Annotated in this window: 45 protein-coding genes and 1 tRNA gene (1 of these 46 running past the window's edge); 24 read left to right on the top strand and 22 right to left on the bottom strand. The window is 67.6% G+C overall.

The annotated features are described in order from the left end of the window. On the bottom strand, positions 1-969 hold the 5' portion of the coding sequence (pepN, locus tag F620_RS0104280) for an aminopeptidase N (RefSeq protein ID WP_019569586.1). 1,671 nt of this gene lie to the left of the window's left edge; 969 of the gene's 2,640 nt are visible here — the first part of the coding sequence; the start codon lies at positions 967-969; the stop codon falls past the left edge of the window. Positions 970-1,127: 158 nt separating this feature from the next. Here pepN and F620_RS0104275 point away from each other — a divergent pair, with 158 nt between their 5' ends. The 3 genes from F620_RS0104275 to F620_RS0104265 all read left to right on the top strand — a co-directional run bounded on the left by F620_RS0104275 (position 1,128) and on the right by F620_RS0104265 (position 3,887). Continuing rightward, complete coding sequence (locus F620_RS0104275; protein WP_019569585.1) at positions 1,128-1,949, top strand: TatD family hydrolase; 822 nt, start codon at positions 1,128-1,130, stop codon at positions 1,947-1,949. Positions 1,950-2,042: 93 nt separating this feature from the next. Then, entirely contained in the window at positions 2,043-3,056 is a 1,014-nt protein-coding gene (rhuM, locus tag F620_RS0104270; protein WP_019569584.1) for a RhuM family protein, read from the top strand. Positions 3,057-3,116: 60 nt separating this feature from the next. Continuing rightward, positions 3,117-3,887, top strand: a complete 771-nt coding sequence (locus F620_RS0104265) for an SDR family oxidoreductase (RefSeq protein ID WP_019569583.1) — start codon at positions 3,117-3,119, stop codon at positions 3,885-3,887. A 102-nt stretch (positions 3,888-3,989) separates the two neighbouring features. Here the strand turns inward: F620_RS0104265 and F620_RS0104260 are convergent, their stop codons facing one another. Beyond that, complete coding sequence (locus F620_RS0104260; protein ID WP_019021748.1) at positions 3,990-4,451, bottom strand: UPF0158 family protein; 462 nt, start codon at positions 4,449-4,451, stop codon at positions 3,990-3,992. 58 nt (positions 4,452-4,509) lie between these two features. Then, positions 4,510-7,146, bottom strand: a complete 2,637-nt coding sequence (locus F620_RS0104255; protein ID WP_019569582.1) for a PEP/pyruvate-binding domain-containing protein — start codon at positions 7,144-7,146, stop codon at positions 4,510-4,512. 134 nt (positions 7,147-7,280) lie between these two features. Here F620_RS0104255 and F620_RS0104250 point away from each other — a divergent pair, with 134 nt between their 5' ends. Then, positions 7,281-7,835: a glycine cleavage system protein R gene (locus F620_RS0104250; protein ID WP_018870979.1), complete on the top strand. Its 555-nt coding sequence runs from the start codon at positions 7,281-7,283 to the stop codon at positions 7,833-7,835. A gap of 19 nt (positions 7,836-7,854) precedes the next feature. On the opposite strand, the gene F620_RS0104245 is transcribed toward F620_RS0104250, so the two are convergent. Next, positions 7,855-8,706 (bottom strand): type II secretion system F family protein, encoded by an 852-nt coding sequence (locus F620_RS0104245; protein WP_026331306.1) that lies wholly within the window; start codon positions 8,704-8,706, stop codon positions 7,855-7,857. A gap of 233 nt (positions 8,707-8,939) precedes the next feature. Here F620_RS0104245 and F620_RS0104240 point away from each other — a divergent pair, with 233 nt between their 5' ends. The 4 genes from F620_RS0104240 to F620_RS0104225 all read left to right on the top strand — a co-directional run bounded on the left by F620_RS0104240 (position 8,940) and on the right by F620_RS0104225 (position 15,834). After that, positions 8,940-9,263: a BolA family transcriptional regulator gene (locus F620_RS0104240; RefSeq protein WP_018870981.1), complete on the top strand. Its 324-nt coding sequence runs from the start codon at positions 8,940-8,942 to the stop codon at positions 9,261-9,263. Beyond that, positions 9,263-10,450, top strand: coding sequence for an alkaline phosphatase family protein (locus F620_RS0104235; protein ID WP_019569580.1), 1,188 nt, complete (start codon positions 9,263-9,265; stop codon positions 10,448-10,450). The genes F620_RS0104240 and F620_RS0104235 overlap by 1 nt, the downstream gene beginning before the upstream one ends. 64 nt (positions 10,451-10,514) lie before the next feature. Next, positions 10,515-10,823, top strand: a complete 309-nt coding sequence (locus tag F620_RS0104230) for a hypothetical protein (RefSeq protein ID WP_018870983.1) — start codon at positions 10,515-10,517, stop codon at positions 10,821-10,823. A gap of 283 nt (positions 10,824-11,106) precedes the next feature. Then, positions 11,107-15,834: a DEAD/DEAH box helicase gene (locus F620_RS0104225; protein WP_019569579.1), complete on the top strand. Its 4,728-nt coding sequence runs from the start codon at positions 11,107-11,109 to the stop codon at positions 15,832-15,834. A gap of 59 nt (positions 15,835-15,893) precedes the next feature. On the opposite strand, the gene F620_RS0104220 is transcribed toward F620_RS0104225, so the two are convergent. After that, positions 15,894-16,787, bottom strand: coding sequence for a PfkB family carbohydrate kinase (locus tag F620_RS0104220; protein WP_019569578.1), 894 nt, complete (start codon positions 16,785-16,787; stop codon positions 15,894-15,896). Positions 16,788-17,008: 221 nt separating this feature from the next. Here F620_RS0104220 and F620_RS0104215 point away from each other — a divergent pair, with 221 nt between their 5' ends. Both F620_RS0104215 and F620_RS0104210 read left to right on the top strand, forming a co-directional pair. Beyond that, entirely contained in the window at positions 17,009-17,419 is a 411-nt protein-coding gene (locus F620_RS0104215; protein WP_019569577.1) for a nuclear transport factor 2 family protein, read from the top strand. Continuing rightward, entirely contained in the window at positions 17,419-17,859 is a 441-nt protein-coding gene (locus tag F620_RS0104210) for a nuclear transport factor 2 family protein (RefSeq protein WP_019569576.1), read from the top strand. The genes F620_RS0104215 and F620_RS0104210 overlap by 1 nt, the downstream gene beginning before the upstream one ends. A 12-nt stretch (positions 17,860-17,871) precedes the next feature. Here F620_RS0104210 and F620_RS0104205 read toward each other — a convergent pair whose 3' ends face one another. The 7 genes from F620_RS0104205 to F620_RS0104175 all read right to left on the bottom strand — a co-directional run bounded on the left by F620_RS0104205 (position 17,872) and on the right by F620_RS0104175 (position 25,012). Continuing rightward, positions 17,872-18,417, bottom strand: coding sequence for a shikimate kinase (locus F620_RS0104205; RefSeq protein ID WP_019569575.1), 546 nt, complete (start codon positions 18,415-18,417; stop codon positions 17,872-17,874). Positions 18,418-18,509: 92 nt separating this feature from the next. Continuing rightward, positions 18,510-20,054 carry a hypothetical protein gene (locus F620_RS14200; RefSeq protein WP_019569574.1) on the bottom strand — a complete coding sequence of 515 codons (1,545 nt, stop codon included), beginning with the start codon at positions 20,052-20,054 and terminating at the stop codon, positions 18,510-18,512. Positions 20,055-20,105: 51 nt separating this feature from the next. Continuing rightward, on the bottom strand, positions 20,106-22,223 hold the full coding sequence (gene pilQ, locus F620_RS0104195; protein WP_019569573.1) for a type IV pilus secretin PilQ: 2,118 nt from the start codon (positions 22,221-22,223) through the stop codon (positions 20,106-20,108). A 19-nt stretch (positions 22,224-22,242) separates the two neighbouring features. Beyond that, positions 22,243-22,797, bottom strand: coding sequence for a pilus assembly protein PilP (locus F620_RS0104190; RefSeq protein WP_018870990.1), 555 nt, complete (start codon positions 22,795-22,797; stop codon positions 22,243-22,245). Continuing rightward, on the bottom strand, positions 22,797-23,381 hold the full coding sequence (locus F620_RS0104185) for a type 4a pilus biogenesis protein PilO (protein WP_019569572.1): 585 nt from the start codon (positions 23,379-23,381) through the stop codon (positions 22,797-22,799). Before F620_RS0104185 ends, F620_RS0104190 begins: the two co-directional genes overlap by 1 nt. A gap of 12 nt (positions 23,382-23,393) precedes the next feature. Then, the gene (locus F620_RS0104180; RefSeq protein WP_019569571.1) at positions 23,394-23,948 is read right to left on the bottom strand and encodes a PilN domain-containing protein; all 555 of its coding nucleotides are present in this window, start codon (positions 23,946-23,948) and stop codon (positions 23,394-23,396) included. After that, entirely contained in the window at positions 23,945-25,012 is a 1,068-nt protein-coding gene (locus F620_RS0104175; RefSeq protein ID WP_026279590.1) for a pilus assembly protein PilM, read from the bottom strand. The genes F620_RS0104180 and F620_RS0104175 overlap by 4 nt, the downstream gene beginning before the upstream one ends. Before the next feature lie 142 nt (positions 25,013-25,154). Here F620_RS0104175 and F620_RS0104170 point away from each other — a divergent pair, with 142 nt between their 5' ends. Together F620_RS0104170 and F620_RS0104165 are read left to right on the top strand one after the other, a co-directional pair. After that, the gene (locus F620_RS0104170) at positions 25,155-27,524 is read left to right on the top strand and encodes a penicillin-binding protein 1A (protein ID WP_019569569.1); all 2,370 of its coding nucleotides are present in this window, start codon (positions 25,155-25,157) and stop codon (positions 27,522-27,524) included. 2 nt (positions 27,525-27,526) lie between these two features. Continuing rightward, a complete protein-coding gene (locus F620_RS0104165; RefSeq protein ID WP_019569568.1) occupies positions 27,527-28,147 on the top strand; it encodes a hypothetical protein in 621 nt (206 codons plus the stop codon). Positions 28,148-28,198: 51 nt separating this feature from the next. Here F620_RS0104165 and hemE read toward each other — a convergent pair whose 3' ends face one another. From hemE to rpsU, 4 genes are all read right to left on the bottom strand, one after another. Continuing rightward, entirely contained in the window at positions 28,199-29,260 is a 1,062-nt protein-coding gene (gene hemE, locus F620_RS0104160) for a uroporphyrinogen decarboxylase (RefSeq protein ID WP_019569567.1), read from the bottom strand. A gap of 7 nt (positions 29,261-29,267) precedes the next feature. Continuing rightward, a complete protein-coding gene (locus tag F620_RS0104155) occupies positions 29,268-30,677 on the bottom strand; it encodes an FAD-dependent oxidoreductase (protein WP_019021733.1) in 1,410 nt (469 codons plus the stop codon). A 107-nt stretch (positions 30,678-30,784) separates the two neighbouring features. Next, positions 30,785-31,234 carry a GatB/YqeY domain-containing protein gene (locus tag F620_RS0104150; protein ID WP_019569566.1) on the bottom strand — a complete coding sequence of 150 codons (450 nt, stop codon included), beginning with the start codon at positions 31,232-31,234 and terminating at the stop codon, positions 30,785-30,787. Positions 31,235-31,302: 68 nt separating this feature from the next. Continuing rightward, entirely contained in the window at positions 31,303-31,518 is a 216-nt protein-coding gene (gene rpsU, locus F620_RS0104145) for a 30S ribosomal protein S21 (RefSeq protein ID WP_018870999.1), read from the bottom strand. Between the two features lie 187 nt (positions 31,519-31,705). Here rpsU and aroB point away from each other — a divergent pair, with 187 nt between their 5' ends. The 10 genes from aroB to F620_RS0104095 all read left to right on the top strand — a co-directional run bounded on the left by aroB (position 31,706) and on the right by F620_RS0104095 (position 47,251). Beyond that, the gene (aroB, locus tag F620_RS0104140) at positions 31,706-32,803 is read left to right on the top strand and encodes a 3-dehydroquinate synthase (RefSeq protein WP_019569565.1); all 1,098 of its coding nucleotides are present in this window, start codon (positions 31,706-31,708) and stop codon (positions 32,801-32,803) included. Continuing rightward, complete coding sequence (locus F620_RS0104135; RefSeq protein ID WP_019021731.1) at positions 32,793-33,980, top strand: deoxyguanosinetriphosphate triphosphohydrolase; 1,188 nt, start codon at positions 32,793-32,795, stop codon at positions 33,978-33,980. Before aroB ends, F620_RS0104135 begins: the two co-directional genes overlap by 11 nt. Positions 33,981-33,985: 5 nt before the next feature. Further along, positions 33,986-35,707 carry an AAA family ATPase gene (locus tag F620_RS0104130; protein ID WP_019569564.1) on the top strand — a complete coding sequence of 574 codons (1,722 nt, stop codon included), beginning with the start codon at positions 33,986-33,988 and terminating at the stop codon, positions 35,705-35,707. A 141-nt stretch (positions 35,708-35,848) separates the two neighbouring features. Next, positions 35,849-40,309 carry a glutamate synthase large subunit gene (gltB, locus tag F620_RS0104125; protein WP_019569563.1) on the top strand — a complete coding sequence of 1,487 codons (4,461 nt, stop codon included), beginning with the start codon at positions 35,849-35,851 and terminating at the stop codon, positions 40,307-40,309. Positions 40,310-40,478: 169 nt separating this feature from the next. After that, positions 40,479-41,075, top strand: coding sequence for a Uma2 family endonuclease (locus F620_RS0104120; RefSeq protein WP_019569562.1), 597 nt, complete (start codon positions 40,479-40,481; stop codon positions 41,073-41,075). 307 nt (positions 41,076-41,382) lie between these two features. Beyond that, a complete protein-coding gene (dnaG, locus tag F620_RS0104115) occupies positions 41,383-43,203 on the top strand; it encodes a DNA primase (protein ID WP_019569561.1) in 1,821 nt (606 codons plus the stop codon). A 188-nt stretch (positions 43,204-43,391) separates the two neighbouring features. Then, positions 43,392-45,275: an RNA polymerase sigma factor RpoD gene (rpoD, locus tag F620_RS0104110; RefSeq protein ID WP_019569560.1), complete on the top strand. Its 1,884-nt coding sequence runs from the start codon at positions 43,392-43,394 to the stop codon at positions 45,273-45,275. A gap of 123 nt (positions 45,276-45,398) precedes the next feature. Continuing rightward, a tRNA-Ile gene (locus F620_RS0104105) sits at positions 45,399-45,475 on the top strand. A 225-nt stretch (positions 45,476-45,700) separates the two neighbouring features. Continuing rightward, entirely contained in the window at positions 45,701-47,041 is a 1,341-nt protein-coding gene (locus tag F620_RS0104100) for a nuclear transport factor 2 family protein (RefSeq protein WP_019569559.1), read from the top strand. A 24-nt stretch (positions 47,042-47,065) separates the two neighbouring features. Beyond that, positions 47,066-47,251: a hypothetical protein gene (locus F620_RS0104095; RefSeq protein ID WP_019569558.1), complete on the top strand. Its 186-nt coding sequence runs from the start codon at positions 47,066-47,068 to the stop codon at positions 47,249-47,251. A 59-nt stretch (positions 47,252-47,310) separates the two neighbouring features. Here F620_RS0104095 and F620_RS0104090 read toward each other — a convergent pair whose 3' ends face one another. From F620_RS0104090 to F620_RS14195, 6 genes are all read right to left on the bottom strand, one after another. After that, positions 47,311-50,547: a DEAD/DEAH box helicase gene (locus F620_RS0104090; protein ID WP_231373870.1), complete on the bottom strand. Its 3,237-nt coding sequence runs from the start codon at positions 50,545-50,547 to the stop codon at positions 47,311-47,313. A gap of 67 nt (positions 50,548-50,614) precedes the next feature. After that, on the bottom strand, positions 50,615-50,881 hold the full coding sequence (locus tag F620_RS0104085; RefSeq protein WP_026331305.1) for a type II toxin-antitoxin system RelE/ParE family toxin: 267 nt from the start codon (positions 50,879-50,881) through the stop codon (positions 50,615-50,617). Beyond that, a complete protein-coding gene (locus F620_RS0104080) occupies positions 50,865-51,110 on the bottom strand; it encodes a DUF6290 family protein (protein ID WP_026331304.1) in 246 nt (81 codons plus the stop codon). Before F620_RS0104080 ends, F620_RS0104085 begins: the two co-directional genes overlap by 17 nt. Positions 51,111-51,272: 162 nt before the next feature. Continuing rightward, positions 51,273-51,974, bottom strand: a complete 702-nt coding sequence (locus F620_RS0104075; RefSeq protein WP_019569554.1) for a hypothetical protein — start codon at positions 51,972-51,974, stop codon at positions 51,273-51,275. A gap of 158 nt (positions 51,975-52,132) precedes the next feature. Beyond that, positions 52,133-54,262 carry a GLUG motif-containing protein gene (locus tag F620_RS0104070; RefSeq protein WP_196802034.1) on the bottom strand — a complete coding sequence of 710 codons (2,130 nt, stop codon included), beginning with the start codon at positions 54,260-54,262 and terminating at the stop codon, positions 52,133-52,135. A 322-nt stretch (positions 54,263-54,584) separates the two neighbouring features. Next, on the bottom strand, positions 54,585-55,271 hold the full coding sequence (locus F620_RS14195; protein WP_369773816.1) for a helix-turn-helix transcriptional regulator: 687 nt from the start codon (positions 55,269-55,271) through the stop codon (positions 54,585-54,587). Positions 55,272-55,339: 68 nt separating this feature from the next. On the opposite strand from F620_RS14195, the gene istA reads away from it, so the two are divergent. Both istA and istB read left to right on the top strand, forming a co-directional pair. Beyond that, complete coding sequence (istA, locus tag F620_RS0104060; RefSeq protein WP_026331303.1) at positions 55,340-56,881, top strand: IS21 family transposase; 1,542 nt, start codon at positions 55,340-55,342, stop codon at positions 56,879-56,881. After that, positions 56,868-57,608, top strand: coding sequence for an IS21-like element helper ATPase IstB (gene istB / locus F620_RS0104055; protein ID WP_019569550.1), 741 nt, complete (start codon positions 56,868-56,870; stop codon positions 57,606-57,608). Before istA ends, istB begins: the two co-directional genes overlap by 14 nt. Positions 57,609-57,671 lie beyond the last annotated feature (63 nt).

Here is a 57,671-nt window from a genome sequence, read left to right as displayed (position 1 = left end):
CGACAGCTGGAACCAGTCGCGGCAGGTCACGCGGTTGCCCGACCAGTTGTGGAAATACTCGTGGGCGATCACCGACTCGATGGCGACGAAGTCGTCGTCGGTAGCGGTGTCGGGACTGGCCAGCACGAACTTGGCGTTGAAAAGGTTCAGCCCCTTGTTCTCCATCGCCCCCATGTTGAAGTCGTCCACCGCGACGATCATGTACACGTCCAGATCGTATTCGCGGCCGAAGGCCTCCTCGTCATAGCGCATCGCCCTCTTCAGCGAGGCCAGTGCGTGATCGCAGCGATCGGCGTTGTGCGCCTCCACATACAGCTCCAGCGCCACCTCGCGCCCGGACATGGTGGTGAAGGTGTCGCGCTGACAGGCCAGATCCCCGGCGACCAGCGCAAACAGGTACGACGGCTTGGGGAACGGGTCCTCCCACACCGCGTAGTGGCGCCCGCCGTCCAGCTCGCCGGCCTCCACGCGGTTGCCGTTGGCCAGCAGCACCGGGTACTGCGACCGGTCCGCCTCCAGGCGCACGCGGTAAGTGGTCAGCACATCCGGGCGATCGGGGAAGAACGTGATGCGGCGAAAGCCCTCCGGCTCGCACTGGGTGCACAGGTTGCCGCTCGAAGCGTACAGGCCTTCCAGCGCGGTGTTCTGCTCCGGGTGGCAGCGGCTGACGATCTCCAGCCGCGCCGCCTCCGGCAGGCCGTGCAACAGCAGGCCCTCGGCGTCCTCCTCCAGCATGCCCTCGCCCGGCTCGGCGCCATCCACCGTCAGCGAACCCAGCTCCACGCCGTCGCCGTACAACCGCAGCGGCGCCCCCGGCTCCGCCGCCTGCGGGTTGCGGCGCACCGCCATGCGCGTCGTCACCTCGGTGGTCGCCGCCGCCAGATCGAAATCCAGCTCCAGGTTCTCCACCTCGAACGCCGGCGGCTGATACTCGCTCAGATAGACCGGCTGGGGGTTCGCATCACGCATTCCAGACTCCAGATCAGAAACATTGCCAGTGGTTTAACACGCCGCCGCTGCATCCACTCCAAACCCGGACGCCAGCGCCGTCATTGTAACGGCCGGGTTTCCGCAATGACGGAGCCGGGGAACTGGCACTGTGCGTCCAATCCGTTAGCATACCGCGCATGGAATGGATCGATATCTGCTTCAACCTTACCCACGAATCCTTCAACAAGGAACGCGACGAGGTGCTCGAGCGCGCGCGCGAGGCCGGCGTGTCCTGGATGCTGATTACCGGCGCCGACGCCCACCAAAGCGAGAAGTGCCTGGCGATCGCCGACCAGTACCCGGACTGCTGCCGCGCAACCCTGGGCGTGCACCCGCACCTGGCCAGACAGTGGACCGACGCGATCGCCGCGCGGTTCAGTGACCTCGCCCGCGCGGACGCCAACGTCGTCGCCATGGGCGAGATGGGGCTGGACTACAACCGCGACCACTCGCCGCGCCCGCAGCAGCGCATCGCCTTCGAGGCCCAGCTGGAACTGGCCGCCGATCTCGGCCTGCCGGTATTCCTTCACGAGCGCGACGCCCACCACGACTTCGCGCAGATCCTGCGCCGCTGGCGCGACAAGCTGCCGGCCGCCGTGGTGCACTGCTTCACCGGCGAGGCCGACGCCCTGGCCGAATACCTCGACCTCGACTGCCACATCGGGATCACCGGCTGGGTCTGCGACGAGCGCCGCGGCAAGCACCTGCACCCGCTGGTGCCGACCATCCCGCGCGGTCGCCTGATGATCGAGACCGACGCCCCCTACCTCCTGCCGCGCACCCTGCCCAAGGGCACCGGCAAGAAGATCGGCAACGGCCGGCGCAACGAGCCCGCCTTCCTCCCCCACATCGGCGAATTCGTGGCCCAGCTGCGCGACGAGACCCCGGAAGACCTCGCCGCCCACACCACCGCCACCGCCCGCGCCTTCTACAACCTCCCGCCGGCATCAGGCGAGTAACACGGTGAGAGCATCCACCCGGCCAGCTGGTGACAGGAAACACAGCCAGGAAAAAGTTATAAAACAGCACCCCCTCAGGGAAGAGGAGCCGACATGACCCGGGAAGACGAAACCCCGATCGTCATCTACGAAGATGATGCCGACCACATCGTGGAAGTCCGACTGGACACCGGACGCGATACCGTTTGGTTGACGCAGCGGCAGATGGCCGAGCTCTTCGACACCTCAACCGACAACGTCGGTCTGCATCTGAAGAACATCTACAAAGACGACGAACTCGATGAACCGTCAACTACCGAGGATTCCTCGGTACTTCGACAGGAAGGCGCTCGCCAGGTCTCACGACGCATCAAGCACTACAACCTCGACGCCATCATCTCGGTCGGCTACCGGGTCAACTCCCGCCGTGCTGTGCGCTTCCGCCAATGGGCCACTCGCGTACTGCGCGAACACCTGACGCGCGGCTGGACCCTCAACCGCCAGCGATTCGAAACCAACGCCCGCGAACTCGAAGCGGCACTGGAGCTAGTGCGCCGTACCGCCCGCAGCCCGGAACTGGGCGTCGAAGCCGGTCGTGGGCTGGTCGACATCGTCACCCGCTACGCCCAGACTTTCCTGCTGCTGCAGCGCTACGACGAAGGCCTGCTGACCGAGCCCAGGGCCGAGAGTGGAGGCACATTGCCAACACCCGAAGAGGCGCGCGGCGCCCTCGCCACACTCAAGAACGACCTGGTCGCAAAGAAACAGGCAACCGAACTCTTCGCCCAGGAGCGCGGCGACGCCTTCGAGGCGCTCCTGGGGAACCTGGACCAGTCCGTATTCGGCGAACCGGCCTATCCCACGGTCGAGTCCAGGGCGGCGCACCTGCTGTATTTCGTGATCAAGAACCACCCGTTCTCCGACGGCAACAAACGCAGCGCTGCCTACCTGTTCGTCGACTTCCTGCATCGCAATCACCGCCTCATCAGCCCAGCCGGCGAGCCCGTGATCAACGATGTTGGCCTGGCCGCCCTGACCCTGCTGGTGGCGGAATCCGACCCCGACAACAAGGAAACGATGATCCGCCTGATCATGAACATGCTCGCGCACGAGACCGACCCCGCATGACTTACGTCGCCACGCGTAGCACCACTATCCGTGGGCAGCAAGGCTGACCGGTGACTTTCCATGGCTGAGCACACACCCCATCAAAGTCACTCTCGGGTCGCGCTGGTCACCGGCGCGGCGCGCGGGATCGGGCTCGGTATCTCCGAGCGCCTGGTGCGGGATGGCTGGCAGGTGGTGCTGGCCGATATCGACGGCCCCGAATGCGAACGGGCCGCCACGCGCCTGGGCCCCGCCGCCCGCGCCATCGCGCTGGATGTCCGCGACGAGGAACAGGTCCGCGAGGCCATCCGGCGCACGGAGGAATGGCACGGCGCCCTGGATGCCCTGGTGAACAACGCCGGCATCAGCGACCCGCACTCCGGACCACTGGAAGAGCTGGAGCTGGCCGACTGGCAGCGCTGGCTGGATACCAGCCTGACCGGCGCTTTCCTGCTCGCCAAGCACGCCCTGCCCCTGCTGCGCCGCCGCCGGGGCGCCATCGTCAACATCAGCTCCACCCGCGCGCTGCAGTCCGAGCCGGACACCGAGGCCTACGCCGCCAGCAAGGGCGGACTGGACGCCTTCACCCACGCGCTGGCCGTCAGCGCCGGCCCGGAGGTCCGCGTCAACGCCATCCGCCCCGGCTGGATCGACACCCGCGGCCTCGGCCAGCAACAGGCCGAGCCGCTGTCCGCACAGGACCACACCCAGCATCCGGCCGGCCGCGTCGGCCAGCCCGGCGACATCGCCGCCCTCACCGCCTTCCTGCTCGGCCCGGATTCCGGCTTCGTCACCGGCCAGATCTGGACCGCCGACGGCGGCATGACCCGGCGCATGCTCTACCACGACTAACGCCCCTGGATCGCCACTGGCCGCCACACATCACGCACCGGCTCCGCCGCGGAACGGGAGACCCTTCCGCAAACCCTTTCCCGGACAGTGCGAGGCCTGCGCCTACTCGTCGACGAAAGGGATACCCTCCGCCTCGAAAAAATCGGCGAGAAACGCCTTCAGCGCCTGGTCGCGACAGGCATACCAGTCCTGGTCGATCCCCCTGTCATGGATCAGGTCCTTGAACCGGCGGAACGCACCGCGACCCCGGATGGCCTCCAGCAGTTCGGAGCGCAGGTCCGGATCTTCCTGCAGACGGCAGAACTGATCCATCACCCCGTACTCGTCAAAGTCGAACTGGTCGGGAAGCCGCACATAGTCATCCGAAGCATGTACGGCCCGTACCGTCTGCAGCACCTCCTGCTGCCACTCCGGAAGCTCCTCCGGATCTTCCTCGGCCAGGATCTCGTCTTCATCGCTGAAGCCCACCACCTCACCGGTCGCCCGCTGGACATAGGTCTGCCAGCCATCCGTTAGCGGATCCATCTGTTCCAGGACATCCTTCAACACCACCGGGAGCGGCATCGCGACCTCCTCTGCACAGCAGTCCACATCGTCTTCACGCGACGGGCCGCAGCGGATTTTAGCGGTTGCCGGGCTGACAGGCGAGCAGGCGCTGCTGCACCACATCGGCGACCACCCGCAGGGCGGCGTCGCGGGTGTCGTGGACCTGCACGGTGGCGCGTACGGCGGGGTCCACGGGCTCGCCGAGGGCGACTTCTGGATCGACCTCGGGCGTGTGCGCGGGGCACCCGTCGAGCCAGGCGGGGTGGTACTCGCAGCCCGGTTCGGCGGGGAACAGCGCGGCGTAGGCGATCCGCGCCTCCACCAGGTCCTGGAAGAAGTGGCTGCCGAACGAGAGGTCGGGGACGATGCCGGCGTCGGAGTCGGCTACCTCCACCAGCATGCGCACGCGGTCGATGTCGGCGAAGCGCACGGGCACGCCCAGTTCGGGGGTGCCGGTGCCCCAGCGGCCGGGGCCGACCAGGAGCGTGGCACAGTCTTCGGGACGGGCGTACTGGCGGTTGAGGGCACCGACCAGGCGGGCCACGGCGTATTTCTGCGGGCGGGGCAACACGGCGTAGCGTGCGCCGTCCACGCGGATGACGCGATCGATGGCGAGGTCCAGATTGCCGCCCATGAAGCGGCCCTGGCTGGCGAACAGCAGTCGTTGCGGGTCGACCTGCCCGGGCAGTTCCACCGGGCGGTCGCTGCCCAGGGTGGCGAGCGGCCGGCACTGCACCAGGTTCACGCCGGCGTTGCCGTCGGCGTCGAGATGCACGGTGAACTCGACGTCCACCGGGTGGGCATAGGCGGCCTCCAGGGTCTTGAGCAGGTCGCGCATCAGCGGGGCGAAGCCGGTGCGCTGCAGCAGCGGGGTGAAGGTCACCCGCCACAGGCGCTCGTCGCGCCCCTGCTCGCGGGCGCGGCGGCCGGCCTCGCGGTCGATCTCGCCGAGCAGGTTCAGCGGCAGGTCCGGTGCGGTCCCGGCCAGTTGCTGGACGGGGACGGCAGCCTCGCGGTTGGCCTCGATGTCGAGCACATCGGCGGCGTGCTGCGAGTAGCGGTACAACTCGTCCCGGCTGTGAAACGGCCGCCGCTCGGGCCGGTCCAGCGCCACCACGCAGGCATGATCGCGCGCGACCCGGTCGACCGCGCGGGTACCCAGCCCCAGCACCAGGCGCAGCATCCCGGCGGACGGATCCAGCGCGCCGTCCCAGACGAAGGTGTTCCACGAGACCCCGACCCCGGCGGCCTCCGGCAGGTAATAGCGCCCGTGGTAGCGGCCGTTGACCCGCTGCAGCAGCAGCGCCATGGGTTCTTCCTGATCCATCAGGCCGCGCTGGTGGCGATAGCTCAGCGCGTCGTCGCTCATGGTCGAGGCATAGACCCGGCGGATGGCGTCCTCCAGCTGCGCCAGACGCTCGCCCGGACTGCCCTGGTTCACGCAGAACACGCTCTCGTACTTGCCGGCAAAGGCGTTGCCGAAGCCGTCTTCCAGCAGGCTGCTGGAGCGCACCAGGATCGGGTACTGCCCGTAGTGGTCGAGCACCCGCTCCAGCTCGCGGCGCACCTCCGGCGGGATCTCGCCGTGCAGCATGTCCTCGCGCAGGCCGTGCGCCTCGTCGAAATAGCCCTCCGCGGTGCGCTGGCGCATCAGCCGCGGCCACCAGCCGTTGTGCACCAGATAGGCGTAGTACACGTCCGCGCCGATGAAGTGCGAGTCGTGGGGCTCCAGCACCCGCCCCCAGCGCTGCGGGTCCTGCGCCAGCAGGATGCGCCGCGCCAGCAACATGCCCGCGGCCTTGCCGCCGATGTAGCCGCTGCCGACCATGCGGCTGCGGATCGCCAGCAGCTCCTCCAGACCGAGGTGGCGCCGCGCCAGTTCCAGCATGCGCTCGTCGCGGCCGATCAGCACCCGCAGGATCTCGTCCTGTACCCGGGCGCGGTCGACCGCCGGCGTCCCCTCCGCCAGCGCGTCGGAGGCGGCGAGGAACAGGCGATCCCAGTAGTCCAGCAGCTGCCGCCCGTGCTGCTGCCCGGGACGCTGTTCCTCCAGCAGGGCCTGCAGCCGCGTGGCCTCGCTGCTGTCCACCACCGGCTCGAACTGCGTGCCGCGCTGGCGGTGTGGCAGGAACATGGTCGGCGAGCTGCGCTGCCATACCTTCACCGGCTGCACGTGCACCGCCGCGCCGGCGCGGCGCACGTCGATCATCACCTGCGTGGTCTCGCGGATGCGCGACAGCGTGGTGTGCGAATGACTGTGCGGATGCAGCGCGAACCAGGCCACCGTGTCCATCTCGTACAGGTACGGGCAGATGGCGCGGAAGAAGTTGCCCACCATGTGATCGGTGGCCCAGGCATCCAGCAGGTCGGACAGGCAGTCGCACAGATAGAACGCGCCGCGCCCGTACTCGGTGACCAGGCGGAAGACGTGGCGGGTGAACGGCTCGAAGCCGCGCAGGGCGTCGATGGCCACCACCTCGATCCCCGGACCGGCCTCCACCAGCGGCGGGTGGGAGCCGAAGCGCAGATAGATGATCGAACGGCGCTGGGCGCGGGCCGCGGCCACGAACGGTTCGACGAAGCGGCGGTAGTCCTCGATGTCGTCGACCCGCCAGACCACGTTGTCGCCGATCCGCAGCCCGTCGAGCACCCGGTCCAGGCCATCCAGCCCGGTGGAGACGGTTTCCTGCTGCGCCTGCGGATCGGTGGTCATGGTACGCCCGTGCGGCCCGGGAAAATCCGGCTCAATGTACACGTTCGCCCTGCCCCGGCACCACGATACCCGCCAGCCCGGACTTGCCGTACGATGGAGGATCCGCTGCGGCGCCAGAAGACAGGAGATCGACCATGAAGACTTCGGTAATTCTCACACTGATCGGTCCGGATCGCCCGGGGCTGGTCAGCAAGGTGGCGGCCCGTGCGCACGAGGCCGGCGGTAACTGGCTGGAGAGCCGCATGGCGCAGCTGGCCGGGCAGTTCGCAGGGGTGGTGATGCTGGAGGCCGACACCGCAGGCGTCGACGCCCTGGAGACCGCGCTGCGGGAGCTGGAAGGCGAGGGTCTGCAGATCCACATCCAGCGGGGCGACGACCTGCCGGTGCCGGAGCCCGTCCCCGCGCGGCACAAGGTGCTGCTGGACCTGATGGGGCACGACCGGCCCGGTATCGTGCAGGACATCACCGCCGTGCTGTCGCGTCACGGCGTGGGCGTGGAGAACCTGGACACGGCCGTCGAGCCGGCCTCGATGACCGGCGAGCCGATGTTCCGTGCCCGCGCCCGCCTCGGGGTGCCCGAAGGCGTGGACCTGCACTCCCTGCAGGACGATCTGGAAGCCCTGGCCAACGAGCTGATGGTCGATCTCGAACTCCGCGATCCGGAGGCCGAAACGGCGGAAACCCCCTGAACGGTCCATCCCGGGTGACTCAGACCACCAGCCAGTAGCCGATGTAGACCAGCACCAGCAGGTACACCCCGCGTGGCAGCCATTCGGCCAGGATCTCGCGACGCAGGGCGAGATGCCCTTCCAGCTCGCGGGCGCGGTACTGCAGCACCGAGGGCAGACGGCCGGCCGCCTCGCCGGAGGACAGCAGCCCGGGTTCGCGGTCGGGGTCCAGCAGGGCCTCGCGTCGCAGCGCCTCCACCAACGGCAGCCCCTCCGCACAGGCCGTCGCCGCCGTGTTCAGTCGCCGCCGGAGCTCGCCGGTTTCCGCCGCGGCCAGGCCCTGCAGGGCCTGATCCGCCGGCACACCGGCCCCCAGAACCAGACCCAGATCCTGCAACAGCGCCTGCCGCCGGCCGGCCCCGGGCAGGTGCCCGGGCCGCAGCCACCAGCGCTGCCACACCTGCAGCAGCGGACGCCAGAAACGAAACGCGGCCCAGACCAGCAACCCGGTCACCACCAGCGGCTGAAGCACGGCGAACAGGTAACCGGGGCCATCCAGCACGCCCCGGAACAGCGCCGGCAGGGGCGCGAGCACCAGCGCCACCACCCAGAGCAGCGCCGGCAGCAGCAATCCGGCACGGATCCGTCGTTCGGTGTTCTCCTCGCGATGCAGCCGGTCGGCCAGCAGTCGCAGGGCCCGGTCCAGCCGCCCGGCAACCTTCAGGGCCTTCAGCAGCGGCCGCTCTTCGGGACGGATCCAGCCGGCCGTCTCCAGCGCGCGCACCGGGTCGGCGCGGCCGGCGGGCAGGCCCACCACCCCGCTGGCCCGCTGCCAGTCAACTCCCGCTTCCAGCAGGGTTGCCAGCTCGTCGAGGTGCTGCACGCGTTTCATTTCAGCGGCAAGAGGCCACAACCAGCCGGTCGACCCCCGACCACGTGTCACGTATCACAGGTATCATCAAAGGCTCCCGGCAGCAGAAACAAGCCGCTCAGTATAACCCTCCACCGTGCTGCGTCATCCCTTGGGAAACGCCCGCCCCGCGGGCGGCGGATCTGGACATCCGTGCCTGTCCGGGCAGACTGGTGGGCCATCTTCCTCACGCCGAGCCTGAACAGGAGTCACCCATGAGCATGCAGGAACAGATCACCGCCAAACTGGAGGCGGAGTTCGAGCCGGTGCATCTGGCAGTAGAGAACGAGAGCCACATGCACAACGTGCCGCCGGGCTCGGAATCGCACTTCAAGGTGACCATCGTCTCCGAAGCCTTCCGCGACCAGAAGCTGGTGGCCCGCCACCGCATGGTGAACCGCACCCTGGCCGACGAACTCGCCGGCGGGATCCACGCGCTGGCACTGCATACCCTGGACCCGGATCAGTGGTTCGAGCGCGCGGGCAAGGTGGCCGATTCACCCCCGTGCGAGGGCGGTGACGGCGGCGCGAAGGCCTGATGTCCGTCGCCGAGATCCTGCGTGCCCGCCATGACGGGCCGGGGCTGATGGACCTGCTGGGACGGATCGAGGCGGCCCTCAATCCGGACGCGCCGGCACATGCCGGTGCCCTGGCCGGCATCGACCCGGCCCTGGGCCCGGATACCCACGTGGTGCTGTGGCTGATCGACGGCTTCGCCGACGACTACCGGCGGCACACCCCCCTGATGCAGGCCGACCACCACGCCACGCTGGAGACGGTGTTCCCCAGCACCACGGCCACCGCGATCACCAGCATCCTCACCGGCCGGCATCCGGCGCACCACGGGCTGCTCGGCTGGCACACCCGACTGGCCGAAGCCGCGCGCACCCTGACCGTGCTGATGGCGGAGGAGCGCGGCGCCGATGATCAGGCCACGCGCCTGGACCATCGCGAACTCGCCGCCCGGGTCCGGCCGGACCGGCTGATCGACCGCCTTGGCTGCGCCAGCACCTTCATCGGCCCGAAGTGGATCGGCCACGCCCCCTACAACCGGATGATGAGCGAGGGTGCCGGGTTTGTCGGCTTCGACGGCATCAGCGACCTGCCGGCGCGCGTGGCCGCCCATGTACGCGCGCATCCGGGGCCGCATTTCACCTACGTCTACTGGTCGGAGCTGGACCACCTCGGCCACGAATACGGTCCCGAAAGCCCCGAGGTGGAACACCACCTGAAGCAGCTGGATCTCGCCTACACCGCCACCTGCGCCCAGCTCGCCGGGACCGACGCGGTGATGCTGACCACCGCCGACCACGGCATGCGCCCGGTGGAGCGCCGTCTGGACCTGCGCGAGGCCCCGGCGGTGCAGGCATGCCTGCGGCACCGCCTGACCGGCGAACCGCGCGCCGCGCTGGCCCACGTGCGCGAGGGCCGCGAGGCCGCGTTCGAGGCCGCCATCGCGCAGAGCTTCGGCGACGATATCGCCCTGCTGCCGCGCGAGGCCTGGATGGCCGGCGACACCCCGGCCCCCACCCTCGGCCCCGGACCGGAACATCCGGAGCTGCGGGCCCGCGCCGGCGACTACCTCCTCCTGCCCGCGGCCGACGCCTACCTGGTGGACCCGCCGGCCGATGACGAAGGCCCGTTCTTCCGCGGCGCACACGGCGGGCTCTCGCCCGAGGAACGCCGCATCCCGCTGTTCCTTCGGTCGCTGGCCAATTCCCGGTAAACTGGGGCGCGGACCCGCGGAGATGATCTCCCGGGCCCCAACGCCAACGCGAGCCCGATACAAGATGAACGAGACCGACAGCCCCGAAGAGAGCTACAACAACGCCGCGCGCCGCCTGATCGACCTGGCCAACCGCCTTGCCGAGGACGGTGACGCGGTCGACACCGGCGATGTCGCCGACGGTCTGCTGGCCGGCGCGGTGCACTTCTGGCTGTACAGCCGCCAGCCCTGCGGCGACGTGCGCTGCGAGGAGTGCTCGCCGTTCTCCGATGCCGAGAGCCGCCTGGCCATGCTGCACGAGCTGGTCGACGAACTGGCCCGCGACAGCGAGTACTTCCACGCCAGCACCGACACCACCGTCGGCCACGCCTAGGGAAACGCTGATCAATGTCCACGTTCGCGCTCGAGTCGCTTTTGCGTGCGAACAAGGCGCGGCGACTGCCGTGCAGCATTCTGCACAAGGGAGTCGCAACGCCGTGCGCGCGCAAAAGCGGCCGAGCCCCTGCGGGGTTGGCACCCCAGGTTCCCCGATCCTGCGTTGCGGCCCTTGCCGGTAGAACCACTACCGGCTGCGCACCGCGCCTTGTCTCGGAAAACCTGGGGTGCCAACGCGAGCGTGTACATTGATCAGTGTTTCCCTGGGGAAACACCGCTCGATGACCACGCCCTTCGGGCCGGCGACCGATGCCTGGTTCCGCGAGGCCCTGGGCACCCCCACCGCGATCCAGAGCGCCGGCTGGCCGGTCATCCGCGAGGGCCGGCATGCCCTGCTGATCGCCCCCACAGGCAGCGGCAAGACCCTGGCCGCGTTCCTCGATGCGCTGGACCGGCGGATGGAGGAACAGCCCCCGGAATCGGCCCCGGAATGGGCCCCGGATCCGGAGTGCACCGGAGCCGAAATCACGCCCGGCTACCGCGTGCTGTATGTCTCGCCGCTGAAGGCGCTCGCGGCCGACGTGGAACGCAACCTGCGCGCGCCGCTGACCGGGATCACCCATACCGCCGCACGCCAGGGCCGGCCCGTCGCCACCCCGCGCGTGGACATCCGCACCGGCGACACGCCGCAGACGGAGCGGCGGCGTCAGGCACGCGAACCGGGCGACATCCTGGTCACCACCCCGGAATCGCTTTACCTCCTGCTGGGTTCGCGCGCCGGCGCGACCCTGGAGACGGTGGACACGGTAATCGTCGACGAGGTGCATGCCCTGGCCGGCAGCAAGCGCGGGGCCCATCTGGCGCTGTCGCTGGAACGCCTGAGCGAACGCTGCGCGCGGGATCCGCAGCGCATCGGCCTGTCCGCCACGGTGCACCCGGTCGAGGTCGCACAACAGTTCCTCGGCGGCGACCGCGAGGTCGAGGTCGTGGATGCCGCCGAACCGCCGCGGCTGGATCTGGAGATCGTCACTCCGGAGGAGACGGCGTCCGCGTCCGACCCCGGGACTCCGGGCGCGGACCCGAACGAAACCGACGATAACACCCGCTCCGCAGCCCCGCCGATCGCGGGCGGCTCGCTGCTGGGCCAGGCCTGGCAGCAGGGCGCGGGCCGGCAGGCAACGGGCAGCCCGCCCGGCCCGGCGGTGACGGGGCCGCAGGGCGGGCGCGCGGCCAGTCTGGAACCGCGCCTGCTGGAGGCCATCCTCGCGCATCGTTCGACCATCGTGTTCGTCAACAGCCGCGGCCTGTGCGAACGCCTGGTGCAGCGCATCAACGAGGCATGGCGGGAACGCTGCGACGAGGACGCCCCGGAGGACCTGGTCGCCGCCCACCACGGCAGCGTATCGCATGGCCGGCGGGCCGAAATCGAGGGCCGGCTGAAGACCGGCCACCTGCGCGGGATCATCGCCACCAGCTCGCTGGAGCTCGGCATCGACATGGGGGCCGTGGACCTGGTGGTCATGGTCGAGTCGCCGGGTGCGGTGTCGCGCGGGCTGCAGCGGGCCGGGCGCGCCGGCCACGGGGTCGGCCAGGTGTCGCGCTCGCTGATGCTGCCGCGCTATCGCGGCGATCTGCTGGAATGCGCGGTGATCGGCCAGCGCATGCACGCCGGGGCGCTGGAACCCCTGCAGATGCCCCGGCGCCCGCTGGACGTACTGGCCCAGCAGCTGGTGGCCATGGTCTGCGAGCAGCCGCGCACGGTGGACGAGCTGCACGCCGTGGTCACCCGGGCCGCACCATGGCGCGATCTCGGCCGCGGCCTGCTGGAGGCCACCCTGGACATGCTCGCCGGCAACCTGCCCGGGACCGAACTGGCGGATCTGCGCCCGTGGCTGGCCTGGGACCGCGCGCGCGACGAGCTGACCCCGCGCCGCGGCGCGGCCATGGCCGCCCGCCTGAACGCCGGAACCATCCCCGATCGCGGGCTGTACGCGGTGCATGCCGGCGAAGGCGGCCCGCGCATCGGCGAACTGGACGAGGAGATGGTCTTCGAGCTGAAGACCGGCGAGAACCTGACCCTGGGCGCGAGCACCTGGCACGTGGAGGCGATCACCCGCGATCGCGTGCTGGTCTCGCCCGCCCCCGGCGAGGCCGGCAAGCTGCCGTTCTGGCACGGCGACGGCCCCGGCCGTCCGGTGGAACTGGGGCGCGCCATCGGCGCCGCCGCGGAGACCCTGGCGCGGCTGGAGCCGGCCGCGCGCAGCGACTGGCTCTGCCGCAACGCGCCGCTGTCGCCGGCCGCCGCCGACGAGCTCACGGAGTACATCGGCGAACAGATGGAGGCGGCCGGCGCGGTACCCTCCGACCGGCGCATCGTGGTGGAACGCTTCCGCGACGAACTGGGCGACTGGCGGGTGTGCATCCTGTCACCGTTCGGCGCGCGGGTGCACGCCCCGTGGGCCATGGCCCTGCAGGCGGAGCTGAGCGTCAGCGCCGAGGGCGAGGCCCAGGTGATGTACACCGACGACGGCATCGTGCTGCGCCTGGCGGATCGCGAGGATCTGCCGGATCCGGCGACGCTGTTCCCCGACCCGGACACGGTGGAGGAACTCGTCACCCGCGAGGCGGCCGGCTCCAGCCGCTTCGCCGCGCTGTTCCGCGAAAACGCCGCCCGTGCCCTGCTGCTGGTACGCAACCGTCCCGGACAGCGTACCCCGCTGTGGGCCCAGCGCCTGAAGGCCCAGCAGCTGCTGGCCACGGTGCAGCAGCATGCGCAGTTCCCCGTGGTGCTGGAGACCTACCGCCAGCTGCTGGCGGACGTGTTCGACATGGAGGCCCTGCGCGACCTGCTGGGGCGCGTACAGCAGCGCGAGATCCGGGTGCACGAGGTGGAGACGCCGCGCGCCTCGCCATTCGCCCGCAGCCTGGTCTCGGCATGGGTGGCGGCGTGGATCTACGAGCAGGATGCCCCGGTGGCCGAACGCAAGGCGCAGGCGCTGACCCTGGACCGCGGGATGCTGGCGGAACTGCTGGGCCAGGCCGAACTGCGCGAGCTGATCGACCCCGGGGCGCTGGCAGCGCTGGAGGCCGAACTGGCCCGTACCGTGCCGGGTACCCGCGCCACCGACCCGGACGAACTGCACGACCTGCTGCGCCGCCTCGGCGACCGCAGCGAGGCGGAGCTGGCCGCGTCCTGCGAGGCGCCTCCCGGGCCGTGGCTGCAGCAGCTGCAGGAGGGGCTGCGGGCGGTACGCGTGCACATCGGCGGCGAGCCGCGCTGGATCGCAGCGGAGGACGCCGCACTGTACCGCGATGCAGCGGGCGTGGTGCCCCCGCCGGGGCTGCCGGGCGGCTTTCTGGAACCGCCGGCGCGGCCGCTGGAACAGCTGCTGATCCGCTACGCCCGCAATCGCGGCCCGTTCCGCGCGGAGCAGCCCGCCTCCCGCTACGGGTTGCCGGAGGCCGCCGTGCGCCCGGTACTGGAGGCGCTGGAAGCGGCCGGGCGCCTGCTGCGCGGGGCGATCCGGCCCGGCGGCCACGGCGAGGAATGGTGCGATACCGACGCGCTGCGCCGGCTCAAGCGCCGCACCCTCGCGCAGCTACGCGAGGAGGCCGCCGCGGTGGACGCCGGCACCCTGGGGCGTTTCCTGCCGCAGTGGCAGGGGGTTACCGAACCGGGGCGCGGGACCGAGGCCCTGCACGATGTGCTGGCGCAGCTGGAGGGCATCGCCCTGCCCTGGTCGGCCTGGACCGGACAGGTGCTGCCGATGCGGCTGCAGGACTTCTCGCTGGAACAGCTGGACCTGGCCACGGCCACCGGGGCCTTCGTCTGGGTCGGCTGCGGGGCGCTGGGCCAGCGCGACGGGCGGGTGATGTTCCTGCGCCGGGAACAGGCCGGGGCGTTGCTGGAGCCAGCGGCTGCGGCGGCCGACGCGGACGCGGGGTCGGACGCATCGGCCGAGGACGGCGCTTCCGGGATCGACGGCGACAGCGAGGCCCGCCTGAGGCGCGCGATCCTCGACGCGCTCGACCGGCGCGGGGCCTGCTTCTACATGGAGCTCGAGCGCGCAGCGCGCGAGGCCGTACCCGAGGCCCCGGCGGCCGCCATCGAGGCGGCGCTGTGGGACTGCGTGTGGTCCGGCCTGATCACCAACGACACGGTGGCCCCGCTGCGCGGACTCGGCCAGCGCGGGCGATCCGCCGCGACGCGCGGCCGCCGGGGGCCCGGACGTGGCGCCGGACGGGGTGTCGGCAGGGGGCCGGGTCGGGGGCAGGCAGGCATCGCCGGCGGACGCTGGTCGCGGGTGAGCGATCTGGTGGACCCGACCATCGAGATCACCGAACGCGCCCGCGACCGCACCGAGGTGCTGCTCGCGCGCTACGGCGTGGTCAGTCGCGAGATGGCGCGGGCGGAGGAGTCGCCTGGCGGGTTCGGGCGCATCTATCCCGTGTGCCGCGCCATGGAGGACGCCGGCAAGCTGCGACGCGGGCATTTCGTCGAGGGACTGACGGGGGCCCAGTTCGCGCGCGCCGGCGTGGTCGACCGGCTGCGTTCGCTGGAGGGCAGCGGGCCGGGTGCCGGTGAAGCCAGTGAAGCCGGCGACGCGTGCTGGCTGGCGGCCGTGGACCCGGCCCAGCCCTGGGGCTCGCTGCTGGCCTGGCCCGAGCCACCCCCGGGTGCGCAGCGGCGGCTGCGTCGCGTCGCCGGGGCACTGGTCGCGCTGGTCGACGGGCGTCCGGCGATCTACCTCACGGCGTCCGGGCGGCAGCTGTTCATCTGGCCGGCCGATGTCACGCGCATCGAACCGGCCGACTGGGAACACCGCATCGTCGCCGCGCTGCGCGGGCTGATGGCCGGGCCCTGGCTGCCACGCCGCCGGGGCGTCACCGTGGAACAGATCAACAACCAGCCCGCCCGCCAGTCGCCATGGGCCGAATCCCTGCAGACCGCCGGGGCCCGTGGCGAGGTGCGCGGGCTGCGGCTGGAGCCGACCCGGCCGGTGCGGTGATCCCGCTGGCCCGTGGAGGCCGGCGTTCGGTCCGGGGCGCGCCCGAATCAGGCGCAGCCTCAGACGCGTGTCAGGCCGTCGAGGCCGTCCTGTGCCAGCTTGCGTTCGGCCAGACGCACCGCGGCGACCAGGGCACGCTCCGGCGGCTCTCCGGAGGCGATGGCGTCGATCAGCCCGGCGTTGAAGGCATCCCCGGCGCCCACGCTGTCGATCACCGTAAGACCGGGCGTCGGCGCGCAGTGCTCCACACAGGCGCGGAACCCGATCCAGGCACCGGCGGGGCCGCCGGTGACGGTGATGATGGCCTCCGGGTGTTCCTCCATCAGGGCCCGCAGGGCCGCCTCGCAGGCCGCCGCCGGCTCGTCGCCGATACCGGTGCGCTCAGCTCGCTCCTGCGCCCAGTCGTGCGAGACCATCAGGATGTCGGCGAACGGGATGCAGGCCTCCAGCCCGTCGCGGGGCTTCTCCAGCTCCAGCGAGACCGGGGGGTCGTACACGCAGTCGCGCACCGTGGCCAGCACCCGGGCCAGGACCTCCGGGTTGCGCCCCTCGAAATGCAACCAGTCGTATTCTTCCCAGGCGACGGCGTGCAGGTCTTCCGCCGCCAGTTCGGGCAGATCACGATGATGCACGATGGTGCGCGAACCCGTGTCACGCGCACGCAGGATGTGCGAGGTCGGCGTCGCCCCCGGCCGGCGGACCAGATGGCGGTCGTGGATGCCGCGCTCGCGCAGACGCCGGATCAGGTCGTCACCGGTGGCCCCGTCCGCCACCACCGCGGCCAGTTCCGGAAGATGCCCGAACTGTGCCAGCAGCGCGGCGGTGTTCGTGGCGTTGCCACCGGGACGGGTGCGACTGGCGGCCGCGCGCACCTCGGCGTCCTCGGCGGGATAGGTGTCGACATCCAGTACGTGATCGAGGGTGACGATGCCGGTCGTCAGTATGCGCGCCATGGGCGGGGCTCCGGTCGGAGGATTCAGGGAAACGAAACCGCTGGGGCGCCATTGTGACGTTCCGGCCGGCCGGCGACCAGCGCCGGATTCCCGTATCCCCAACGGTGCGGATACTGGCAGAATTCGCCGCGCGGACCGGGGACTGAAAGAATCCGGCACAAGGAGCCCGCCCCCGCGTTCGCGGAGCGTTCGTGATCATCTGGACAAAGGACAGGACGGCCATGGCGAAATTTTCCTCCCCCGAAGCGGCCGAAGAGGCATTCTACGGCGCGTTCGAAGCCGGTGATCCGGAAGCCATGCGTGCGGTCTGGCAGGACACGCCCGACTGCGTCTGCATCCACCCCGGCGGCGAGCGCCTGCAGGGGATTGAACTGGTCATGGACAGCTGGGACGACATTCTCGCCAGCATGGAAGACACCGTCATCCGACGCTCCGGCCTCACCGTGCTCGGTGGCAGCGACCTGGTCACCCACGTGCTGCACGAACACCTGTACATGGGTGGAGACCTGCGCGGCATGGTCCTGGCCACCAACGCCTACCGTTTCGACGGCCGGAGCTGGCGCATGGTGCTGCACCACGCCAGCCCCGATCCCACCACCCGCTCGCGCTGGAACCGCCGGAGCGTGCACTGATGGCCGGCGATGCGGTCGAGGCCTGCATGGACGCCTACTACCGGGCGTTCCGCGAGGCGGACATCGAACACATGATGGATCTGTGGGCCGACCGTCCGGACATCATCTGCATTCATCCCGGCAGCCCCCGGGCGCACCGCGGCACCACCGAAGTCATGGAAAGCTGGCTGCTGGTGTTTTCGCGCGAGCTGAACATCGGCATCGAACCGCGCATCGTCGGCCGGTTCGAGACCGACGACAGCCTCGGCATGGTGATCGAGGAAGCCATCACCCGGCCGGGCGACGTGGCACCCACGGGCACCATCCTGATCAGCCAGACCTGGCGGCGCGTCGACGGCGGCTGGGGGCTGGCGTTTCACCACGCGTCTCACGGGCGACGCGCAGACCCCAGCCCCGAAGGCATGTTCGTGGCCGGTGGCGGCACCCAGACCCGGCACTGATCACCTCGCGGGCTACTCCGACCCCGCGCGCGGCTCGCACAGGTCCGGACGCTTCATCTGCAGCGCCGAGCACACCCCGTTGACCGCATCCCGCACCCGGCGCCCGCGGCCCTCCAGGACCATGTCCGCAACCTGCCGGTACAGCGGGTCCCGCCGCTCGAACAGCGCCTGCAGTCGGGCCCTCGGATCCTCCGCCTGGTTCAGCAGCGGCCGGTTGCGGCTGCGCCGGGTCCGGCGGAACTGCTCTTCCACCGGCACCCGCAGATAGATCACGAAGGCGTCTTTCAGCCGTTCACGGTTCTCCGGACGCTCCACGATCCCGCCCCCGGTCGCCAGGATGATCCCGTCCTTCTCCAGCAGGGCATCCAGGACCGCTGTCTCGCGCCGCCGGAAGCCCTCCTCGCCTTCGAATTCGAAGATGGTCGGGATATCCACCCCGGTACGCTTGCGGATCTCGTCATCGGTATCATGGAACGCCCGGCGCAAAAGTCCCGCCAGCCCCCGCCCGATCGTACTCTTGCCGGCCCCCATCGGGCCCACCAGGACAATATTCTGCATGCGGGCAGGCTACCGGGACTCCGGAGCAAAAAAAACCCGGGATCCGCAGATCCCGGGTCAAGCCGAGTCACCATCAGGAACCGAACGACCCGTCAGGGTTCGACGGTCAGCTCATAGAGCTCCGGCTCCGATCGTTGCCCATCGTCCGATTCCACATAGACGCCCACATCATACGGGCCCTCCTGCGGATTCTCCTGCGGATTCTCCCAGTAAAGGATACCGGATTCCGTCAGGGTCAAGCCGTCGTTCGCCGGGGTCAGATCATCCGTTTCCAGAGTCCACCGGTACGGCTTCTCGCCTCCACGGGCCTCCAGGATCGTCGCGAACCCAACTCCGGCTTCCGCGGTCAGTTCGGTCCGACCCGCGATCTGCAGCGTCGCCGGGGCCGGCGGCTCACCGTCAATCTCGATGCAGAAGCGCTGCTGGTCAACCTCGGGGTTCGGAGACGTCGAGTCCTCCACTCGCCCGATAAAACACGACTCGCCGAGTCCCGTCGGCGTACCCTGAACCACGCCGGATTCCGCCAGGCTCAACCCCATTGGCAAACTGCCCCCGGCCGTGCTCCAACGGTGCGGGAGGACCCCGCCGGAGGCCTCCAGCTGCACGGCGTAGGACTCCAGCCGTGTACCATCCGGCAGCTGTTCGGCGGTCTCGATCATCAGCGGCGGCCCGAAACCAGTGGTCGTGGAAACCACTGAGGTGGCGCCGAAGACCGGCTGTGCAATGCCATTGTCGATATTGTTGTCTTCCTGATCCGAGGTGACGCCCAGCAGGATGAAACCGGGCTCGGAGCCACTGACCACCTGGAAAGACGTCGCCCCGTCCTCTGTCGCCAGGGGCAACGCATCACCACGCAGGGTGTCACCGTCCGCATTCCTGCCCACCAGATACTCGCCCGCATCCGGGCCGGAGAGGATTTCCACAAACAGGTTGTGTTGCCCGTCCTCCGGATCATCAACAATCCCTCGGTTCTCGTCCAGGAGAAACACGTCGACGGAGTCCGTCTGCGGACCATTGAAACCAGGCGGCCAGATGAGTCCGGTACGGGGAGACAACCACGCCTCGGTGGGCATTCCACTCCCCGTCTGGCCGCCGATCTCTACCGTCGCAGTATCATCCCGTACTTCACCCTCGAAGTTGGGGTCGTCTACAGTACACAGGACCCTGGCTTCACCGGGATTCTCGCGTCCGTGCAGGTGGAACGTCGCACCCCCGGCGTTGCTCTCCAGCACAACGGACCTCGACGGGATGAGGCGCTCGACCGTCTCGCCGGTATCGGGGTCAACAACCTCCTCGGTCTCGTCCGTTCCGTCCAGGTAATAGAGCTCCGCCACATCCAGGCCGACATTGTCGAGGTGGCACTCGAACGTCGCATCGTTCAGCCGCCCCTGGTCATTCTCCGCCTCGACATAGAGGGTCGCGGTGAACGCCCCCCCAACGCGGGGACCGGAGCCTTCATGGTTGAGGGGCAGGGCATCCCGGCCGCTCGCGGTCACATTCAGGTCCACCTGTTCGTTGGTGAACGAGCCGCTGCTGCCGCTACTACCTCCGCCACACGCGGAGAGCATGCCTCCGGCAGCCAGAATCCCGGCGCTCAGTGCCGCCAATTTCCAATTGCGCATGTTGTCCCCTTTCACTTGTTTGTCCCGAACCGAAGCGCCCGTCGCCGTTTCACAAGCGCGTGGCGGTCAGTCCAGTATCCGCGGTGTCACGAAGATGAGCAGTTCCGCCTTCTGTTCCGAACTCGTCCGATTCTTGAAGAAATTTCCAAGGAACGGGATGTCACCAAAGAACGGCACCTGGCTCACCTGTTCGGAGCTTTCGATCTCGTAGACCCCGCCCAGCACAACCGTCTCCCCGTCACCCACAAACACCTGGGTTTCAACGGCACGCCGGTTGATCGTCACGTCGTCAAACACAATGTCGCCGGGCTCATCCTTGGTGACGCGGATGTCCATGATCACGTTGCCGTTCGGCGTGATCTGCGGCGTCACCTCCGTCGCCAGGTAAGCTTCGACCAGTTCGGTATTCGGGTTGCCCGCCTCGTCCTGCACGATGATCGGGATGTCCTGGCCCTGTTCGATCACGGCCGGCTGGCCATTCGTCGTGACCACGCGTGGCGAAGAGATGATCTCCCCCCGGCCCTCGGCCTGAAGGGCCGAAAGCTCCAGATCGAGCAGGATGTTCGGACGCAGGATGCTGAATCCGATGCTGCCCGCATCGCCAGCGGCCGGCAGGCTGCTGGCCAGTCGGCCCGGAGTGTCCGGCACTCCAGTGCCTCCCTGCGAGATTCCGCTCGCCGAATCCAGGTCCCCCGACATTCCGAAGGAGGTGTTGCCGGAGCGTGCCCCGGAACTGACACCGAAACGCGCCCCGAGATCGCGGTTGAAGCTGTCGTCCGCGATCACGATGCGGGTCTCCACCAGCACCTGCTGCACCTGCACGTCCAGGTTCCGCACCAGCTCGCGGATATCCTCGATCCGGCGCTGGGTATCCTGGACCAGCAGCGTGTTGGTCCGGCTGTCGACCGTCATGCTGCCGCGTTCGGAGAGGAAGCGGTCTTCCTCGCCCCGGATCAGCTCGGCGATCTGGCCCGCCTGGGCAAAGTTGATCTGCACGAACTCGGTGCGCAGCGGTTCCAGTTCCTGGCGGTCGCGTTCGGCTTCCATCCGCTGCCGCTCACGGGCGGCGATCTGCTCCGCCGGCCCCACGAACAGCACGTTGCCCTCCATGCGCTTGTCCAGGCCGCGGGACTGCATGATGATGTCCAGCGCCTGATCCCAGGGCACGTTGTTCAGCCGCAGGGTGATGTTGCCGTCGACGTCGTCGCTGACGACGATATTCAGGTCGGTAAAGTCGGCCAGCAGCTGCAGCACCGAGCGGACCTCGATGTCCTGGAAGTTCAGGGACAGGCGCTCGCCGGTAAACTCGCGCTCTTCCTCTTCCCGCGCCTGACGCTCCGCCTCGGTGATCGGCGCCACCTCCAGCACGTACTGCCGGTCGCTCTGGTAGGAGACGACCTCGTACTCGCCCTCGGTGGCCACTTCCATGCGGACCCGGTCGCCATCGGCGACCGTGTCGATGGTTTGCACCGGGGTGGCGAAGTCGACCACGTTCAGACGCCGCTCCATCGACTCGTCGATGGCGGCCCGATCGAACTCGATTTCGATACGGCCGGCCTGTTCACGCACATCGATGGCACCACCACTGCGCGACAGCCCCACCTCGACACGACCCTCGCCCTGGTCGCCACGACGGAAATCGATGTCGGTGAGCTCAACCGGCCGCGCGGAACGGATCGTCCGCGGCTCGGGGTCGCCGACGCGCTCGGCCACGGCTTCGTCCTGCGCGTCGGCTTCGGTCACGCCGCGCCCGAGGGTCACGATGAAGTTGTTGCCATCCACTCGCGTCTGATACTCGGAGGGCTGCGTCAGTCCGAGCACCACCCGGGTACGATCGCCCGATTCCACCGCGGTGGCCTCCAGCAGGGGCCCCAAGTTGAATTCCTTGCGACGGTCGCTCATCACGCTGCCGGCATCCGGCAGGTCGAAGGCGATCCGCGGCGGCGAATCAATCGCGAAGGCGCGGATGTCCGCGGGCGGGGTGTCCGAAAACTGCAGGTTCACCTGCACCCGATCACCGCCAATACTGGCCGCCCGGATATCCTCCAGTTCCTGGGCGGAAACGCCCTGGGACGCCATGAACAGCAGGCCCGCCATCGCGGAGCCCGCCAGTGCGCGCATGGAAGATCCCATGTTCAGCCCCCTGTTGCTGTTGCCGGCATTGTGCCGATATGTCATTTCCATGTTTGTCTCTCCCGGGATCCTACCGATCTTCGGCCCGCTGCAAGGCGATGGAATTATCGCGCTCGATGTGCCCGCCGAAGGCGTCCGGAACCACTTCCACCAGCTCGATGCGGGTGGGCGTGATTTCGACGATCTGACCGTGGTTCTGGCCCATCCAGTTGCCTACCGTGACCTGCTGCACCGAGCGGTCCGGAGTCCGTACCAGGGCATAGCGCATGTTGTCGCGTTCCAGGGTGCCGACCATGGACAGCGAATCCAGCGGGTAGCTTTCCAGGTATTCCCGCGGCCGGTCCGGGTCGATTTCGGCATCGCCCGGCTCGCCCTCGTCCTCCGCGATCTGAGGCTGCTCGATCACGCTGGAGTCAAACGGTGAACGGGTATGCCCCGGATACAGGTAGGGCTCGTGGGGCTCGAGCGTCGGGATCGGTTCGATGCCCGAACCCGGCCGTTCGTGGACCTCGGCGATATAGTTGTGAAGGTCACTCTTGTCCTGGGCGCAGCCACCCAGCAGGCCCGCGCCCAGCACGGCGACCGCCAGGATCCGTACCCGGGGGCTGACGGAGATCCGACTCATCAGTTGTCCTCCAGATAGCGGTAGGTTCGCGCCTCGGCGTTCATGACCAGATCAAAATCCGAGTCACCCGCGCGGCGGATGCGCATGTCGTGCATGGTGACCACGCGGGGCATCGAGGAGACGCCACTGACGAATTCGGCCAGTTCCTCGTAGTCGCCCCGCAGCCGCAGCCGGATCGGCACCTCGGCATAGAAATCCCGTTCCTGATGGGAACGCGGCTCGAACAGCTCGATTTCCAAACCGGTCTGCAGCGCTGTCTGCGACACATCCACCAGCAGGCTGGGGATCTCCGCGCTGGTCGGCAACAGCTCCAGCAGCTCCACGAACATGTCTTCCATTTCCGCGAGCTGTTCGCGGTAATCGTCGAGGTTGGCCGCCCGCTGCTGCTTCTCCTCGAACTCGTCACGCAGCTGCTGTTCCTCGCGCTCCGCCCGTTCAAGTTCGCTGAGCTGGTCGTCGATCACGAAATAGTAGGTGAGGCCCAGAATCACGGCGATGATCACCAGGAGGATCACCCCCTTGACGATCCAGGGTGCCTCGCCAATGTTGTTGAAATCGATCTCGTTGAGGTTCTTCAGGTCCATTGGGCAGTCTCCCTACTCGCCATTGTCCGGCCGGGTCTGCCGTGCGTCGAGGCGGAAATCCCTCACCTGGATACGGCCTTCCTCGCGGGTTTCGATGATCTGCAGGTTGGAGCTGCCCAGCCACGGGGAGTCATCCAGATTGCGCATCATCGCGGAGATGCGGGTGTTGGATTCCGACAGGCCGCGAATCTGAATACGCGATCCGTCCTGAGTGATCTCGTTGACGTAGGTGCCGTCCGGCAGGGTCACCACCATCTGGTCAAACAGGTGGACGGCCTCGGGGCGCTGCGCCTGCAGCGTCTGGATGACGTCCATCCGCGCTACGAGGTCCTCGCGTTTCTCTTCGAGTTCCTCGATCTCGGCGATCTGGCGGTCGAGTTCGCGGATCTCTTCTTCGAGCACCTGATTGCGGTCTTCCTGATGGTCGATCAGGGATTCCATGTAGGTGTAACCACCGAACGCGAGGACCACACCCACCGCTGCGGCCACGCCGGCGGAGACGAAGAATTGCTTGCGCCGCTGCTCGCGGGCACGTTCGCGCCAGGGAAGCAGATTGACAGAAATCATGATGTTTGCCCCCGCAGTGCCAGGCCGCAGGCCGTCAGCAGGGCCGGCGCATCATTGGTGAATCGCTGCTGATTGATGCGGCGGGACAGCGCCATTCCACGGAACGGGTTGGCCACGGAAACCGGCGTGGAGGTGGTTTCCTCCAGCATCTCGTCGACTCCCGGAATGGCCGCACAACCGCCGCCGAGCAGCACGTGATCGATGGTGTCCTGGGGTCGCGTCACATAGAAGTACTGCAGCAACCGCTGGATCTGATCCATCATCGTCTGCTTGAAAGGCTCCAGGACCTCGCTGACGTAATCCGCAGGGAGATCGCCGCTCATCTTCGCCGAGCCGGCTTCCTGATAGCTCATGTTGTAGCGCCGCATGATCTCTTCGGTGAGCATCCGGCCACCGAAATTCTGTTCGCGCGTGTACACGACCCCTTCGGTCTGCGACACGACATAGACCGCCGTCACCGACGAGCCGACGTCCACGATGGCCACCATCGGCTTGTTCTCCCGGTCGGGTATATGCTCCATCAGGCGCTCGGAGGCATGTTCGATGGCATAGGCCTCGACGTCGACCAGCTCCACCGAGAGCTTTGCCGCCTCGGCAATGGCGATGCGCGATTCCACGTTCTCGCGCCGCGAGGCAACGACGAGGACATCCTGCATCTGCGGGTTCTTTGCGTTGGGCCCCAGCACCTGGAAGTCGAGATTGACCTCTTCCAGGGTGTACGGAATGTACTGGTCGGCCTCGACGAACACCTGCCCTTCTAGCTCCGATTCGCTGAGGCTGGCAGACAGCTGGATGGTCTTGGTGATGACGGCCGAGGACGGTACGGCCATCGCGCATTGTTTGAGACGGGAACCGGAGCGCTTGACTGCACGTCCAAGCGCTGCACCAACCGCTTCGGTGTCCTGGCAGACCTTGTCGACCATGACACCGTCCGGCAGCGGCTCGACGGCGAATGCCTCGACCCGATATCCCTTTCCGTGTCGACCAAGCTCGAGGACCTTGACGGCCGCCGAACTGACATCAACGCCCAGCAGTGCGGGCCTGGATTTTCCGAGATTCAGCACACATCCCCCTGTATACCCCGATGATTGCAGCTGGTAGCGTTACAATCTCGAATGCTAGCAACGATTAATATACATGACGTTTTCGGGGTTGCAAATCGCTCTGAAGGCGATCCCTGACCTTCCCCCCACAAAAACTAGAGTCATGCACCGGATTGTGAAGTTTGTCACCGCTCTGGCGGCCATAACCCTGACCCTCGTGATCGCCGGCTCGGCGGCGCTGCTCGGGCTGTACGCCTATTACGCCCCGACACTACCCGAACCGGAAGCCGTACGCGAGGTGCGGTTGCAGACGCCGCTGCAGATCCGGGCGGCGGATGGCAGCCTGATGGGGGAGTTCGCGGAAGAAAGGCGCATTCCGGTGGAGATCGAGGATGTTCCCGAGCCCGTGATCCAGGCGTTTCTGGCCGCCGAGGACGAGCGGTTCTTCCGCCACCCGGGCATCGACGTCTTCGGTCTGGCGCGCGCCGCAGTCAATCTGGTGAGCACCGGGGAACGGACCCAGGGGGGCAGCACCATCACCATGCAGCTTGCCCGCAACATCTTCCTGACCCGGGACCGCACCTACGAGCGCAAGCTGCGCGAGATCTTCCTGGCCATCCGGCTGGAACAGGAACTCGGCAAGGACGAGATCCTGGAGCTGTATCTGAACAAGATCTACCTCGGGCAGCGCGCCTACGGCGTGGAAGCGGCATCGCGCGTGTATTTCGGCCGCTCGCTGGACGAGCTGGAACTCGACGAGATCGCCATCCTGGCAGCCCTGCCCAAGGCCCCGTCCACCACCAACCCGGTGACCAGCCCGGAACGTGCACGCATCCGCCGCGACTACGTCCTCGGCCGGATGCTGGACACCGGCGCCATCTCCGCCGAGGAGCACGCACCGGCCGTGGAGCGGCCGGTCGCGTCGGAACGGCACACTGCACAGACCGAGATCGACGCTCACTGGGTGGCGGAAGATGCCCGCCGCATCGTCGTCAACCTGTGGGGAGAGGACGCTTATCGGCGTGGTCTGCAGGTGTACACGACGATCGACCCCGACTATCAGGAGGCCGCCAACCAGGCATTGCGCGCGGGACTCCTGGAATATGACGAACGTCACGGTTTTCGGGGTCCGGAAGCGCGGCTGTCCGACGACCAGATGGCCTCCGCCGACGCCCGCGAACGGGCACTGAGAAACCTGGGCATTCACGGACGCCTCCTCTATCCCGCCGCGGTGCTGGAGACCGGCGACGACGGGACCCTGCGGGTCGACGGCGGCCGCATCGGGGAGATCGAACTGACCGCCGAGGGTCTGGCGTGGGCGGATTCACCGGACCTCCGGCGAGGGGACGTCATACGGATCCGGGCGCATGAAGAGACCGGGTGGCGACTGGCACAGAAACCCGAAGTCACCGGCTCGCTGATCGCCCAGTCCCCCGACGACGGCGCCATTCTGGCCCTGGCCGGCGGCTTCGACTTTTTCGACAACCATTACAACCGGGCCGTGCAGGCACAACGCCAGCCCGGCTCGGCCTTCAAGCCGCTGGTGTATGCCCTGGCGCTGCGCGAGGGCTACCGGCCACGCAGCACGCTGGTGGATGCCCCGATGGTGTTTGATGACCCGGCCCTGGGGGCGGAATGGCGCCCGCAGAACTATTCGCGCCAGTTCCAGGGTGACACGCCGATGCAGAGCGCGCTGGCGCATTCGCGCAATCTGGCTTCGATCCGTCTGCTCGACACGATCGGCGTTGAGAACGTGCACGATCAGCTGGGACGTTTCGGGCTGGCCCCGGAGCGCCAGCCGCGCAACCTCTCCATGGTGCTGGGCACCGGTTCAGTCACGCCTCTGCAGCTCAACACGGCCTACGGCGTGTTCGCCAGCGGGGGGCGACTGCACAGCCCCTGGATCATCTCGCGGATCGAAACCGTGGATGGCGAGCTGCTCTATCAGGCACCCGCTCCCCGCAGCTGTGAACCGCCCTGCGACAATCCGCCCGGGCAGGACCTGACGCTGTCCACCGGCGAGACGGTTCTGCAGCAACGCGACCCGGTGCCGGTCCTGGAGCCCGGCGTCGCCTGGCAGATGAGCCGGATGCTGAAACACGTAGTGGACGCCGGCACCGGACGGCGGGCGCAGGAACTGGGCCGTTCGGATCTGGCGGGAAAGACCGGCACCACCAACGACTATCGCGACGCATGGTTCGCCGGATTCAACGGCGAACTGGTGGCGACGTCGTGGATCGGGTTCGACGACAACCGGGAGCTCGGCCGCCGCGAGAGCGGAGGGCGGGCTGCCCTGCCAATATGGACCCGCTTCATGGGGAGCGCCCTGGCGGACACCGAGGAAAGCCTTCCGGAACGGCCGGACGACCTGGTACGGGTGGGCATCCTGCCCGACGGCGGGCGCGCCCCCGACGCCGGTGACAGCCGTGCAACCACCGAATGGCTGCTCCCGCAGCAAATTCCCGAGCGTTCGCGCAGCATTCCGGGGGACGACCGCAACGGTCGCGGCCAGCAACCCGAATCGGTCTTTTGACGATGAGCAGCAACGGCTCCCGACTGCGTCATGAACTCGCCCAGGAAGCCGGGCGAATCCTGCTCGACGAGGGCATCCGCGATTTCGGTCTCGCCAAGCGCAAGGCCGCTGAACACCTCGGGGTGGACGCTCGCCACGACATGCCGGCGAACATCGAAATCCAGGATGCCGCACTCGAACGCAGCCGGCTGTTCGCGACCGACGAGAGCCGCCAGGCGTATCGCAACCGCCTTGCGGCGGCACTGCAGGTGATGCAGCGCCTGTCGCATCTGGATCCGCGCCTGGTCGGACCGCTGCTCACGGGGATGATCGAACGCTTCCCGGTGATCAATCTGCACGGATTCGCCGAGACCGTGGAAGAGGTGCTGATCGACCTGGCCGACCGCGGTATCCACTGCGAAACCGGCGAGCGCCGCTACCGCAGCCGGCAGGGCCGTGAGCAGCGCGTGCCCTTCATCGCCTTCCGCGGGCCGGACGACACGGAGGTCGAACTGACGATCTTTCCGCTGGACGGGATCCGCCAGGCGCCACCCTCTCCGGTGGACGGCAAACCCATGGCCCGGGCCGGGGCCGGAGAAGTGGAACGCCTCCTGACGGAGGGTCGCGAGGCGGAACGCCTCTGAGGCGCCCGCACCGCTCCCGGAGCGGGAAGGGTGATTCGGTGCGTTCCCGGCTCAGTCCGCGCGACGGTAATTGACCACCGTGTCGACCATCGCCGCCACACGATCCGGATCGATCGCCGGGTGCACGCCATGCCCGAGGTTGAAGACATGGCCGGTGTCGCGGCCGAAGCCGTCAAGAACACGCCGGGTCTCCTCGCGCACCACGGCTTCCGGGGCATACAGCACGGAGGGATCGAGATTGCCCTGCAGGGCAACACGGTCGCCGACGCGCTGCGCGGCCTCGCCGATCTCCGTCGTCCAGTCCAGCCCCAGGCCATCCGCGCCGGTGGCGGCCTGCGCCTCCAGCCAGGCCCCGCCGCCCTTGGTGAACAGGGTCACCGGGACGCGACGGCCTTCGTTCTCGCGGATCAGGCCGTCGACGATACGCTGCATGTACGCCAGAGAGAATTCGCGGTAGCTGCGCGGTGTCAGCGCACCGCCCCAGGTATCGAAGACCATGACCGCCTGAGCCCCGGCGCGGATCTGCGCATTCAGGTACTCGGTGACCGCATCGGCCACCTTCTGCAGCAGCGCATGCATGGCCTGCGGATCGCCATACAGCAGGCGCTTGGTCTCGGCGAAGTCGCGCGAGCTGCCACCTTCCACCATGTAGGTGGCGAGGGTCCACGGGCTGCCGGCGAAGCCGATCAGCGGCACCTGCCCGTTCAGCTCGCGCCGGATCAGACGCACCGCATCGGTCACGTAGCCCAGCGAGTCCTCCGGGTCGGGGACCGGCAACCGCTCGATGGCGTCCGGGCTGCGCACCGGATCGCGGAATTTCGGCCCCTCGCCGGTCTCGAAGTAGAGGCCCAGCCCCATGGCATCGGGGATGGTGAGGATGTCGGAGAACAGAATGGCGGCATCCAGCGGAAAACGCCGCAGCGGCTGCATGGTGACTTCGCAGGCCAGCTCCGGATTCTGGCACAGGCTCATGAAACTGCCGGCCTGCGCCCGCGTCTCGCGGTACTCGGGCAGATAACGACCGGCCTGACGCATGATCCAGACGGGCGGGCGATCCACCGGTTCGCGAGCCAGTGCCCGCAGGAGGCGGTCGTTTTCAAGTTCCTGGGCCATGCAGTCCTCAGACGCCGAGGTATTCAAGAATGCCTTCGGCGGCCTGGCGGCCCTCGAAGACGGCGGTGACCACCAGGTCGGAGCCGCGGACCATGTCGCCGCCGGCAAAGACCTTCTCGTTGGCGGTCTGGAAGGCATGCCGGCCGGACTCCGGCGCACGGACGCGGCCGCCCTCGTCGATGTCGATGCCGTGTTCGCCGAACCAGTCGGACGGTGACGGACGGAAGCCGAAAGCCACCAGCACGCGGTCGGCGGGGATCACGTACTCGGAACCCGGCACCGGCTCGGGACGCCGCCGGCCACGCTCGTCCGGTGCACCCATCCGGGTGCGCACGACCTTCACGCCCTCGACCTTGTCGTCGCCCACGATCTCGAGCGGTTGCACGTTGAACTCGAAGTGCACGCCCTCCTCGCGCGCATGCACGACCTCCTTGCGCGAGCCCGGCATGTTCTCTTCGTCACGGCGGTAGGCACAGGTCACCGAGGTGGCGCCCTGGCGAATGGAGGTGCGGTTGCAGTCCATTGCGGTGTCGCCGCCGCCGAGGACCACGACCTGCTGCCCGGCCATGTCGACGAAACCGTTCTCGTCGTGCTCCCAGCCCATCACTTCGCGGATGTTGGACACCAGGAACGGCAGGGCCGGATAGACCCCGGGCAGATCCTCGCCGGGAAAGCCGCCCTGCATCGCGTTGTAGGTCCCCATGCCGAGGAAGACCGCGTCGTATTCGTCCAGCAGCGCCTGGAACTCCACGTCGCGGCCGATCTCGGTATTCAGGCGGAACTCCACGCCCATGCCCTCGAGCAGTTCCCGACGGGTGCGGATCACGTTCTTTTCCAGCTTGAACGGGGGGATCCCGAAGGTCAGCAGCCCGCCGATCTCGGGGTAACGGTCATAGACCACCGCCTCGACACCATTGCGCGCGAGGATGTCGGCACAGCCGAGACCGGCCGGCCCGGCGCCGATCACCGCGACCCGCTTGCCGGTCGGCACCACATCCGACAGATCGGGCCGCCAGCCGGCCTTCAGCGCCTCGTCGGTGATGTATTTCTCCACCGAACCGATGGTGACCGCGCCGAAGCCGTCATTCAGGGTGCAGGCACCCTCGCACAGGCGGTCCTGCGGGCACACCCGGCCACAGACCTCCGGCAGGGAGTTGGTCTTGTGCGACATCTCGGCGGCGGCAAACAGATTGCCTTCCTCCACCAGCTTCAGCCAGTTGGGGATGAAGTTGTGGACCGGGCACTTCCACTCACAATAGGGATTGCCGCAGGCCAGGCAGCGCCCGGCCTGCTGGCCGGCGGTGGCGGGATCGAACTGGCCGATGATCTCGCCGAACTCGTGGATGCGGATTTCCGCGGGGGTCTTCTGGGGATCCTGGCGCGGGAGGTCCAGGAACTGCATCGGATTGGTCGCCATGGGTCAGTCGCTCCAACGAAACGGGGTCGGGGCCACAACGGCCGGAGGGCCCGGCACCGGCGCGGCAGATCATACGAGGACTACATTTGACACGGGCCCGTCCGGGGTCAAGATTTCCCCAGTGTTGCGCGGACCTTGCCGCTGACGGCGCCCATGTCGGCACGCCCGAACACCCGCGGCTTGAGTATGCCCATCACCCGGCCCATGTCACCCGGGCCCTCGGCCCCGGTCTCGGCGATGACCTCGGCAATCACCGCATCCAGCGCGGCGTCGTCGAGCGGCTCGGGCATGTAGGCCTCCACCACGGCAATCTCCGCGGCCTCACGGTCGGCGAGATCGTCGCGCCCGCCCTGACGGTACTGCTCGATGGAATCGCGCCGCTGCTTCAGCATGCGATTGAGGATCGCGAGCACGGCGTCGTCGTCCGCGTCGCGGCGCTCGTCGACTTCGAACTGGGAGATTTCCGCCTGAATCTGACGCAGGATCGCCAGACGGTCCCGTTCCCGGGCCCGCATGGCCTGTTTCACGTCATCCTGCAACCGGGCCTTCAGCGACATTCGGCATCCCTCCTCGCAAGGATTCATGCGCAAGCCACGGGCCCGGTCGGGCCGGGGCTCCGCGGGGTTCAGTACAGCCGCGGCCGACGGGTCATGTCGCGCGAATTCTTCTTCAGCTGCCGCTTCACCGCGGCGGCCGCCTTGCGCTTGCGCTCGGCCGTGGGCTTCTCGTAGTACTCGCGGCGGCGGACTTCGGCCACCACACCGGCCTTTTCACAGGTGCGCTTGAAACGGCGCAGGGCAACCTCGAAGGGTTCGTTTTCGCGGACTCGAACGTGCGGCATACAATCTCCGGTTACAGCATTGGTTTCGACGAAACGGTGTACGTTAAGCCATGGCCGGCGCACACGCCCGCCAAGCAGAACGGAGCATGATAATCCAGGACAGCCCCTTTGGAAAAGTCCCGTGATTCGACGCACAGGTTCACGAGCCTGACTTACGAGCACGCGACGTGCACGCTATGATGACCCTATGGAAACCTTGAACGTCGAACTGGGCGAACGCAGCTACCCGATCCACATCGGCCCCGGCGAGGCCGCGCGGGCCGAACGTTTCGCTCCGGTGCTGGAGGGACGGCGCGTCGCGGTCGTCACCAACAGTACCGTGGGTCCGCTGTATGGCGAGCGCCTGCGCGCCAGCCTGGCCGCGGCCGGTGTGCGCGGCGAGCCCCTGTGGATCGAGCTGCCCGACGGCGAATCGCACAAGACCCTGGCGACGGTGGAACAGATCCTGACCCGGCTGCTGGAGGCCCGCTTCGACCGCGGCAGCCGCATCGTCGCACTGGGGGGTGGCGTGGTGGGCGACATCGCCGGTTTTGCCGCCGCGATCTACCAGCGCGGAATCGACTTCGTTCAGGTCCCGACCACCCTGCTCGCGCAAGTCGACTCCTCCGTGGGCGGCAAGACCGGGGTCAACCACCCGCTGGGCAAGAACATGATCGGGTCCTTCCACCAGCCGCGCGCGGTGGTCATCGACACCGACAGCCTGCAGAGCCTGCCGACCCGCGAGCTGCGCGCCGGTCTCGCCGAAGTCATCAAGTACGGCCTGATGCAGGACGCGGATTTCTTCGCCTGGCTGGAGGAACACCTCGACCGCCTGCTCGTCCTGGAACCCGAGGCGCTGGCCCACGCCATCCGCCGCTCCTGTGCCTGCAAGGCCGAAGTGGTCGCCGCGGACGAACGCGAATCCGGCCGCCGCGCCCTGCTCAACCTCGGCCACACCTTCGGCCACGCCATTGAAACCGGCATGGGCTATGGCGCCTGGCTGCACGGCGAGGCGGTAGGCACCGGCATGGCCATGGCCGCCCGGATGTCCGCGCGCATGGGCTGGCTGGCGCCGGCCGACGCCGCGCGCGCCGAGGCCCTGATCCACCGCGCCGGCCTCGACACCCACCCGCCGGCGGAACTGGATGCCGCCCGCTTCCGCGAACTGATGGGGATCGACAAGAAGGTCAGCGAAGGGCGCCTGCGGCTGGTGCTGCTGCGCGGGCTGGGCGCCGCCGAGCTGACCGCCGAGTTCGACGACCACGCGCTGCAACACACCCTCGACGAGACCGCCCGTGCCGCCTGAGACCGCCTCGATCGCCCGCACCCCGAACGGCGTCGGCCTCGCCCCGTGGGCGGCCGCCCCGGAGCGGACACGCGGCCGCCGGCATCCGGAAGACGCCCCGCGCCACCGCAGCGAGTTCCAGCGCGACCGCGACCGGATCGTGCATTCCAGCGCCTTTCGCCGTCTCGAGTACAAGACCCAGGTGTTCATCAGCCACGAGGGCGACCTGTTCCGCAACCGCCTCACGCATTCGCTGGAGGTCGCGCAGATCGGGCGCTCCGTCGCCCGCGCCCTGGGCCTCAACGAAGACCTCACCGAGGCGGTCGCGCTGGCCCATGACCTGGGCCACACCCCGTTCGGCCACACCGGGCAGCACGCCCTGAACGACTGCATGCGCGAACATGGCGGCTTTGAACACAACCTGCAGTCGCTGCGGATCGTGGACCACCTCGAGGCGCATTACGCCGACTTCGACGGCCTCAACCTGACCTTCGAGACCCGCGAAGGGATCCTCAAGCACTGCTCGCCGGAAGACGCCCGCATCCTCGGCGAGGTGGGCGTGCGCTTTCTGCAGCGCGGCCAGCCATCGCTGGAGGCCCAGCTCGCCAACGTCGCCGACGAGATCGCCTACAACAATCACGATGTCGACGACGGCCTGCGCGCCGGCCTGCTGCAGCTGGACCAGCTGGTGGAAGTCCCGCTGTTCCGCGACTGCCTCGACGCGGTGCGCGCGCGCTACCCGAAGCTGGAGGCCCGCCGCGTACAGCACGAAACCGTGCGGCGCATGATCGACACCCTGGTCCAGGACCTGGTCACCACCAGCCGCCAGGCGATCGAGAGCAGCAGTCCGGAGTCGATCGACGCCGTGCGCGCGGAGAGCGGCCCGCTGATCCGCTTCAGCCCGGAGATGGCCGAGCGCAACCGCATGCTCAAGACCTTCCTGCGGGAAAACCTCTACCGGCATCACCAGGTCCATGGCGTAATGCACAAGGCGCGCCAGATCATCCTCGACCTGTTCGCCGCCTTCGACCGCGACCCGCGCCTGATGCCGGAGCACTACCAGCGCCACGCCCGCGCCCTGAGCGAGGATGATCCGCACGGACAGCAGCGCGCCATCGCCGACTACATCGCCGGCATGACCGACCGCCACGCCATCCGCGAACATCACCGCCTGTTCGACCTCGGCACCCTGACCTGACCGCCATGGCACTCCGCGACCAATGCCTGGAACAGCTGGGCCTGCGCACCGACCCGTTCGCGGAGGTGCCCGACGCGGACTTCCTGTACACCGATCCGCTGCTGGACGGTGTCCTGGAATCCGCACGACAGGCGCTGGAGCACCCCGGTGCCGTGGTTCTGCTGACCGGCGACAACGGCTCCGGCCGCAGCCTGCAGCTGATGCGCCTGCTCGGCATGCTGCCCGAGGGCTACGAACTCATCGCCTTCAAGGCACGCATCAACACCCATTTCGAGTCGGTGGACCTGACCATCCGCAACTACCTGCGCTCGCAGAACGCGGATGACCCCGATCGCTCGCTGACCGAACTGCTCGCCCAGCGGGTCGTCGACGGATTCGTACCGGTGATCGCGATGGACGACGCCCACCTGGTGGGCACCGACATCGTCAACAACCTGCTGCGCATGCGCTCGGAGATCCTCGAGCAGCATGGTCGCGCACCGCGCATCGTCCTGGTCGGCGGCGCGGGACTCCTGCGCCGCCGCCTGTACCTGCCGGACCCGGGAGACGAGGACCAGCTGACCCGCCTGAGCCTGCGCGCGTTCAACCTCGAACAGACCGCCGCCTACCTGCGTCATCGCCTGCTGGCCGCCGGCGCCGAAGACCCGGATGCACTACTCCCGCGCGAGGCCGTGCAGCGCCTGCAGACCGACAGCCAGGGGCTCGCGGGCGCCCTCAACCGCGAGGCGCGGATCCTGCTGGAAGCGAAATGCCGCCCGGCACCGGGCACGGCTGCGGCCCCTGCAGGCACGTCCGCCACCGATGCCGCCGACGCCGGCGACAAGCAGGAAGTTGCGGAATCCGGGACGGCGCGGTCGGGAACCGAACCCGGGCCCGCCCCCGATCTCGGAGAAAGCCTCCGCGCCAGCCGCGACGGCGACGATTTCACCCCGGCCGCCTTCGCCCTGCGCGGCGAGCGCGACGCCCCGGACGCCGCCACCGAAACGACGGCGGAGGACCCGCCCCTCGCGCCGGCCGAAGCACAACCGTTCTGGAACCAGCGCTGGTTCGTTCCCGCCGTAGCCGCCACCGTGGCCTTCGGGATCGCCGCCCCGCTGCTGTGGCAGCTGCTGAGCGGCTCGCCCGAGCATATCCCGGACCCCGAAGAACGAGTGGAACTGCCCCTGCCGGAACGCCCGGACGAGCGGGACGCGGCCACTGACCCGTCCCACGAAGCGGAAGAGCCGTCGCAGGAGATCGCCAGGCTGGAACCGGAACCCATCCTGCCCCCGCCGGCCACCGACGAACCGGCGGAGATGCCGGAAGAGCCGGGCCCGGCCCCCGAATCCGAGCCCGAGCCCGAGCCCGAGCCCGAGCCCGAGCCCGAGCCCGAGCCCGAGCCGGCCGATCACACCACCGAAGCCCTGGCCGACGCCGAGGGCGACGACGAGCGCCTGCAAGGCGACCTGGAATGGCTCGAGGGTCAGGATGCCTCGCGCATGACCATCCAGCTGGTGGCCGCGCCGGACATGGACACCGCGCGCGAATACGCCGAGCGCCACAACCTCGGCGGCATCCGCTACATCCCCACCCGGACGGGCGGGAACGACTACGTCGTAATCCTCGCCGGCGCCTTCCCCGACCGGGGCGCTGCGGAACAGGCGGCTGCCGAGCTGCCGGACAGCGCGCGGGACGCCGGCACCTGGATCCGCTCAATGGGTTCGGTCCAGGAGGCGGCCCGCCGCTGACGCCGGCCCCGGGCAGGGCTGTCCACTCCACCTGCGCGTGTAATTGCACCCCTCCGGTTTGCCGGAACACGATCATTCCGGTATATTCCTGCGCCCCTTTTTCCAGCCTGGTGCATACGCACCACGACCGGAGGCCTATCGATGCAGCAGACCCGACTGACCGGCACCCTCCATCGCCCCGAATTCGAACGCGACAATTGCGGATTCGGCCTCATCGCACACATGGACGGGCAGGCCAGCCACTGGGTACTGGAAACTGCAATACGGGCTCTCGAACGGCTGACGCATCGCGGCGCGATCGCCGCCGACGGCAAGACCGGCGACGGCTGCGGCCTGCTGATGCGGACCCCCGAACCGTTCCTGCGCCAGCTCGCGGATGAAGCCGGCATCGCGCTGGCCGAACGCTTCGCCGCCGGCCTGGTGTTCATCAACCCCGAGGCGATCGCCGAGACCCGCGCCGCGGTGGAAGACGCCCTCGACCGCGGCGGCCTGACCCTGGCCGGCTGGCGCGAAGTTCCGGTCGACCCCGACGCCTGCGGGGCGGAAGCCCTGCGCACCCGGCCGCACGTCCTCCAGCTGTTCGTCAATGCCCCGGCGGAGATGGACGGCGACGCCTTCGAACGCGCCCTGTACGTCGCGCGGCGGCGCGCCGAGATGGCGATGGCTTCGGACCCGGTGTTCTACGTGCCGAGCCTGTCGGCGCGGGTACTGTCGTACAAGGGTCTGGTGATGCCGGCCAACCTGCCGGTGTTCTACCCCGACCTGCAGCGTCCGGAGCTGGAAACCGCGATCTGCGTGTTCCACCAGCGCTTCTCCACCAACACCTGGCCGCAGTGGGGCCTGGCCCAGCCGTTCCGTTTCCTCGCGCACAACGGCGAGATCAACACCGTGCAGGGCAACCGCAACTGGGCGGTCGCGCGCCAGCACAAGTTCGCCAACGAGCTGCTGCCCGAACTTTCCGAACTGGAACCGCTGGTGAACCTGGAAGGTTCCGATTCGCAGAGCCTCGACAACATGCTCGAGGTCCTGCTGGCCGGCGGCATGGACCTGTTCCGTGCGATGCGCCTGCTGGTCCCGCCGGCGTGGCAGAACGTCGCGCACATGGATCCGGATCTGCGCGCGTTCTACGAGTACAACTCCATGCACATGGAGCCCTGGGACGGCCCGGCCGGCATCGTGCTGACCGACGGCCGCTACGCCGGCTGCACCCTGGACCGCAACGGCCTGCGCCCGGCGCGCTACGTGATCACCAAGGACCGCCATATCACCCTGGCCTCGGAGATCGGCGTGTACGACTACGCCCCCGAGGACGTAGTCGCCAAGGGCCGCCTGAAGCCCGGACAGATGCTCGCCGTGGATACCGAAACCGGCGATCTGCTGCAGCCGGAGGACATCGACCGGATCAACCGCAAGCGTCAGCCCTATCGCCAGTGGCTGCGCGCGCAGGTGCACCACCTGAAAAGCCAGCTGGACGACAACCAGCTGTTTTCCGGTGAGCCGATGCCCGCCGACCGCCTGGAGACCTACGAGAAGCTGTTCGACGTCACCTTCGAGGAACGTGACCAGATCCTGCGCGTACTGGCCGAGGCCGGCCAGGAGGCCGTCGGCTCGATGGGCGACGACACCCCGTTCGCCGTGCTGTCGCAGCAGACCCGTTCGCTGTACGACTACTTCCGCCAGCAGTTCGCCCAGGTCACCAACCCGGCGATCGATCCGCTGCGCGAGAGCATCGTGATGTCGCTGGAGACCTGCTTCGGCCGCGAGCAGGGGCTGTTCGAGGAAACCCCGGAACACGCCCACCGGCTGGTGGCGGATTCCCCGGTGCTGTCCGAGGTGAAGTTCCGCGAGCTGTGCAATCAGACCGAAGATGCCTTCCGCGTGGAACGGCTGGACCTCAATTACGACCGCCAGAGCCTCGACCTCGAATCGGCGATCAAGCAGCTGACCGAAAATGCGGTCCGGGCCGTGCGCGACGGCGCCGTGATCCTCGTACTGTCCGACCGCGCGATCGACAGCGAGCGCCGGCCGATCCCCGCGGCGCTGGCGGTCGGCGCGGTGCATCACGCCCTGATCGCCGCGCGCCTGCGTACCGACGCCAACATCGTCATCGAGACCGCCACCGTGCGCGACCCGCACCACTTCGCGGTCCTGATCGGCTATGGCGCGACCGCGATCTATCCCTATCTCGCCTACTCCGCGCTGCACGGCATGAGCGAATCCGGGGAAATCCCGGGGGTGGACGCCCTTACCCTGGCGCAGAACTATCGCAAGGGGATCAACAAGGGCCTGTTCAAGATCCTGTCCAAGATGGGCATCTCGACCATCGCCAGTTACCGCGGGGCCCAGCTGTTCGAGATCGTCGGTCTCGCCGACGAGGTCGTGGAGACCTGCTTCAAGGGCACCACCAGTCGCATCCGGGGCACCCGTTTCACCGATATCGAGGAAGACCTGGATACCCTCGCACAGCGTGCCTGGAATCCGCGCAAGGCGCCCAAGCAGGGCGGGCTGCTGAAGTACATCCACGGCGGCGAATACCACGCCTACAACCCGGACGTGATCCAGACCCTGCACCGCGCGGTGCAGTCCGGTGACTACGGGGTGTACCAGGAATACGCAGCCCTGGTAAACGAACGCCCGGTGGCGACCCTGCGCGACCTGCTCAAGCCGCGCGAGGACATCGAGCCGATCGAGGTCGACGAGGTCGAATCCGAGGCCGACATCCTGCCGCGTTTCGACTCCGCCGGCATGAGCCTGGGCGCGCTGTCGCCGGAGGCCCATGAGGCTCTCGCCACCGCGATGAACCGCCTCGGCGGGCGCTCCAACTCCGGCGAGGGCGGCGAGGCCGTCTCCCGCTACGGCACCGAGCGGATGTCGAAGATCAAGCAGGTGGCCTCCGGCCGCTTCGGCGTGACCCCGCACTACCTGGTCAACGCCGAGGTCCTGCAGATCAAGGTCGCCCAGGGTGCCAAGCCCGGCGAGGGCGGCCAGCTGCCGGGCCACAAGGTCAACAAGATGATCGCCGAGTTGCGCTACTCGAATCCGGGCGTGGCCCTGATCTCGCCGCCGCCGCATCACGACATCTATTCCATCGAGGACCTGGCGCAGCTGATCTTCGACCTCAAGCAGGTGAACCCCAACGCCCTGGTCTCGGTGAAGCTGGTCTCCGAGGCCGGCGTCGGCACCGTGGCCGCGGGTGTGGCCAAGGCCTACGCCGACCTGATCACCATCTCCGGTTACGACGGCGGCACCGGGGCCAGCCCGCTGACCTCGGTCAAGTACGCCGGCACCCCGTGGGAACTGGGCCTGGCCGAGACCCACGCGACCCTGCGCGGCAACGACCTGCGCGACAAGGTGCGCCTGCAGACCGACGGCGGCCTGAAGACCGGGCTCGACGTGATCAAGGCCGCGATCCTCGGTGCGGAGAGCTTCGGCTTCGGCACCGGGCCGATGGTCGCGCTGGGCTGCAAATACCTGCGCATCTGCCACCTGAACAACTGTGCGACGGGTGTCGCCACGCAGGACAAGGTGCTGCGCATGAACCACTTCATCGGCCTGCCCGAGATGGTCATGCACTACTTCCAGTTCGTCGCCCGCGAGACCCGCGAGTGGATGGCGAAACTGGGCGTGCGCAGCCTGACCGATCTGATCGGCCGCACCGACCTGCTCGAGGTCCTGCCGGGCGAAACGCCCCGGCAGCAGCATCTGGCCGTCGACCGCCTGCTGGAGACCGGCGACCTCGACGACAAGCCGCGCTTCTGCAAGGAGCCGAAGAACGAGCCGTTCGACAAGGCCGAGCTGGCAGAAAAGATGGTCGCCGACATGCTCGACGCCATCGAAAACAAGGCCGGTGGCGAGCACCATTACAAGTGCAGTAACACCGACCGCTCCATCGGCGCGCGGCTGTCCGGCGAGATTGCCCAGCGCCACGGCAACCAGGGCATGGCCGAAGCCCCGCTGCAGGTACGCCTGCAGGGCACCGCCGGGCAGAGCTTCGGGGTGTGGAACGCCGGTGGTCTGCACCTGTACCTGGAGGGTGATGCCAACGACTACGTCGGCAAGGGCATGACCGGCGGCAAGCTGGTGATCCGCCCGCCGGAAGGTTCGGGCTTTGCCAGCCAGGACACCACCATCATGGGCAACACCTGCCTGTACGGGGCCACCGGCGGCAAGCTGTTCGCCGCCGGTCAGGCCGGCGAGCGCTTCGGCGTGCGCAACTCCGGGGCCATCGCGGTGGTGGAAGGCATCGGCGACCACGGCTGCGAGTACATGACCGGCGGGGTGATGACCATCCTCGGCGGCACCGGCGTCAACTTCGGTGCCGGAATGACCGGCGGCTTCGCCTTCGTGCTCGACCGGGAGAACGACTTCCCCGACCGCATCAACAACGAGCTGATCGACCTGCACCGCCTCGACACCGAGGACATGGAGGCCCATCGCAACTATCTCGAGGAACTCATCACCGAGTTCGTGCACGAGACGGACAGCGCCTGGGGCCGCGAAATCCTCGAACAGTTCGACAGCTGGCAGGGCTCCTTCTGGCTGGTCAAACCCAAGGCCGCCGATCTCAGCGGCCTGCTGGCCAACCTGCGCCAGGCGGCCTGAGCAGACCCGCCCCGGGGATGCGCAGTAACCACGGGCCCCGCAAGGGGCCCGTTCTGTTTGCGGGTCCCCTCCTTACCCCGGCCCGCGTCCGCCCGGATGCCACTGGACGCGGCGGACCCGCGGGTCAATACTGGAGGGAGTCACGTCATTCGTGGTACGGAGGCAGCCGATGGGAATGGCCAACGCCCGGACGTTCACGCCGGTGGACGAATACCTGCAGGGAGAGCTGGAGACCGAGATCCGGCACGAATACGTCAATGGCACCGTCTATGCCATGGGCGGGGCCAGCCGCAATCACAACATCGTCACCATGAACCTTGGCACCGCATTGCACGCCGCCCTGCGCGGCGGTCAGTGCCAGACCTTCATGGCCGACATGAAGGTGCATCTGCGCCTGGGTGACGACGAGCTGTTCTACTATCCCGATGTCATGGTCGGCTGCGACCCGGACGACCGTCACCGCTACTATCTCGAGCGCCCGCGGGTGATTGCCGAGGTGGCCTCGCCGGCCACCGAACGCCTCGACCGTCGGGAGAAACTGCTGGCCTATACCCGGCTCGACAGCCTCGCCACCTACCTGATCGTCGAGCAGCAGCGCCCGGCGGTCCAGGTCTATCGGCGAAGCGCCGGCTGGGCCGCGGAACACCTCGGCGCCGAGGACCGCCTGGAGCTCCCCGAGCTGGAATGGAGCCTGCCCGTGGAGGAGCTCTACACCGGCATCGACCCCGACGCCGTCGCCGAGGACCCCGCCCCGCCATACCGCTGACCCCGCACCTGATCGGCCGGAGGGCCGGCCTCCCACGGCCCGGGCCCGCCCCCTGTGCGGTGATGTAGACCCCATGGATCGCATCGCAATCCATGAAGTCTTCGGGATCGGCCAAGATCTGCGCCAAAAAACACCCTTTGGCACAGATAGTTGCGATGCGATCCATATCAGGAGCGCAGCCCCCTGCGCGATCCGGCGCTCCGACCGCTATCTCCGGCGGGCCAATGGTCCCTGCGGGTGCGGGCGCGGTATCATGCTCGGCCACGCCCCGTCCCGGGGCGGACTCTCCCGTCCGGCGACGAGGACCATGGCAGGCCGTATCCCGCAGGCATTCATCGACGAGCTGCTCGAGCGCACCGACATCGTGGAGGTGGTGCGCCGGCGCGTCAGCCTCAAGAAGGCCGGCAGCGAATACGCCGCCTGCTGCCCGTTCCACGGCGAAAAGACCCCGTCGTTCTACGTATCCCCGCAGAAGCAGTTCTACCACTGCTTCGGCTGCGGCGTGCACGGCACCGCCCTCGGCTTCCTGATGGATTACGAGAACCTCAGCTTTCCCGAGGCGGTGGAACAGCTTGCCGAACAGGCCGGCCTGGAGGTCCCGCGCGAACACGACGACAGCCCGCGCCAGGATGCCACCGCGCCGCTGTACGCGGCGCTGGAAGCGGCGGCGGAGTACTTCGTGCGCCAGCTGCGCGAGACCCCGCGTGCGGTCGATTACCTGAAAAACCGCGGTATCGACGGTGCCACCGCGCGCGATTTCCGCCTCGGCTGGGCCCCGGCATCGGGGCTGCTGCAGGCCCTGTCGGACCGCTTCTCCCCGCAGCAGCTGGTGGATGCCGGCCTCGCCGCGCGCCGCGACAACGGCGACCTTCGCGAACGTTTCCGCGCCCGCATCATGTTTCCCATCCGCGACCGGCGCGGGCGCGTCACCGGCTTTGGCGGGCGCCTGATCGACGACGGCGAGCCCAAGTACCTCAACAGCCCCGAGAGCACGGTCTTCCACAAGGGACAGAGCATCTACGGCCTGTTCGAGGCCCGCCGCGCGCAGACCCGGCTGGATCACCTGGTGGTGGTCGAGGGGTACATGGACGTGGTCGCGCTGGCCCGCAGCGGCTACCACCGGGCGGTCGCCTGCATGGGGACGGCTCTGGGACGCAGCCACTTCGACGTACTGTTCCGCCAGGTCGGCCACCTGACCCTGTGCTTCGACGGCGACGCCGCCGGACGCCGCGCCGCCTCGCGCGCGCTGGAACAGGCACTGCCGGTGATGCAGGGCATGCGTGAGGTCCGTTTCCTGTTCCTGCCCGAGGGCGACGACCCCGACAGCCTGGTGCGCCGCGAGGGCCTCGCCGCCTGGGAACGGCTGCTGGAGCAGGCCCTGCCGCTGTCCGAGGCGCTGATCCGCCTGCTGCGCGAGGAACACCCCACCGACACCGCGGAAGGGCGTACGCATTTCGCCCACGCCGCGGTGCGCCGTATCGCCACCGCACGCGATCCGCTGTTCCGCGAACTGCTGTGCGAGCGCGTCGCCGAGGAGAGCCACCTCCCGCGCGAGCGCCTGGAGGAACAGCTGCAGGCTGCCGCCGCCTCCGCCGACACCGGTTCCGCACGCGGGCCGGGATCCGCGTCGGGGGCCTACGAGCCGCCATCCCACGGCCCGGAGACGGTCGCCCGGCCAGCGGCCGGCACCCCCTCACGGAGCGAGCCGGCCGGCGCCGGCGGTCGCCGCAGCTCGTCGCTGTGGGCCGCACTGCTCGCGCGCATCCTGCAGCATCCGGAACTGGACTGGGACACCCCCGCCCTGCGCGAGCTGGCGGCGGCCAGCGGCGAGGCCTCCGGCACCCTCGGCCGACTGCTGGAGGCCCTGGGCGAGCAGCCGCGGCCGGATACCGCGCGGCTGCTGGAGCGATTCCGCGAACACCCGCGCTTCGAACGCCTGTTGTCGCTGGCCAGCGCCGAGCTGCACGACGGCGAAGACGGGATGACCCGCCAGGTCGCACTGGACGCCGCCGACCAGCTGCTGCGGCGTCACTGCCGCGAACGCATGCGTGAACTCACCGCTTCCGGGAGTCTGGATACGGAACAACGCGACGAACTCGCGCGTCTCACCTCCATCCTGCAGGGCTGAAGGCGAGACCGCGCCGCAGCCAAAGCCACAACCCGTGACCCCTTGAAATCCCCGTTCGTGCCCGCATCCACTTGATTGCACGAATCATTTTTCGCGCGCCTCGCGGGGCGGGCAATATAAGAAACTTCTGCTATAATGCAGGGTTCACTTTTCGAAGCCGAACGACGAACCTCGGAGATCAGATCGCGATGAACCGTGAAGAGCAGCAATCCCAGCTCAAGGAACTCATTGCCAAGGGCAAGGAGCAGGGATACCTCACGTATACCGAGGTGAACGACCACCTGCCCGAAACCATCATCGACTCCGACCAGGTCGAAGACATCATCGCGATGATCAACGACATGGGCATCGAAGTCCACGAGCAGGCGCCGGACGCCGACAGCCTGCTGCTGTCCGACGGTTCGGTGTCCGCCGACGAAGACGCCGAGGACGCGGTCGCCGCGCTCGCCTCCGCCGACAGCGATTTCGGCCGCACCACCGATCCCGTGCGCATGTACATGCGCGAGATGGGTACCGTGGAGCTGCTCACCCGCGAGGGCGAGATCCGCATCGCCAAGCGCATCGAAGAGGGCCTGATGCAGGTCCTGTTCGCGCTGGCCCACCATCCCGGCGCGATCGACAAGCTCATCAAGGATTACGACCAGATCGTCGAGAACGGCAGCCGCCTGACCGACCTGGTGGTGTCCTTCATCGAGCCCGATGGCACCAATGGCGAGGCCGTCGCCCGCGGCCTGGCCGAAGAGGTCGACGTCAAGGAGCAGCCTCAGCCGAAAAAGGAAGAGGCCGCCTCGCCCGAACTGGACGCCATCTCCGAAGCCGTGGACGAAGCCGACGAAGAAGCCGGCGAACCGGTGGACAGCGGGCCCGACCCCGAAGAGGCCCGCCAGCGCTTCGAAAAACTGCGCGAACTGCACGCCCGCGCCCACGCCGCCTTCGAGGCCGGCGACATGGAGGCCTACGCCACTGCGCGCGAGCAGACCGCGAAGTACTTCATGGAGTTCAAGCTGGTGCCGCGCGTGGTCGACCAGCTGACCCAGGAACTGCACGACACCATCGACCGGATCCGCAAGCACGAACGCCGGATCATGGACATGGCCGTGAACCAGGCGCACATGCCGCGCAAGACCTTCATCGACGGCTTCCCGCGCAACGAGACCAACCTCAACTGGATCCAGGAGGTGCAGAAGGAAGGCAAGGGCAAGTACGTCAGCGCCCTTGCCGACTTCGAGGAAGACATCGTGCGCACGCAGAAGAAGCTGGCCGAGATCGAACGCGAAGCCAGCCTCAGCATCTCAGAGATCAAGGAGATCAACCGCCGCATGTCCATCGGCGAGGCCAAGGCCCGCCGCGCCAAGAAGGAGATGGTCGAGGCCAACCTGCGCCTGGTGATCTCCATCGCCAAGAAGTACACCAACCGCGGCCTGCAGTTCCTCGACCTGATCCAGGAAGGCAACATCGGTCTGATGAAGGCGGTGGACAAGTTCGAATACCGTCGCGGCTACAAGTTCTCGACCTACGCCACCTGGTGGATCCGCCAGGCCATCACCCGCTCCATCGCGGACCAGGCCCGGACCATCCGTATTCCGGTGCACATGATCGAGACCATCAACAAGCTCAACCGCGTCTCCCGCCAGATGCTGCAGGAGATGGGCCGCGAGGCCACGCCGGAAGAGCTGGCCGAGCGCATGGAGATGCCCGAGGACAAGATCCGCAAGGTGATGAAGATCTCCAAGGAACCGATCTCCATGGAGACCCCGATCGGCGACGACGAAGACTCGCACCTGGGCGACTTCATCGAGGACGAGAAGGTCGCTTCGCCGACCGAATCCGCCGCCCAGGAAAGCCTCACGGAGGCCACCCGCGAGATCCTGTCCACGCTGACCCCGCGCGAGGCCAAGGTCCTGCGCATGCGCTTCGGCATCGACATGAACACCGACCACACCCTCGAGGAAGTCGGCAAGCAGTTCGACGTCACCCGCGAGCGTATCCGCCAGATCGAGGCCAAGGCCCTGCGCAAGCTGCGCCACCCGACCCGCGCGGAACTGCTGCGCACCTACATGGACGCCGAATAACCGGCGTCCCGCGCCCCGTCCCGCAGACGGGCCAGCCCTCCACGATGCGGCGCCCTGCCCCCTCGGGGTAGAATGGCGCCGCTGTCGTTTGCGGCCCCGCGCCGCAGACCCACCCGAGCACCCGGGCCTGTAGCTCAGTTGGTTAGAGCAGAGGACTCATAATCCTTTGGTCGTCGGTTCGAGTCCGACCGGGCCCACCACTCGCTTGCGCTCGCGCCGTTCCGTGAACGGATTCCCGGCAGGTCCGCTGGTCCGCTCCGTATCGGTGTCGTATCGTGAGTGGGGTAATATATCCAGCCTGGCTGTTGGGTTGGTGCTACTTCCATTTCAGCCGGACACACCTCTGGACTCAATCTCGCCCGTACACGATTTTTGACAACCACCCGGACTCCTGTCGGAGCCTGCCGGCCATTGAGGATCTCCCGATGCCCAGAACCGTTGCCCCGCCGCTCAAAAGCTGCCGTCACGCCCTCTCGACGCTTGCCCTTTGCGCCACGACCGTCTGGGCCGCCCCGGCGCTGGCCGGGGACGATCCGGTCGCCTTTTTCGAGGAATACTGGGGGACGGAGGTCGACTTCAGCGACCGGGACGCGCTCGAGCGGTTCTACAGCGCCGAGGCCCTGAGCGAACTGGAGGGATTCACCGACGGCGAAAAGGCGATGCTCAAGGAGCTGGGCGCCCAGCTGGAGCTGTTCAAGACCTCCACCGAGATCGCCGGGATCGATGTCATCGACGCGGACGACGATCAGGCGCGGATCGAGGCCGACCTTCGCGTCACCGACGAGGACGCGCGCCGGGAGATGGCCTCCGGGCTCGACGCCGATATCCGGCTGACCCGCCAGGACGGGGAGTGGCGCATCAACGAAGAGCACTTCCACATGCGGAGTCCGGAACGCCGTGGCGCGGGTGACCTGGAATGCCCCGAGGACGCGGTGGTGGGCAACCCGGACGCCCCGAACCACCTGACCGTCACCGATGGCGGCCGGAGCTGGGAACTCCGCTTTGAAAAGGCCTCGCTGGTCGCCACGGAGACCCGCCCCCGCCTGGACCTGGCACAAATCGACACCACCCCGTGGCGGCTGGTCTTGCCGCACCTCAACCTCGACGAGTCGGAACAGGAAGTCCGGATCAGCGTGCCCACATCCGCCGAACCGCATTGTTTCGATCTGCCGGAGGGGATGCGTGGACCGGACGGAGACATCGTTGGCCGCATGGTGTTCGATGAGCCCCCGGCTCAGGGGCAGACCGAGTACAGCGCCCGCATCGAGATCCCCGCCGACCAGGGGGACTTCGGGGTGCGGGGTACCGTCAAGCGGGGCCTGCTGGTCGAGCCCACTCCGGGCGCAGTCGAAGAAGGGTCGCACTACATCGACGACGGCGAAGAACTGGGGGTCGCACGAGGCCTGTTCTTCCACCGCCCTGCGGACAATGCGGTCCATGTCAATGGCATATATTCCCGGGGCAGTGGCCGCGGCTGGGGTAGTTTCCGCACGAGCGTGGTTCAATTCGACGGCGAACCCGGGGTCTACACCAGCACCCAGCGCAGGCATTTTGACGGCGAATTCCAGGATGTAACCGAGATCACCCTGGTGCACGCCTTCTCGGAAGACCGGGTGGAGATGGAACGCCGACGGTTGCCCGCAAACGAAATGCCGGATGGCGAACCGAGCCTTGAGGAGGCCGGCGATCTGGGCGAGGCTCACTGGTACATGGTCACGGATCAGCTGATGACCGACCCGGAACTCGAGCGCGTCAGCACCCCCTGACGCCACCGCCGGAGGTACGAAACCATGATGCGACTGATCTTCACCCTGCTGCGCATGCGCCGTCTGATGCGGCTCTACCGCATGTTTGCCGGCGGCGGCCGGAACCGATCCCGGCGGCAGCACCAGCCCCGGGAATCCGGCTCGCGGGACAAGCCGCATCAGAGTGCTCCGGGCACACCCAACCGTGACCCGGACGATCACCAGCAATGACCGGGTCCTGACAACCCCGCGCCCCGGGGCAAGCCCGGGGCCCTTCTCGAAACGGGTGCTCAGTCGCCCGTGAGCAGCTCCTGCAGGGTTTCCGCGTCCAGCGGTGGCTGGTCGTCATCCTGCCCCTTGCGGCCATACACGTGGTCGGCCAGATGCTGCTTGCGCTCCTGCAGGCTCAGGATCTTCTCCTCCACCGTTCCTTCGGTCACCAGCTTGTACACGAACACCGGTTTGTCCTGACCGATGCGGTGCGCGCGGTCCGTCGCCTGAGCCTCCACCGCGGGATTCCACCAGGGATCGTAGTGGATGACCGTATCCGCCTCGGTGAGATTGAGCCCTACCCCGCCCGCCTTGAGGCTCACCAGGAACACACTGGCCTGCCCGGAGCGGAAACGCTCGATCGCCTCATCGCGCTTGCGCGTCTGCCCGGTCAGCTTGCTGTAGGCGATTCCGCGTTCCTCCAGCGCGTGCTGGATCAGACCCAGCATCCGGGTGAACTGCGAAAACAGCAGGATCCGGCGCCCTTCATCCAGGAGTTCCGGCAGGATCTCCAGCAGCAGCTCCAGCTTGGCCGAAGGGATACCCCGGGTATCGTGCCCGCCGCTCTGCACCAGTCGCGGGTCGCAGCACACCTGCCGCAGCTTCAGCAGGGCATCGAGGATGGTAATGTGACTGCGCGCCAGCCCCTTGCGGGCCACCGCATCGCGAACTTTCTTCTCCATCGTCAGACGGATGCTCTCGTACAGGGTTCCCTGCCGGCTCCCCATGCGCGTCGTCCGCAGCAGCTCCGTGCGGGGCGGCAGTTCTTCGGCCACCCGGTCCTTGGTGCGGCGCAGCATAAACGGAGCCACGCGGCGACCGAGCCGACCCATGCGCTCCTGATCGCCCTCCTCCTCGATCGGCTTGCGGTACTGCTGACGAAAACGTTTCTGATCCCCCAGAAACCCCGGCAGCAGAAAATCGAACTGCGCCCACAGTTCGCCCAGGTGGTTTTCCATGGGCGTCCCCGTCAGACACAGCCGATGCCGCGCCTCCAGGCTGCGCACCACCTGCGAGGCCCGCGCCCGCGGGTTCTTGATCTGCTGCGCCTCGTCCAGAATCAGGCAGTGCCACGGCTGCGCCTCCACCACCGGATGATCCCGTGCCAGCAAGGGATAGGTGCTCAGCACCAGATCGAACTCGGTCAGCCGCTCGAAGTACTGCTTGCGCTGCGGCCCCTGCAGCACCAGCACCTTCAGCTGCGGCGCAAACTGCTCCGCCTCGCGCTGCCAGTTGCTCATCAGGCTGGTGGGCGCAATGATCAGGCTGGGCCGGTCCATGCGGCCGGCTTCCTTCTCCGCCGTCAGGTGCGCCAGGGTCTGTACCGTCTTGCCCAGACCCATGTCGTCGGCCAGCACGCCGGACAGGTCATACTCGCGCAGGAACTGCATCCAGTTCAGGCCCTGCTGCTGGTAACCGCGCAGCTCCCCGTGAAAACCCGACGGCAGATCCACCGACCGAATGCCCTCGAAATCCTTCAGGCGCTGTGCCAGACGGTACAGCGCCTCGACACCGCCACCGCGGACCGGGGTGTCTCCCATCTCCAGCAGGCGCGGCGCATCCAGCCGCGACAGCGCGAGCCGCTCGCCGGCGTCGTCCACCTCCCGGTCGAACAGCTCGAACACCGTCTGCAGCACCGGACGCAGCCGGTCTCCCGGCACCGCCACGTAATGGCCCCCGCCGGTATCCAGATAGAGCGTCTCCGGCAACTCGTCATCGGGCGTGTATTCTTCCAGCAGATCCGTCAGCAGCGGCAGCAGCGGGACCGATCGCCCGTCGACCTCCAGGTCAAAACGCAGGTCGAACCAGTCCATGCCGGAGGGCTCCACCTCGGCCCCGATCCGGTCCGCATGCTCCAGCGTCGGCAGCTCTTCCGTCCCTTCAACGATCTCCCATCCCCGCTCGCGCAGCCCCGGCAGCACCTGCTCCTGAAACTCGAACCACCGCCGCACGGCCGCCGACGACAACAGCCCGTCTGCGGGATCATCCCCCGCCAGGCGGAAATGCCCCGGCCGCCCCTCAACGGACTGCAGCAGCCCCGAAGCCTCCAGCGTGGCCCGCGCCGCAGCCTCCTCCTCCGCATCCCGCGCGATACGCAAGACCCGGTCTTCCTCCTCCAGCACCGGAACCGTCGATTCATCTCCGGGCTCCAGGACGGCATCGTCATAACGGAAGCCCAGCCCCGCTGCGGCCGACTCCGGGCGGCCCGAATCAAACAGCAGTACCAGCCGCGGAACCGGCGCCAGCGTGCATTCCTCCACCGCCACCGGAACGGGCGTGGGCAGGCCCGCATCCTGCAGCACCAGGCGCCGGCTCACCGCAGCGGCCGAATCGGCCGGCACCGGCGGCGCGGACTCCAGATTGGCCAGATGCTCCCGATCCAGCCCCGGCGGCAATTGCAGCACACCCGCCTGCTCCGATGCCGGATCCACATACACCGGCGGGTCCAGGTCGGGGAACATCTCCAGCTCCGGACTGGCCACGCGCAGGAAATACCAGTCCCCCTGCGCGACCCACTCCAGCTCCAGATCCCGCACGGGCCCCGGCTGCAACGGCCCCTGCCGATCCTCGCCCCAATAGCAGCGCCCCGTCTCCAGCATCGCCAGCAGGGCCGTCGCACCGGCGCGCCCCCGGGGTTTCGGCTCATCCCACAAGTCCCACGCGCACGCCATCAACAACCGGCCGATCTCCTGATCGTCCGCCGACGCCCAGCTCGAACGGCCACCCACCGGCATCGCCAGCGACTGCGCCTTGACCCGACGCCCGACTCCCCATTTCCCGTCCTTGCGCCGACGCGAAACCACCAGCGACACGTCCAGCTGCTCTGAATCCAGTGGATGGGGCTGCAGCACATACTGCAGCTGCTCCCCGGACGCGGGCGCCGGAGCCGGTTCTGCCTGCGAACCGCGCGCCAGCCACGTCCCGAAATCCTCCCCCGCGGCACCCGCCGACCACCGTTCTTCCTGTGCGCGCCAGGCCAGCACGGCCGCGACCACGTGCTTGCAGTTGAAGCCAACGGGGCAGTCACAGTGCCCCACGACGCGCGGCCCCTCATCAAAGAAAACCATGACGTGCTGATCGTACATACGCCGGCCGCTGCCGCGGCACCGGCCGTACAGATGCACCTCGTCCGATCCGGTCTCTTCCACGGACCGCAGCTGCACCCGCCCCGACTCGAAATATTCGACACCGCGCCGAAAGCTGCCCGAATCGAACTGGCTCGCCAGTTCCCGCACACTGTCCCCAAACGTAGACATTGATGAACTCCGCCAGAACCGATGGTGATGGCAGTCAGGCGCATGACATTCACGGGTGGAGCCCGGGTCAGTCGTAAACCCCTCTCCGATGACCAATCCGCACCACCAGCACGACAAGCAACTCGTCGCGCAGCTCGCAGACCACCCGGTAATCGCCGACCCGATAGCGCCATAGCTCGGAAAACCGCCCCTTGAGGGGCTTGCCGAGCGTTCTCGGGTCGTGCATGTGGGCGACACGCCGTTCCAGATAATGGCGGATGCGCTTTCGCGCCTGCTGATCGAGTTTCTGCACCTCCTTTTGAGCGGAACGTGCGTACTCAATCCTCCATGTCACGCCAGAACTCCTCGGAGCCGATCACCTCTTCCTCCCCGCTTCGGACACGTTCCAGCGTCTGCTCGGCGAGATAGATGTCCTCCAGATCCTCCAGGTGTTCCTCGATGGCCTCGCGGATGTAATAAGTGGTCGTGCGCCCCGTCTTTTCGGCCAGCACTTTCAAGCGTGCATACGTCTCTTTCGGGAGCCGAACGGCCGTTTGCCGAGTATCTTCAGTGCGTATGCCCATGGCCCATACTCCTTCGGGATGCGTGCATACCAATATACATTCCCCGATCGCACCATGGAACTGCCCCGGCAGCCGGACCCCACGGTCAGCTTGCGACACCCCTGAGTTTCCGGGCCTGCCCCCACGACCCAAGTGCACCCGGGCAAACGCCGGAGTGTTTCCCTAGCACTTCGAGTAACCACAGTCGCGGCAGGTGAGGCAGCCGTCGATGAGGAACCGTTCGCCGCCGCACTGCGGACATGGGCCCATCCCGGAGGGCACGGGCAGGGACGGTTCCGCCCGGTGTGCGCCGGTGCCCCCCGGGGATCCGTCTCGGTAGAGGGCGACAAGCTCGCGCAGCGGGCGGGGGTGGCCCTCCGGGTCGAGGAAGCCGCGGCGCTGGAGGATACGCTGCAGGGCGTGGGCGATGGCAGCGACCTCGGAGGGGTGGTACAGCGGCTTGCCGTATTCGTTGGTGCCGCAACGCACCGGACCGCGATCCCAGGTCACCTTGCGCAGGTCGCGCAGGGCGCGGGCGGCGTAGCCACCACGAGCCGCCAGCGACAGGCTGCGCATGGTGGCGGAGATCCACTGGTAGGATTCGGAGTGCTGGCCGGTGGGCAGGAAGAACTCGATCGGGCGCTCGATGGTCACCGTCTCGCCGCCCACCGTGCCGGAGACGGCCACGAAGCTGACTACCAGGTTGACCGTCTGCGGCCCTTCCTGGGTCCAGTAGCGGACCTTCTCGGTGACCGACTCGAGCTCGCCCTCGGGACGCGACGGGATGCGCTTGCCGACCGGGTCGTCGTCGCCAGCCGGCGCCGACTCGTCCTGCGGAATATCCGAGCGGCGAAACGCGATGATGGGCTGATCGATCCGGTGCATGGTTTTCTCCGCAACGCCGTTACAGGTCGTCGTAGTAGCCCTCCCTCGGTCATTTGCCCGGTTCTCGGTCAGCTTATGGCGCCGCAGGTCAGGCATCCGACCTGGGGCGTTCATCGCTTGGCGCCCCCGTGCAACCGCCAGCACCATGACGCGCTGGCTCATGGAGCGCTAAACCGGAGATAGCCAATCAGAACGAGGAGCAGTGACAGGACTGTCAGGCCCCAGGCCGAGGCTGTCGGAATCGGCGTTGGCGCCGCGTCGATGGTGATCGTCACTCTGTCGGCCTCGTTCTCGGTCGTGACGGTCACGTCACCAGTGTCGGCGTCGCCGACTTCGGTGGTCCACTCGAGGGTGACTTCTTCGGTGCCGCCGCTGTCGAGTTGAACGGCGTCCGGGTCCAAGTCCGTGCCAGTCAGCGTCACCGACTGCTCGGCGTCGGCTCCCCAGTTGGTGACTGTGGCCGTAACCTCCAGGATCTCGCCTTCGCCGACCGGCGAATTCGTTTCAGTGATGCTCACACTGAAGAACGCTTCGGTGTCCTCCCAGGCGAGAGCGGGATAATCGTCTTCGACGACATGCCAGGTGCCCTCGCTGTTGGGGAAGTCGAAGCCATCCATGTAGACAGTGGCGTTCAGCCCGGTCATCTCGGCGGTCGTCAGGCCGTTTTCATCGGGAGAGCCGTCGGACTTGACCTGATCAGTCGCGTCGACATCCCAGTAAGAGTGGATCACATCACCGTCGTTCTCGCCGACGAGGCCGCCCACGTCAGAGTCGCCGGTGACGGTGCCGATGGCGTATGACTCGATTATACCGTCGATGTTCTCACCGACTAGCCCGCCGACATTGCTGTCTCCGCCGACCCTGGCGGTGGTGTAGGACTCGCGTATTTCGGCGTCGAGATTGTGGCCGACCAACCCGCCCACGTCAGAGACACCGGTGACGGTGCCACTCGCTGACGCACCGCTAATGTCTCCCTCGTTGAAACCAACGAGACTGCCGACACCGTTTTCGACACCATCGCCCTGACCGGTCACGTCCGCGCTGTCCAGGTGGAGGTCCCTGATTTCGGCGCCGGGCACTGTCGAGGCGAACAACCCGACACGCTCCTCGTCGTCGCGGTCGATGACCAGCTCTTCGATAGCGTTGTCCGCGCCGTCGAAGGTGCCCGCGAAGCCATCGATTGGCGCGAAACCGTCACCGTGGTTGGCATCTTCACCGGCCACATCGTTGTAGCCTGCGGTGCCCTCGTTCAGTTCATTCGCCAGCCTGAAGTTCGCGTCGAGGTTGCCGCGTACGTTATCAAGGTGGTGCCAGTCTTCGATGACGTAGGGGTCATCTGCGGAACCGTCACCGCCAGCGTAGCGGGACTGGAGACCGGGAGCGGGCTCTTGAACGACGTTTTGCAGGAACGGGTAAGAGACTACGTTGCCGTCTTCGGGTTCGTCGACGACACCCCAGGTATCAGCAAAATCGAAGTCCATGTTGCCCTCGGCGTTCGCGCCGGTCATCTCGATGGTGGTGAGTGCGGTCACGTTGGCCGCACCGGTACCCAGTCCCCCGATGCCCTGGCCGTGTTGCTCATCGCCTTCTTCGATGACTGTCGCCGCCTCATCGTCCCAGTAGGAACCGATAACTCCGTCAGACTCCCCATTGGTTCCGAGGAGACTGCCGGCTCTTGGGTCATCTCCCAACCGGCCAGGACCGGTCGCGGTCACATTTCCGGTGGCGTAGGAGTTCTCGACAATGCCCCAGTTGTTCCCGGCGAGCCCGCCCACACTATCTTCGCCGGTGACGTCGCCGGTGACGTATGAGTCCGTAATCGTAGACTCCACCGATGTCCCAGCGAGGGCACCCACGTTCAAGAAGCCACCAGTGATATCTACGTCGACCAGTCCGACGTTCTCGATGGTCGCACCCTGCGTACCGTTAAACAGACCGACACCAGCGAAGGCATCATCGCGGTCGATGACCAGTCCCCGAATTTCGTACCCCTGACCGTCGAAGGTTCCCGAGAACCCGTCACCCTCGCATCCGTCGTACCATGGGTCGAAGCCGCACTCGCTAATCGGTTCCCAGCCGAATTCCGGGTCGCCAACCAGTTCGTCGTAGCCATCCGTTTCCTCGTCCAGATCGGTGCCCAGCACGAAGTCCGCGTCGAGATGCAGCCGCACATTGTCGAGGTGGTACCAGTCCTCGATGACGTAGGGGTCGGCCGCGGAGCCATCACCGTCGGCAAATTCTTCGACCGCTGGCACCGAGCCAGATGCCAGCACCAGGGTCAGAGCCACCAAGGTGACCGAGCACCGTCGCATACCTCCCTTGACGACAGACGAAGTTTGGAATGAATCGGATCGAGACATCGGACAGCCCCCCTGTGAACGCCTTGAGGGTGTACGTCCGGCGTCGTCGGATCGGCCACCGAGCCGGCTGTACCCTTCCAACATCGTAGTAAAGACTTGATATGGAGGAGGGCTATTTTCTGCCTCAGGAGTTGTCTCTGTCTGCCATCTCCAGCCGTCCTGCCGCATCCGATAAGCTTCTTCTCTACCGGTCGGTTGCCCCGCAACGCGGGGCACACCGCGCACAGCGTCACACCGTGTGTCTTTTCCGTTAGTCCGAGGGCGTGCAGCCGAATTGTTGACGGGAGACCCGGGCAAAGTGGCTGGCGCTGGCAAAACCGTTGCCGAGTGCGATGGCGTTTATGGACAGGTGTGCCAGCCCCGGGTCGGCCAATTCGCCGGCCGCCCGCTCCAGCCGCCGCTTCAGCAGCTCGCTCCGGAAGCTGATGCCGTTGCGCTTGAGAAGGCGATAGAAGTGGCGCTCGGAGAGCCCCAGCCGTCCGGCGACCTCCTCGGCGATCAGCTCCGGGCGGTGCAGGTGCTGCTCGATCAGACTCCAGACCGTCTGCAGCTGCCCCCTTTCGGCCTCGTGTTTCGGCGCCTGCCGGACGTCGACCACTTCATGACGCCGCAGGGCCAGCGCGACCAACCCCACGAGCTGGTCTGCCAGCAGCCTTTCAGATCCGGCCGAAAGTTCGTCGAGGCTGCGCGTCACCAGTTCCACGAAGCCACCCAGCACATCGCCTTCGCCGTGGCGGTTGATGATCACACGACCGTTTCGCCGGACGGGTGTGGCCAGCTCCTCGGGGAGCTTGCCTTCGGGAAAGTGCAAGGCGATGAGGTTCATGCCATCGGGCAAGTGTACCCAGCCGCTTTGGCGGCTGTGATTGAGCATGAGCTGGCCAGGTGTTAATGGCCACGTAAACTGACCCTCTACTGGCCAACAATTTTGACCCACCTACGGGTGGCCACTGGCCACGTCTGACCATACCGTCCGCCGTTCAGAGAGGCGGCCGGGACGGGAACATGAAGGAGTGGGTCATGATTCATCGGATCAAAGCACTGCACGACGAGGGCCAGGGGCTGTCCGTACGGGCGATCAGCCGCGAGCTCGGTATCTCGCGTAACACGGTGCGCAAGTATCTGCGCCAGAGCGCCGAGGCGATCGTCGCCGAGCGTGCGGATTCGGGCCGGTGCAAGCGGCTCGATGCCCATCGCCCCTACCTCGAGTACCTGCTGCGCCGCTACCCGAAGCTCAGTGCCGTGAAGGTGGCTCGCAAGATCCGTGACGAGGTCGGAGACCTGGAGGTCTCGGATCGCAGTCTGCGCCGGTATCTGCAGCGCCTGCGGGAGTCCGTCCCCGTTGCGCAGCCGCGCTACTACGAGCCCGTCCTCGACGACGTGCCCGGCGTGCAGTGCCAGGTGGATCCCGGCGAGCTGCGGGGTGTGGAGATCGCAGGCGAGTCGCGTACGGTGTACTTCGTCGTCTTTGTTCTCTCGTACTCCCGGCTGATGCACGTGTGCGTGTCGTTCCGCCCGATCGACACCGAGACGTTCATCGCCATGCACGACGAGGCCCTGCGCGCCTTCGGCGGCGTGCCCGAGGAGTGCGTCTACGACCAGACGAAGATGGTGGTCATCGCTGAGCGCTTCCGGGAGCTGACGGTCAATGAGCGCTTCCACCAGTACGCCACGGCGGCGGGATTCCGCATCCACGCCTGCCGGGGCTACGACCCGGAGAGCAAGGGCAAGGTCGAGGCCGGCGTAAAGTACGTCAAGCGCGACTGCCTGTACGGCGAGCGTTTCTCCAGCGAGGAGGCGGTCAAGGCTCATGTCCGGGACTGGCTCGAGGAAGTGGCCAATGTCCGCTGCCACGGCACGACCCGATGTCAGCCACGGGAGCGCTTCGAGGCGCAGGAACGCTCGCACCTGCGAGCGTATCTCACGCCGCCGTGCGTGAGCCATGCAGGCCCGGAGGTGGCCGTGCGCAAGGTGGACAAGACGGGTCTGATTTCGTGGTCGGCCAACAAGTACACCGTGCCGATGGCCTACCAGCGCGGCCGGGTCGGGGTCCAGGAGAGCGCCGGATCGCTCGAGATCGTCGACCTGGATTCCGGGGAAGTGGTGGCCACGCATCCACTGGCCACCGGCAAGGGGGAGCGGGTGCGGAACACCCACCACTACCGCGATCGTGCACAGCACGTCGAGGACATCGAGCGGGCCATTGCCGAGCGCCTCGGTGCCGATCTCGGCGGGCGGCTGTGCGCGCAGCTGCGCGCCAGTGATCCAAAGATCTACCGCGATCAGGTCGCGGCCGTACGCCGGATCCTCGAGGACACGGCCTCGCTGGACACGGAGCTGCTCGAGCGCCTTGCCGGGCGTGAGGGGCTGACGGCCACGCGCATCCGGGACTTCCTCGAGGCCAACCAGCGTGCGCAGTGGCGCGGCCGGGACATGGAGGCCGACGCAGACACCTCCGGCGAGGCATCGGGGCCGGTCTCGCTGTCGGCCTACGCCCACCTTGGCCAGCCGGCTGGCCATCGGGAGGTGACCCATGAGCCGTCTTGATCAGGCCGTGGGCCGGTTCCGGAATCTGCGCTGCACGGCGATCGCCGACGAGCTGCCGCAGCTGCTCTCGGAGGCGGAGGACAACGCCGTCTCCTACCTGGCTTTTGCCGAGCGCCTCGCCGAACACGAGCAACGGGTCCGCGAGAGCAAGCGCCTGGACGGCAACCGCCGGCGGGCCCGCCTGCCCTCGGACAAACGCCTGGAGGCCTTCGATTACCGCCACCAGACGACCATCACCAAGCGCCAGATCAACGCCCTGCTGGACTTCGGCTTTATCGACAACCGGCAGAACCTGGTCTTCATCGGCCCGCCGGGGGTCGGCAAGACCCATCTTGCCATCGGGATCGCCCGCAAGGCACTCGATGCCGGCTACAAGGTGCTCTTCCGAAACGCCCTGGAGCTGGTCGAGGAGCTGGAAATGGCGGAGATGAAGGGCGAGCTCAAGAAGAAGATCGCGCAGCTGACACGCTTCGACCTGCTGGTCATCGACGAGCTTGGCTACCTGCCGATGAGCCGCCAGGCGCGTTACAACCTCTTCCAGCTGGTTCACGCGTTCTACGAGTACCGCTCGCTGATCCTGACGACCAACAAGGACTTCACGGACTGGGGCGAGTTCTTCCACCACGACAACGTGGCCGTCCCGATCATCGACCGGGTCATCCACCACTCATCGATCTACGTACTGGGAGGAGACAGCTACCGACTACGTGAGAAAACCGCCGGCTGAACGCCGGCTCCCTGGGTCAATTTTGTTGGCCAGAGGTGGGTCAAAAGCGATGGCCATTGACAC

The sequence above is a fragment of the Thioalkalivibrio sp. ALE11 genome (assembly GCF_000381205.1).
Taxonomy (GTDB): Bacteria; Pseudomonadota; Gammaproteobacteria; order Ectothiorhodospirales; family Ectothiorhodospiraceae; genus Thioalkalivibrio.
Note: the sequence above shows the minus strand (reverse complement) of the source record. Positions and strands in the feature narration are given on the sequence as shown.

What these genes read in the sequence shown, in the direction of transcription:
- F620_RS0104275 (WP_019569585.1), top strand. Translation starts at nt 1,128, where the DNA reads ATGGAATGGATCGATATCTGCTTCAACCTTACCCACGAATCCTTCAAC.
- rhuM (WP_019569584.1), top strand. Translation starts at nt 2,043, where the DNA reads ATGACCCGGGAAGACGAAACCCCGATCGTCATCTACGAAGATGATGCC.
- F620_RS0104265 (WP_019569583.1), top strand. Translation starts at nt 3,117, where the DNA reads ATGGCTGAGCACACACCCCATCAAAGTCACTCTCGGGTCGCGCTGGTC.
- F620_RS0104260 (WP_019021748.1), bottom strand. Translation starts at nt 4,451, where the DNA reads ATGCCGCTCCCGGTGGTGTTGAAGGATGTCCTGGAACAGATGGATCCG.
- F620_RS0104255 (WP_019569582.1), bottom strand. Translation starts at nt 7,146, where the DNA reads ATGACCACCGATCCGCAGGCGCAGCAGGAAACCGTCTCCACCGGGCTG.
- F620_RS0104250 (WP_018870979.1), top strand. Translation starts at nt 7,281, where the DNA reads ATGAAGACTTCGGTAATTCTCACACTGATCGGTCCGGATCGCCCGGGG.
- F620_RS0104245 (WP_026331306.1), bottom strand. Translation starts at nt 8,706, where the DNA reads ATGAAACGCGTGCAGCACCTCGACGAGCTGGCAACCCTGCTGGAAGCG.
- F620_RS0104240 (WP_018870981.1), top strand. Translation starts at nt 8,940, where the DNA reads ATGAGCATGCAGGAACAGATCACCGCCAAACTGGAGGCGGAGTTCGAG.
- F620_RS0104235 (WP_019569580.1), top strand. Translation starts at nt 9,263, where the DNA reads ATGTCCGTCGCCGAGATCCTGCGTGCCCGCCATGACGGGCCGGGGCTG.
- F620_RS0104230 (WP_018870983.1), top strand. Translation starts at nt 10,515, where the DNA reads ATGAACGAGACCGACAGCCCCGAAGAGAGCTACAACAACGCCGCGCGC.
- F620_RS0104225 (WP_019569579.1), top strand. Translation starts at nt 11,107, where the DNA reads ATGACCACGCCCTTCGGGCCGGCGACCGATGCCTGGTTCCGCGAGGCC.
- F620_RS0104220 (WP_019569578.1), bottom strand. Translation starts at nt 16,787, where the DNA reads ATGGCGCGCATACTGACGACCGGCATCGTCACCCTCGATCACGTACTG.
- F620_RS0104215 (WP_019569577.1), top strand. Translation starts at nt 17,009, where the DNA reads ATGGCGAAATTTTCCTCCCCCGAAGCGGCCGAAGAGGCATTCTACGGC.
- F620_RS0104210 (WP_019569576.1), top strand. Translation starts at nt 17,419, where the DNA reads ATGGCCGGCGATGCGGTCGAGGCCTGCATGGACGCCTACTACCGGGCG.
- F620_RS0104205 (WP_019569575.1), bottom strand. Translation starts at nt 18,417, where the DNA reads ATGCAGAATATTGTCCTGGTGGGCCCGATGGGGGCCGGCAAGAGTACG.
- pilQ (WP_019569573.1), bottom strand. Translation starts at nt 22,223, where the DNA reads ATGGAAATGACATATCGGCACAATGCCGGCAACAGCAACAGGGGGCTG.
- F620_RS0104190 (WP_018870990.1), bottom strand. Translation starts at nt 22,797, where the DNA reads ATGAGTCGGATCTCCGTCAGCCCCCGGGTACGGATCCTGGCGGTCGCC.
- F620_RS0104185 (WP_019569572.1), bottom strand. Translation starts at nt 23,381, where the DNA reads ATGGACCTGAAGAACCTCAACGAGATCGATTTCAACAACATTGGCGAG.
- F620_RS0104180 (WP_019569571.1), bottom strand. Translation starts at nt 23,948, where the DNA reads ATGATTTCTGTCAATCTGCTTCCCTGGCGCGAACGTGCCCGCGAGCAG.
- F620_RS0104170 (WP_019569569.1), top strand. Translation starts at nt 25,155, where the DNA reads ATGCACCGGATTGTGAAGTTTGTCACCGCTCTGGCGGCCATAACCCTG.
- F620_RS0104165 (WP_019569568.1), top strand. Translation starts at nt 27,527, where the DNA reads ATGAGCAGCAACGGCTCCCGACTGCGTCATGAACTCGCCCAGGAAGCC.
- hemE (WP_019569567.1), bottom strand. Translation starts at nt 29,260, where the DNA reads ATGGCCCAGGAACTTGAAAACGACCGCCTCCTGCGGGCACTGGCTCGC.
- F620_RS0104155 (WP_019021733.1), bottom strand. Translation starts at nt 30,677, where the DNA reads ATGGCGACCAATCCGATGCAGTTCCTGGACCTCCCGCGCCAGGATCCC.
- F620_RS0104150 (WP_019569566.1), bottom strand. Translation starts at nt 31,234, where the DNA reads ATGTCGCTGAAGGCCCGGTTGCAGGATGACGTGAAACAGGCCATGCGG.
- rpsU (WP_018870999.1), bottom strand. Translation starts at nt 31,518, where the DNA reads ATGCCGCACGTTCGAGTCCGCGAAAACGAACCCTTCGAGGTTGCCCTG.
- aroB (WP_019569565.1), top strand. Translation starts at nt 31,706, where the DNA reads ATGGAAACCTTGAACGTCGAACTGGGCGAACGCAGCTACCCGATCCAC.
- F620_RS0104130 (WP_019569564.1), top strand. Translation starts at nt 33,986, where the DNA reads ATGGCACTCCGCGACCAATGCCTGGAACAGCTGGGCCTGCGCACCGAC.
- gltB (WP_019569563.1), top strand. Translation starts at nt 35,849, where the DNA reads ATGCAGCAGACCCGACTGACCGGCACCCTCCATCGCCCCGAATTCGAA.
- F620_RS0104120 (WP_019569562.1), top strand. Translation starts at nt 40,479, where the DNA reads ATGGGAATGGCCAACGCCCGGACGTTCACGCCGGTGGACGAATACCTG.
- dnaG (WP_019569561.1), top strand. Translation starts at nt 41,383, where the DNA reads ATGGCAGGCCGTATCCCGCAGGCATTCATCGACGAGCTGCTCGAGCGC.
- rpoD (WP_019569560.1), top strand. Translation starts at nt 43,392, where the DNA reads ATGAACCGTGAAGAGCAGCAATCCCAGCTCAAGGAACTCATTGCCAAG.
- F620_RS0104100 (WP_019569559.1), top strand. Translation starts at nt 45,701, where the DNA reads ATGCCCAGAACCGTTGCCCCGCCGCTCAAAAGCTGCCGTCACGCCCTC.
- F620_RS0104095 (WP_019569558.1), top strand. Translation starts at nt 47,066, where the DNA reads ATGATGCGACTGATCTTCACCCTGCTGCGCATGCGCCGTCTGATGCGG.
- F620_RS0104090 (WP_231373870.1), bottom strand. Translation starts at nt 50,547, where the DNA reads ATGTCTACGTTTGGGGACAGTGTGCGGGAACTGGCGAGCCAGTTCGAT.
- F620_RS0104080 (WP_026331304.1), bottom strand. Translation starts at nt 51,110, where the DNA reads ATGGGCATACGCACTGAAGATACTCGGCAAACGGCCGTTCGGCTCCCG.
- F620_RS0104075 (WP_019569554.1), bottom strand. Translation starts at nt 51,974, where the DNA reads ATGCACCGGATCGATCAGCCCATCATCGCGTTTCGCCGCTCGGATATT.
- istA (WP_026331303.1), top strand. Translation starts at nt 55,340, where the DNA reads ATGAAGGAGTGGGTCATGATTCATCGGATCAAAGCACTGCACGACGAG.
- istB (WP_019569550.1), top strand. Translation starts at nt 56,868, where the DNA reads ATGAGCCGTCTTGATCAGGCCGTGGGCCGGTTCCGGAATCTGCGCTGC.